The 56,885-nt window shown below is 65.1% G+C and carries 51 protein-coding genes, 1 tRNA gene, 1 pseudogene and 4 riboswitches (1 of these 57 running past the window's edge); of the genes and pseudogenes, 23 read left to right on the top strand and 30 right to left on the bottom strand.

Annotated elements, in window-relative coordinates; genetic code table 11:
- The 3 genes from ACZY0Q_RS10190 to ACZY0Q_RS10180 all read right to left on the bottom strand — a co-directional run.
- Positions 1-136, bottom strand: partial view of a C40 family peptidase gene (locus ACZY0Q_RS10190; protein WP_463916398.1) — the beginning only. Its footprint begins 536 nt before the window's first position; only the first 136 of its 672 coding nucleotides appear in the window; the start codon lies at positions 134-136; its stop codon lies off the left edge, out of view.
- Positions 137-206: 70 nt separating this feature from the next.
- A riboswitch (cyclic di-AMP (ydaO/yuaA leader) is annotated at positions 207-369 on the bottom strand.
- Between the two features lie 148 nt (positions 370-517).
- A complete protein-coding gene (locus ACZY0Q_RS10185; protein ID WP_463916396.1) occupies positions 518-1,342 on the bottom strand; it encodes a M23 family metallopeptidase in 825 nt (274 codons plus the stop codon).
- 3 nt (positions 1,343-1,345) lie between these two features.
- Positions 1,346-1,564: riboswitch (cyclic di-AMP (ydaO/yuaA leader) on the bottom strand.
- Positions 1,565-1,720: 156 nt separating this feature from the next.
- Positions 1,721-2,416, bottom strand: coding sequence for a metal-dependent transcriptional regulator (locus tag ACZY0Q_RS10180; protein WP_463916394.1), 696 nt, complete (start codon positions 2,414-2,416; stop codon positions 1,721-1,723).
- 275 nt (positions 2,417-2,691) lie between these two features.
- Here ACZY0Q_RS10180 and serC point away from each other — a divergent pair, with 275 nt between their 5' ends.
- Positions 2,692-3,822: a phosphoserine transaminase gene (gene serC / locus ACZY0Q_RS10175; RefSeq protein WP_463916392.1), complete on the top strand. Its 1,131-nt coding sequence runs from the start codon at positions 2,692-2,694 to the stop codon at positions 3,820-3,822.
- Positions 3,823-3,906: 84 nt separating this feature from the next.
- Here the strand turns inward: serC and ACZY0Q_RS10170 are convergent, their stop codons facing one another.
- Genes ACZY0Q_RS10170 through ACZY0Q_RS10160 form a run of 3 tightly spaced genes read right to left on the bottom strand, consistent with a single transcriptional unit; the run spans position 3,907 to position 6,224 of the window.
- Positions 3,907-5,241, bottom strand: coding sequence for an MFS transporter (locus tag ACZY0Q_RS10170; protein ID WP_463916390.1), 1,335 nt, complete (start codon positions 5,239-5,241; stop codon positions 3,907-3,909).
- Positions 5,242-5,285: 44 nt separating this feature from the next.
- Positions 5,286-5,831, bottom strand: coding sequence for a DUF3027 domain-containing protein (locus tag ACZY0Q_RS10165; protein WP_463916388.1), 546 nt, complete (start codon positions 5,829-5,831; stop codon positions 5,286-5,288).
- Between the two features lie 9 nt (positions 5,832-5,840).
- Positions 5,841-6,224, bottom strand: coding sequence for a cold-shock protein (locus ACZY0Q_RS10160; protein ID WP_056347308.1), 384 nt, complete (start codon positions 6,222-6,224; stop codon positions 5,841-5,843).
- Between the two features lie 148 nt (positions 6,225-6,372).
- Here ACZY0Q_RS10160 and ACZY0Q_RS10155 point away from each other — a divergent pair, with 148 nt between their 5' ends.
- The 3 genes from ACZY0Q_RS10155 to ACZY0Q_RS10145 are packed head-to-tail and all read left to right on the top strand — an operon-like array spanning position 6,373 to position 10,772.
- Complete coding sequence (locus ACZY0Q_RS10155) at positions 6,373-6,606, top strand: hypothetical protein (RefSeq protein ID WP_252564047.1); 234 nt, start codon at positions 6,373-6,375, stop codon at positions 6,604-6,606.
- 10 nt (positions 6,607-6,616) lie between these two features.
- Entirely contained in the window at positions 6,617-9,112 is a 2,496-nt protein-coding gene (locus ACZY0Q_RS10150; protein ID WP_463916385.1) for a helicase-associated domain-containing protein, read from the top strand.
- A 13-nt stretch (positions 9,113-9,125) separates the two neighbouring features.
- Positions 9,126-10,772, top strand: a complete 1,647-nt coding sequence (locus ACZY0Q_RS10145; RefSeq protein ID WP_463916383.1) for a DNA repair helicase XPB — start codon at positions 9,126-9,128, stop codon at positions 10,770-10,772.
- 6 nt (positions 10,773-10,778) lie between these two features.
- Here ACZY0Q_RS10145 and ACZY0Q_RS10140 read toward each other — a convergent pair whose 3' ends face one another.
- Complete coding sequence (locus tag ACZY0Q_RS10140; RefSeq protein WP_463916382.1) at positions 10,779-11,657, bottom strand: FHA domain-containing protein; 879 nt, start codon at positions 11,655-11,657, stop codon at positions 10,779-10,781.
- Positions 11,654-11,911, bottom strand: coding sequence for a hypothetical protein (locus ACZY0Q_RS10135; protein ID WP_252564055.1), 258 nt, complete (start codon positions 11,909-11,911; stop codon positions 11,654-11,656). Before ACZY0Q_RS10135 ends, ACZY0Q_RS10140 begins: the two co-directional genes overlap by 4 nt.
- Before the next feature lie 178 nt (positions 11,912-12,089).
- Here ACZY0Q_RS10135 and ACZY0Q_RS10130 point away from each other — a divergent pair, with 178 nt between their 5' ends.
- From ACZY0Q_RS10130 to ACZY0Q_RS10115, 4 genes are all read left to right on the top strand, one after another.
- Positions 12,090-12,590 (top strand): DUF427 domain-containing protein, encoded by a 501-nt coding sequence (locus ACZY0Q_RS10130; RefSeq protein ID WP_463916380.1) that lies wholly within the window; start codon positions 12,090-12,092, stop codon positions 12,588-12,590.
- 75 nt (positions 12,591-12,665) lie between these two features.
- Positions 12,666-13,379, top strand: coding sequence for a response regulator transcription factor (locus ACZY0Q_RS10125; protein ID WP_463916378.1), 714 nt, complete (start codon positions 12,666-12,668; stop codon positions 13,377-13,379).
- A 2-nt stretch (positions 13,380-13,381) separates the two neighbouring features.
- A complete protein-coding gene (locus ACZY0Q_RS10120; RefSeq protein WP_463916376.1) occupies positions 13,382-14,929 on the top strand; it encodes a sensor histidine kinase in 1,548 nt (515 codons plus the stop codon).
- A gap of 109 nt (positions 14,930-15,038) precedes the next feature.
- Positions 15,039-15,326 (top strand): WXG100 family type VII secretion target, encoded by a 288-nt coding sequence (locus tag ACZY0Q_RS10115; RefSeq protein ID WP_058932786.1) that lies wholly within the window; start codon positions 15,039-15,041, stop codon positions 15,324-15,326.
- Positions 15,327-15,346: 20 nt separating this feature from the next.
- Here the strand turns inward: ACZY0Q_RS10115 and ACZY0Q_RS10110 are convergent, their stop codons facing one another.
- A complete protein-coding gene (locus ACZY0Q_RS10110) occupies positions 15,347-16,405 on the bottom strand; it encodes an RNase H family protein (protein WP_463916374.1) in 1,059 nt (352 codons plus the stop codon).
- A gap of 211 nt (positions 16,406-16,616) precedes the next feature.
- Between ACZY0Q_RS10110 and ACZY0Q_RS10105 the strand changes: the two genes are divergently transcribed.
- Positions 16,617-17,927 carry an ABC transporter substrate-binding protein gene (locus ACZY0Q_RS10105; RefSeq protein WP_463916372.1) on the top strand — a complete coding sequence of 437 codons (1,311 nt, stop codon included), beginning with the start codon at positions 16,617-16,619 and terminating at the stop codon, positions 17,925-17,927.
- Positions 17,928-18,042: 115 nt separating this feature from the next.
- On the opposite strand, the gene ACZY0Q_RS10100 is transcribed toward ACZY0Q_RS10105, so the two are convergent.
- The 7 genes from ACZY0Q_RS10100 to ACZY0Q_RS10070 form a co-directional block, all read right to left on the bottom strand.
- Positions 18,043-18,726, bottom strand: a complete 684-nt coding sequence (locus tag ACZY0Q_RS10100) for a group II intron maturase-specific domain-containing protein (RefSeq protein WP_463916369.1) — start codon at positions 18,724-18,726, stop codon at positions 18,043-18,045.
- On the bottom strand, positions 18,686-19,363 hold the full coding sequence (locus tag ACZY0Q_RS10095) for a reverse transcriptase domain-containing protein (RefSeq protein ID WP_463916367.1): 678 nt from the start codon (positions 19,361-19,363) through the stop codon (positions 18,686-18,688). The genes ACZY0Q_RS10100 and ACZY0Q_RS10095 overlap by 41 nt, the downstream gene beginning before the upstream one ends.
- 566 nt (positions 19,364-19,929) lie before the next feature.
- On the bottom strand, positions 19,930-21,567 hold the full coding sequence (groL, locus tag ACZY0Q_RS10090; protein ID WP_463916365.1) for a chaperonin GroEL: 1,638 nt from the start codon (positions 21,565-21,567) through the stop codon (positions 19,930-19,932).
- A gap of 290 nt (positions 21,568-21,857) precedes the next feature.
- Positions 21,858-23,123 carry an ABC transporter substrate-binding protein gene (locus ACZY0Q_RS10085; RefSeq protein ID WP_463916363.1) on the bottom strand — a complete coding sequence of 422 codons (1,266 nt, stop codon included), beginning with the start codon at positions 23,121-23,123 and terminating at the stop codon, positions 21,858-21,860.
- A gap of 11 nt (positions 23,124-23,134) precedes the next feature.
- Positions 23,135-23,341, bottom strand: coding sequence for a cold-shock protein (locus ACZY0Q_RS10080; protein ID WP_141139551.1), 207 nt, complete (start codon positions 23,339-23,341; stop codon positions 23,135-23,137).
- Positions 23,342-23,499: 158 nt separating this feature from the next.
- Positions 23,500-24,117 (bottom strand): LytR C-terminal domain-containing protein, encoded by a 618-nt coding sequence (locus ACZY0Q_RS10075; protein WP_463916360.1) that lies wholly within the window; start codon positions 24,115-24,117, stop codon positions 23,500-23,502.
- A gap of 51 nt (positions 24,118-24,168) precedes the next feature.
- On the bottom strand, positions 24,169-24,498 hold the full coding sequence (locus ACZY0Q_RS10070; RefSeq protein WP_463916358.1) for a DUF3263 domain-containing protein: 330 nt from the start codon (positions 24,496-24,498) through the stop codon (positions 24,169-24,171).
- A 133-nt stretch (positions 24,499-24,631) separates the two neighbouring features.
- Between ACZY0Q_RS10070 and ACZY0Q_RS10065 the strand changes: the two genes are divergently transcribed.
- Both ACZY0Q_RS10065 and ACZY0Q_RS10060 read left to right on the top strand, forming a co-directional pair.
- A complete protein-coding gene (locus ACZY0Q_RS10065; RefSeq protein ID WP_463916357.1) occupies positions 24,632-25,402 on the top strand; it encodes a uracil-DNA glycosylase in 771 nt (256 codons plus the stop codon).
- 14 nt (positions 25,403-25,416) lie between these two features.
- Positions 25,417-26,256 carry a siderophore-interacting protein gene (locus ACZY0Q_RS10060; RefSeq protein ID WP_463916355.1) on the top strand — a complete coding sequence of 280 codons (840 nt, stop codon included), beginning with the start codon at positions 25,417-25,419 and terminating at the stop codon, positions 26,254-26,256.
- 71 nt (positions 26,257-26,327) lie between these two features.
- Here the strand turns inward: ACZY0Q_RS10060 and ACZY0Q_RS10055 are convergent, their stop codons facing one another.
- From ACZY0Q_RS10055 to ACZY0Q_RS10035, 5 genes are all read right to left on the bottom strand, one after another.
- The gene (locus tag ACZY0Q_RS10055; RefSeq protein ID WP_463916352.1) at positions 26,328-27,815 is read right to left on the bottom strand and encodes a threonine/serine exporter family protein; all 1,488 of its coding nucleotides are present in this window, start codon (positions 27,813-27,815) and stop codon (positions 26,328-26,330) included.
- Between the two features lie 39 nt (positions 27,816-27,854).
- Positions 27,855-29,171, bottom strand: a complete 1,317-nt coding sequence (locus ACZY0Q_RS10050) for a peptidoglycan bridge formation glycyltransferase FemA/FemB family protein (RefSeq protein WP_463916350.1) — start codon at positions 29,169-29,171, stop codon at positions 27,855-27,857.
- Positions 29,172-29,257: 86 nt separating this feature from the next.
- Positions 29,258-30,331 (bottom strand): lipid II:glycine glycyltransferase FemX, encoded by a 1,074-nt coding sequence (locus ACZY0Q_RS10045; protein ID WP_463916347.1) that lies wholly within the window; start codon positions 30,329-30,331, stop codon positions 29,258-29,260.
- A 262-nt stretch (positions 30,332-30,593) separates the two neighbouring features.
- Positions 30,594-33,458: an aminomethyl-transferring glycine dehydrogenase gene (gene gcvP / locus ACZY0Q_RS10040; protein WP_463916345.1), complete on the bottom strand. Its 2,865-nt coding sequence runs from the start codon at positions 33,456-33,458 to the stop codon at positions 30,594-30,596.
- Between the two features lie 51 nt (positions 33,459-33,509).
- Positions 33,510-33,655: riboswitch (glycine riboswitch) on the bottom strand.
- 1 nt (position 33,656) lies between these two features.
- A riboswitch (glycine riboswitch) is annotated at positions 33,657-33,754 on the bottom strand.
- A gap of 94 nt (positions 33,755-33,848) precedes the next feature.
- Complete coding sequence (locus tag ACZY0Q_RS10035; protein ID WP_463917549.1) at positions 33,849-34,388, bottom strand: TetR/AcrR family transcriptional regulator; 540 nt, start codon at positions 34,386-34,388, stop codon at positions 33,849-33,851.
- A gap of 66 nt (positions 34,389-34,454) precedes the next feature.
- Here ACZY0Q_RS10035 and ACZY0Q_RS10030 point away from each other — a divergent pair, with 66 nt between their 5' ends.
- The gene (locus tag ACZY0Q_RS10030) at positions 34,455-36,041 is read left to right on the top strand and encodes an MFS transporter (RefSeq protein WP_463916344.1); all 1,587 of its coding nucleotides are present in this window, start codon (positions 34,455-34,457) and stop codon (positions 36,039-36,041) included.
- A gap of 96 nt (positions 36,042-36,137) precedes the next feature.
- Here ACZY0Q_RS10030 and ACZY0Q_RS10025 read toward each other — a convergent pair whose 3' ends face one another.
- On the bottom strand, positions 36,138-36,617 hold the full coding sequence (locus ACZY0Q_RS10025; RefSeq protein ID WP_463916342.1) for a Dps family protein: 480 nt from the start codon (positions 36,615-36,617) through the stop codon (positions 36,138-36,140).
- Positions 36,618-36,830: 213 nt separating this feature from the next.
- Between ACZY0Q_RS10025 and ACZY0Q_RS10020 the strand changes: the two genes are divergently transcribed.
- From ACZY0Q_RS10020 to ACZY0Q_RS10010, 3 genes are read left to right on the top strand one after another with little or no spacing between them, the layout of a single operon-like run.
- A complete protein-coding gene (locus tag ACZY0Q_RS10020; protein ID WP_463916341.1) occupies positions 36,831-37,913 on the top strand; it encodes a nitrilase-related carbon-nitrogen hydrolase in 1,083 nt (360 codons plus the stop codon).
- On the top strand, positions 37,910-38,935 hold the full coding sequence (locus ACZY0Q_RS10015; RefSeq protein WP_463916340.1) for an agmatine deiminase family protein: 1,026 nt from the start codon (positions 37,910-37,912) through the stop codon (positions 38,933-38,935). The genes ACZY0Q_RS10020 and ACZY0Q_RS10015 overlap by 4 nt, the downstream gene beginning before the upstream one ends.
- A gap of 13 nt (positions 38,936-38,948) precedes the next feature.
- The gene (locus ACZY0Q_RS10010) at positions 38,949-40,511 is read left to right on the top strand and encodes an APC family permease (RefSeq protein ID WP_463916339.1); all 1,563 of its coding nucleotides are present in this window, start codon (positions 38,949-38,951) and stop codon (positions 40,509-40,511) included.
- 108 nt (positions 40,512-40,619) lie between these two features.
- On the opposite strand, the gene ACZY0Q_RS10005 is transcribed toward ACZY0Q_RS10010, so the two are convergent.
- The gene (locus ACZY0Q_RS10005; protein ID WP_463916338.1) at positions 40,620-41,168 is read right to left on the bottom strand and encodes an AMIN-like domain-containing (lipo)protein; all 549 of its coding nucleotides are present in this window, start codon (positions 41,166-41,168) and stop codon (positions 40,620-40,622) included.
- Positions 41,169-41,404: 236 nt separating this feature from the next.
- Positions 41,405-41,707 (bottom strand): DUF4193 domain-containing protein, encoded by a 303-nt coding sequence (locus ACZY0Q_RS10000; RefSeq protein WP_463916337.1) that lies wholly within the window; start codon positions 41,705-41,707, stop codon positions 41,405-41,407.
- Between the two features lie 240 nt (positions 41,708-41,947).
- On the opposite strand from ACZY0Q_RS10000, the gene ACZY0Q_RS09995 reads away from it, so the two are divergent.
- A complete protein-coding gene (locus ACZY0Q_RS09995; protein ID WP_463916336.1) occupies positions 41,948-43,138 on the top strand; it encodes a glycosyltransferase family 2 protein in 1,191 nt (396 codons plus the stop codon).
- A gap of 3 nt (positions 43,139-43,141) precedes the next feature.
- Positions 43,142-43,312 (top strand): hypothetical protein, encoded by a 171-nt coding sequence (locus tag ACZY0Q_RS09990; RefSeq protein ID WP_463916334.1) that lies wholly within the window; start codon positions 43,142-43,144, stop codon positions 43,310-43,312.
- A 23-nt stretch (positions 43,313-43,335) separates the two neighbouring features.
- Here the strand turns inward: ACZY0Q_RS09990 and ACZY0Q_RS09985 are convergent, their stop codons facing one another.
- The 3 genes from ACZY0Q_RS09985 to ACZY0Q_RS09975 all read right to left on the bottom strand — a co-directional run bounded on the left by ACZY0Q_RS09985 (position 43,336) and on the right by ACZY0Q_RS09975 (position 45,955).
- Positions 43,336-44,562 carry a glycosyl hydrolase gene (locus ACZY0Q_RS09985; protein ID WP_463916332.1) on the bottom strand — a complete coding sequence of 409 codons (1,227 nt, stop codon included), beginning with the start codon at positions 44,560-44,562 and terminating at the stop codon, positions 43,336-43,338.
- Positions 44,563-44,833: 271 nt separating this feature from the next.
- Positions 44,834-44,910, bottom strand: a tRNA-Thr gene (locus ACZY0Q_RS09980).
- Positions 44,911-45,064: 154 nt separating this feature from the next.
- Positions 45,065-45,955: a DsbA family protein gene (locus ACZY0Q_RS09975; RefSeq protein ID WP_463916330.1), complete on the bottom strand. Its 891-nt coding sequence runs from the start codon at positions 45,953-45,955 to the stop codon at positions 45,065-45,067.
- Positions 45,956-46,134: 179 nt separating this feature from the next.
- Here ACZY0Q_RS09975 and ACZY0Q_RS09970 point away from each other — a divergent pair, with 179 nt between their 5' ends.
- The 4 genes from ACZY0Q_RS09970 to ACZY0Q_RS09955 all read left to right on the top strand — a co-directional run bounded on the left by ACZY0Q_RS09970 (position 46,135) and on the right by ACZY0Q_RS09955 (position 51,364).
- Positions 46,135-47,637 (top strand): alpha,alpha-trehalose-phosphate synthase (UDP-forming), encoded by a 1,503-nt coding sequence (locus tag ACZY0Q_RS09970; protein WP_463916328.1) that lies wholly within the window; start codon positions 46,135-46,137, stop codon positions 47,635-47,637.
- Positions 47,627-48,457, top strand: a complete 831-nt coding sequence (gene otsB, locus ACZY0Q_RS09965) for a trehalose-phosphatase (protein ID WP_463916327.1) — start codon at positions 47,627-47,629, stop codon at positions 48,455-48,457. Before ACZY0Q_RS09970 ends, otsB begins: the two co-directional genes overlap by 11 nt.
- Before the next feature lie 235 nt (positions 48,458-48,692).
- A complete protein-coding gene (locus ACZY0Q_RS09960) occupies positions 48,693-49,775 on the top strand; it encodes an ABC transporter ATP-binding protein (RefSeq protein ID WP_056346563.1) in 1,083 nt (360 codons plus the stop codon).
- A 170-nt stretch (positions 49,776-49,945) separates the two neighbouring features.
- Positions 49,946-51,364, top strand: coding sequence for a DUF4032 domain-containing protein (locus ACZY0Q_RS09955; protein WP_463916325.1), 1,419 nt, complete (start codon positions 49,946-49,948; stop codon positions 51,362-51,364).
- Between the two features lie 129 nt (positions 51,365-51,493).
- Here ACZY0Q_RS09955 and ACZY0Q_RS09950 read toward each other — a convergent pair whose 3' ends face one another.
- Positions 51,494-52,864, bottom strand: a complete 1,371-nt coding sequence (locus tag ACZY0Q_RS09950) for an FAD-binding oxidoreductase (RefSeq protein ID WP_463916324.1) — start codon at positions 52,862-52,864, stop codon at positions 51,494-51,496.
- Positions 52,865-53,070: 206 nt separating this feature from the next.
- On the opposite strand from ACZY0Q_RS09950, the gene ACZY0Q_RS09945 reads away from it, so the two are divergent.
- Positions 53,071-54,819 carry a glycoside hydrolase family 13 protein gene (locus tag ACZY0Q_RS09945; RefSeq protein ID WP_463916322.1) on the top strand — a complete coding sequence of 583 codons (1,749 nt, stop codon included), beginning with the start codon at positions 53,071-53,073 and terminating at the stop codon, positions 54,817-54,819.
- The gene (locus tag ACZY0Q_RS09940) at positions 54,819-55,865 is read left to right on the top strand and encodes a LacI family DNA-binding transcriptional regulator (protein ID WP_463916321.1); all 1,047 of its coding nucleotides are present in this window, start codon (positions 54,819-54,821) and stop codon (positions 55,863-55,865) included. The genes ACZY0Q_RS09945 and ACZY0Q_RS09940 overlap by 1 nt, the downstream gene beginning before the upstream one ends.
- 3 nt (positions 55,866-55,868) lie before the next feature.
- On the opposite strand, the gene ACZY0Q_RS09935 is transcribed toward ACZY0Q_RS09940, so the two are convergent.
- Both ACZY0Q_RS09935 and ACZY0Q_RS09930 read right to left on the bottom strand, forming a co-directional pair.
- Complete coding sequence (locus tag ACZY0Q_RS09935) at positions 55,869-56,366, bottom strand: SRPBCC domain-containing protein (protein ID WP_463916319.1); 498 nt, start codon at positions 56,364-56,366, stop codon at positions 55,869-55,871.
- Positions 56,367-56,526: 160 nt separating this feature from the next.
- A pseudogene (locus ACZY0Q_RS09930) lies at positions 56,527-56,703 on the bottom strand (dihydrofolate reductase family protein); the annotation flags it as partial.
- Between the last annotated feature and the right edge of the window lie 182 nt (positions 56,704-56,885).

Genomic DNA, 56,885 nt, shown 5'->3' with positions numbered 1-56,885 from the left:
TAGAGGCGGAAACGCCGGCGGTGGTATCCGCGGCGTTGGCCGGAAGCCCCATGCTCAGGATCAGACCTGAAGCAGCTGCGATAACGGCAGCCTGGCGACCTACGGTCCCGGCATTAGCACTGACTGCCTTGGACACGGAGTCCAAGGGGTTGGTGCGAACCGGTTGTGCGCGATGGCGCGCAGAATTATGGCGTGAAGACACGAAGGTAGCCTCTCCCAATGCCTGCGAGGTGAGCTGTCGGATTCGGATGGGAGTCACCCGGCCGCGCTGCTTCACAGTGGAAGCTTTGCGACTTAACCCCAAGGCCTTCAGAATCGAAGACCAAAATTGGTTCCCCCGCCCCTGCCAGACGATGTCATGCGAACGGACCTTGAGCGGTGGCAGAGCTAGGCAATCCACTCAAGAACGTCAACTTCGGAAAAGTTGACGCGCTATAGACGTTACAGGAGTTCCGGGCCAATGTCACATTCAGGTCACGGCACGTCGCTGCGATCCGAGAGTTTGCCATCATTTGGGTCAGAGCCAGCCGGTGGGGTCAACGACTTCGCCGTTGATCTGGACCTCGAAGTGGAGGTGGCAGCCCGTGGACGCGCCCGTGGTGCCGCTGAGGGCAATGACGTCGCCGCGGCTGACCGTCTGGCCTACCTTGACGCTGGCGGAGGAGAGGTGGTTGTAGGTCGTTTCAAGGCCGTTGCCGTGATCCACCACAACACGGTTCCCGCCGCCGTACTGGTGCCAGCCGACGAAGGTCACGGTGCCGCTGGCAGCAGCCATGACGGAGGTTCCGCACTGTGCCGCGAAGTCCTGGCCACGGTGGAAGTCGCCGGTGCCGCCGGTGATGGGGCTGACCCGGAATCCGAAGGGTGAGGCCGTAACCAGCTGGGCCAGCGGCGAGCCGAGGCTTCCGGCCGAGGCGGCGCGGGTAATGGATCCCGCGGACTGGGCGCTCAGCAGCTGCTTCAGCTTGCCGTCGGGATCACCCTGTGTAACCACTGATGAGCGGCTGAAATCAATTTGGGCGGCGGCTTCGGCGGTAACTTCGGGCTGCGGGGCGGCGGAAACGGACGACGCCGGCTGGCCGGGCGCCGGAGTGGCCATCACGGGGCTGGTCACGGGAACCGTCACCGTGAGAACCAGGCCTGTTGCTGCCAAGGCGATGCCGGCCTTCTGGCCGAGGCCACTGGCAGCGGCGAAATCCGTCATCTGCCGGAAGGGTCCCCGGCGGCGGCGTGCTTCCCGCTGTGAATCGCGGGGCCTTTCCGCGGTGAAATCCTCGGCCACTCTAGGCGCCGAAGCGGGACCCGCCGCGCGACGGCGGCCCCTGGAGTATTGCGTGGTCAAGAATGTTCCTCTCTGGGTAGCCTGCGAAGTTAGCTGTCGGATTCGGGTCAGAGAGTTCAAAGACCCGGTCCGCCGTGACAAGCACTTGGCGCAGAGATATCCCGTGAGGATCCTTCGCTGGAAGAGGCTTGCTGCTGACGGACTTCACCCCAAGGCAGTCTCGCGACTGCCGGTTGTGGTTCCCCCGCCTCTGCCAGTTGGTGACTCGTGCACCTGATCCGCTGGCAGAGCTCGGCTCCGGATCAGGTAACGCTTTTGTATCGACGCTGAGTTTCAACTATAGGTGATTAAGTTGGACAGTAACAATTCCGTTATCTTTGCGGAAGGAGGCGTCACTGCGCTATCGCGCGGCCCCACGCGAGGAGAACCGCCGTCCCGTCAGCGGACGGAAACGAAGACGTGCGATGCCACTTCCGGGGGCAGCTCGAGCGCCCCCTCTATGCCCGGAACCCGCACGGAGATGTACTCTCCCACGCGTTCCAGGGACACCGAGGCGCCGGGCCTGATTCCGCCCTCGTCCAGCTGGACCAGCAGCTCAGGTTCCACCTGGATGGGCTCGGCCAGCCGGCTGACCGTCACGTTCGACGCCGGCCCGTAGCCCTGCATCGCATCCAGGAGATTAATCACAGTGGCATCCGGCAGCGCGGACGCCGGCCCGCCCAGGGCCGCCAGCCCGGGGATGGGGTTGCCGTAGGGAGAATCGGTGGGGTGGTTGAGCAATTCGTAGATGCGCTGCTCAACGCGTTCACTCATCACGTGCTCCCAGCGGCACGCCTCATCGTGTACGTAGGCCCAGTCCAGGCCGATCACATCCGCAAGGAGCCGTTCCGCCAGCCTGTGCTTGCGCATCACTTCGGTGGCGCGTTTCCGCCCGGCTTCGGTCAGCTCCAGATGGCGGTCCCCGGAGACCACTACCAGTCCGTCGCGCTCCATCCGGCCGATGGTTTGGGACACCGTGGGGCCGGAATGCCGCAGCCGTTCGGCGATGCGTGCGCGAAGAGCAACGATGTTCTCTTCTTCAAGCTCCAAAATGGTCCGAAGATACATCTCCGTAGTATCGATCAGATCCGTCATCCAGCTCAGCTCCTCGAGCGCAGTACCTTGCGTTGTCCCACCGTATCGCGTCCCGCTCAGCGGCGAGGTCCGCTAAAAAGCTTAGCCTATTTTGAATTTGTCTGGATAATCACGGGCGGGAAGAAACGGTCTCATTGGCCGGACTATGACGGCGCCGGTTCCCGCCCAATCAAGGGTTCAGGCAGAATAAAGGAGGTCCTTATCCAGTCACTGCCGACTACCGGCCACCCCACCGTCCGGACGTGAGCGACGTCCATGCCGAAATTGGAGCCCCCGTGAGCGAAACCAGCATCACTATTCCTGCCGACCTCCTGCCAAAGGATGGACGGTTCGGCGCAGGCCCGTCCAAGGTCCGGCCGGAGCAGCTCGAGGCGCTCTCCGCGGCGTCCAAGACCATCCTGGGTACCTCCCACCGCCAGGCTCCCGTCAAGAACCTCGTAGGCTCCGTCCGCGAAGGCCTCAGCCAGTTCTTCCGCGCCCCCGAAGGCTACGAAGTGGTCCTCGGCGTCGGCGGCTCCACTGCTTTCTGGGACATCGCCAGCTTCGGCCTGGTGGAGAAGAAGGCCCAGCACCTGTCCTTCGGCGAGTTCGGCTCCAAGTTCGCCTCAGCCACCAACAAAGCCCCGTTCCTGGACGCCTCCTCCATCATCAAGTCCGAGCCCGGCACCCGCCCGGTATCGGCCGCCGAGGCAGGCGTGGATGTCTACGCCTGGCCGCAGAACGAAACCTCCACCGGCGTCGCGGCTCCGGTCAGGCGCGTTGCGGGCGCCGACACCGGTTCCCTTGTCCTGGTGGACGCCACCTCCGCAGCCGGCGGCCTGGACGTGGACGTCTCCGAGGCCGATGTCTACTACTTCGCCCCGCAGAAGAACTTCGCGTCCGACGGCGGCCTGTGGCTGGGCCTCTTCTCCCCCGCCGCGCTGGAACGCGCCGCAAGGATCAAGGCCAGCGGCCGCTGGATCCCGGACTTCCTGGACCTCCAGACCGCCATCGACAACTCCAAGCTGAACCAGACCTACAACACGCCGTCGCTCTCCACCCTGGTGACCCTCGACGCGCAGGTGCAGTGGCTGAACTCCAACGGCGGCCTGGACTTCGCGTCCGCCCGCACCGCTGACTCTGCCGGCCGGATCTACTCCTGGGCCGAGGCCTCCGAGTACGCCACCCCGTTTGTGGCCAAGGCGGAGGACCGCTCCAACGTCATCGCCACCATCGACTTCGACGACTCGATCGACGCCGCCGCGATCGCCAAGGTGCTGCGCGCCAACGGAATCGTGGACACCGAGCCGTACCGGAAGCTGGGCCGCAACCAGCTCCGGATCGCCACGTTTGTGGCCATCGAGCCGACCGACGTGTCCGCACTGCTGGCAAGCATCGACTACGTGGTCGGCGAACTGCGCAAGTAGCTTTACCGCGCGAACGTACACTTGGGGCCCAAAAACCGGGGCCCCAAGTGTACGTTCGCGCTGTTTTGTGGTGACGTGACGGCTTCAGCGTCCGACGGCGTCGTCCGGGTTTTCATCCCGGGCGGCGCCGTCTGCGTTGTCCCACGGTTGTTGGACGCCCAGATGCGACACGACGCCGAAGTACCTCAGGCCGCGGGCGCGCCGGTTGAAGGTGAGCCGGAGCTGCTGGGCGCGGATGATCCAGATCATTCCGATCACGGCGGCGATGATCCCGGAGGCGGCCGCCACCGAAAGCGACCACCGGGGGCCGGCGACGTTGGCCACCCATCCCACCAACGGCGCACCGATGGGGGTGCCGCCCATAAAGATGGCCATGTAGAGGGCCATAACCCTGCCCCGCATGACGGGATCGGTGGTGGTCTGGACGTAGCCGTTGGCGCTGGTCATCATGGTGATCGCGAACAGTCCCACCGGCACCAGCGCGACGCCGAACCAGAAGTAGTTCGGGGCAAGCGCGGCCAGCCCCGCCGTCACGCCAAAGGCAGCCGCCGCGCCGAAGATCATCCGCAGGCGGGGCTTGCCGCGGCCGGCGGAGAGGAGGGCGCCCGCCACGGAACCGATGGCCATGATGGAATTCATGAGCCCGAAGGCGCTGGCGTCCAGCCCGAATTCCGTGCCCACCATCGCGGCGATAAACAGCACGAAGTTAAGCCCGAGTGTGCCCACAATGAACACGGCAACGAGGACCACCAGAATGTCCGGCCGGAACCGGACGTAGCGCAGCCCTTCCCTGATGCGGCCCTTGCCCGGGGCCGCCCGGGGAAGCTGCCGTAAGGACGCCGTCGGGATCTTCCACAGGCTCAGGAGCATGGCCAGGAACGTGGCGGTATTGATCAGGAATACCCAGCCGGGGCCCACCGCCACGGTCAGGATCCCTGCCACCGCGGGCCCGATCATCCGGGCCACGTTGAAGGAGGCGCTGTTCAGGGCTACGGCGTTGGGCAGGTAGTCGTCCCGCACGAGTTCAGAAACGAAGGTCTGGCGAACCGGGGCGTCGAGCGCGGAGACCATGCCCAGCAGCAGCGCAAAGCCGTAGACGTGCCACAGCTGGCCGGCGCCGAGCACCACCAGGATACCCAGGCCGGTGCTGAGGAGGGCCATCATTGACTGCGTCATGATCAGCAGCTGCCGGCGGCTGTACCGGTCAGCGACCAATCCGGCAACGGGCGCCAGGAAAAGCTGCGGCCCCAACTGCAGTGCCATGGTGATGCCCATGGCTCCGGCGTCGTGATCGGTGAGGTGGTCAAACACCAGCCAGTCCTGGGCCGTCCGCTGCATCCAGGTTCCGATGTTGGAAACCAGCGCGCCGATGAACCAGATCCGGTAGTTGACGATGTGCAGGGATTTGAAGGTGGACATCAGCGCCGGCCTTCTTGGTTCTCAACCCTGCGCATTTTCAACTGCTAGTCAGCCTCGCCGGCAGGCTCGTCGTCTTCGGATTCTTCGTCCTGGCCTTCGGACCCCGGAGCGTCAGCCTCGGCCGGCGAAGCGTCCGGCTCCGAAGCGAAAGCAACAGCAGCGCGCGGCTCCTCTTCCTCTGCCGCCTGCGCATCCTCGGGGCGGACACGCTCGGCCCACGGCACCCACTCCGGGGAAAGGATGGAATCCTCCGATGGCAGGAGGCCAAGCTCGCTGACCGTGACCACCTTGGAGCGGGAGTTCCTGGTCAGGACGGCATACCACTGCCAGCCGTGGTAGCCGGCCATTTTTGATTCGAAGAGGTGGGTGACCAGGCGGTCGCCCTCACTCTTGGCAGCCAGGTGCGCGCCGATGTCCGACGCTGCCGCGATGCCTTCGATGGCTGTCCGCGCCTCGCCAACGGCAGCAGCGAGGAAGGCGTCCGGCTTGCCGGTCCGCCACACGGGCACGCCGGTACGGCGCGTGGCTTCGGCTTTGGCGCCCAGCGTCTCCGGTGCCGTGGTGTCCGGCTGTTCAGCTTCCGCGTTCATGGCCAAGACCTAAACGTCCAGCTCGTCGGCAACCTTACGCAGGGCAGCCGCGATGGCCTTGCCCTTGTTGCCTTCCGGGTACTTGCCCGCGGACAGGGTTCCGGAGAGGTTGTCCAGCACGCTGACCAGGTCCTGGACAAGCGGGGCGAGGTCCCGGGCACTGGGCCGCTTGGCCTTGGCGATGGACGGCGTTTTGTCCAGGACGCGCAAGCCCAGGGCCTGTGCACCCTTGCGTCCGTCGGCAACGCCGAACTCAACGCGTGTGCCTGCCTTCAGCTCCGTGATGCCTTCGGGCAGCGACGATTTGGGCAGGAAGACTTCCTGGCCGTCCTCGCCTGCGAGGAATCCGAAACCTTTTTCCTTGTCATACCACTTGACCTTGCCGGTAGGCACGTAATCAACCTTCTTCGTTCTGACGTCTTCTGACACGGCCGGCAGCCACCGCATCCGCACTGATGTGCGGGTTCAGGGTATGACAGCAACGGACCGTGTTGGTCTGTTCCACAAGGTTACCGGTCGCCCGGCTGTTAGCGTTACCTGCATGACACCCTCGCGATACCGGCGCCCACTGATGATCTGCGCAGCGGTTGTTGCCATGCTTTCCCTCGTGGCGGTGGGCGCAGTCATGGCGCTGGCCTTCGCAGGCTCCGCTGCTCCGGCTTGGGTCACCGCCACCGCCCTGTACGGGTTGCCTGTGGCGTTCCTGCTGATGCTCTTCCTGGTGCTGGACAGCGTGGCCGGCCGGCGCCGGGCAGGAAAGTCCAGCGGGCGGTAACGTTGGACTGATGTCCCTTATCCGCGCGCTCAGCAAAGAACTGGAAGCACGCAGCGATGACTCGTTGCGGGCGCTCTTCGCAGCGCGGCCGGACCTTATGTCCCCCGCGGTTCCTGACTTTTCAGCCCTGGCCGCCCGGGCAAGTGCGCGGGTCAGCGTCCAGCGCGCGCTCGAACGGTTGAACAGGCCGCAGATGCAGGTGCTGGAAACCCTGCATCTGTGCACCAACACGGACACTGAACACAGCGCATCGGCGGCGGGCCTCCGCAAACTCATTGCCGGATCCACGGTGGCGGCACTGGAACGCATCCTGGCCTCGCTCCAGGAACTGGCTTTGGTGCACCGGGCCGAGCCGCCGCATGGAACGGCGGTTTCGGGCCACCGGCAGCGCTACTACCTGCCGGTGGGATGCCTCAAGGACGTGGTGGGAATCTATCCTGCGGGGCTGGGGCGCAGCTACACCGAGCTGGTCAGGCTTCAGCCCGCGTTTGCCCAGCGGGTAGTCCAGCTCGTTGCCGAGCTGCACCGCAGCGGCGTCTCCATCCAGAACGCCACCACCCCCATGGAGGCAGCCCTGGCGCTGCAGCACTGGACATCCTCGCCCGAGGCACTCAGCGAGGCACTGGCCGGAGCCCCGGAACGCACGACGGCGCTGCTCGCCAAATTCCGTAACTGGGCCATGGGTGCCGTCCCCCAGGCGCAACGGAAAGCCTCGGTCTCGAACCAGGGCGCCGACGTCGGGCCCGTGGACTGGCTCCTGGCCCGTGGCCTGCTGGTCCCCCTGGACGCCGCGCACGTGGAACTGCCGCACAGCGTGGGGCTGTCCCTTCGCGGCGGTGCCATCATCAATGACTTCTCCCTTTCCCCGCCGGTTCCGGAGCTGGGCAGCACCACCGCTGCGCTTCGTCGGATCGCGGCGCTGGGCGCCATCGCTGAAACCCTCCGGCTGGTGGGTGATCTCCTCCACGCCGTCCGCGAACAGCCGCTGGCCACGCTGCGCAGCGGCGGCGTAGGCGTCCGGGAAATGAAACGGCTGGCCGAGACACTGCGCATCGACCAGCACCGGGCCGGCCTCCTGCTGGAGATCAGCGCCCTCTCCGGCCTGTTGCGCCTTGACGTGGACTCATCCTCCTGGGTGCAGCCCCCGCAGCTGGAGTGGCTGTCCCTCCCACGCCAGGAGCAGTGGCTGTGGCTGGTCAACGCCTGGCTCGCCAGCGAGCGTGTACCCTCACTCGTGGGTCAGCCCATTACCGGTCCCGGCGGCGTTCCCGCCCCGCACCGCGCCGTGGCCGGGAACACCGTCAATGCCCTTTCAGCGGAAGCGCAGCGGCCGGACGCCCCGGTGGTCAGGAAACGGATCCTGGAAATTCTGGAGGAGCTCACACAGGAGGCAGCCGCTGCCGACGGCACGGCGCCGGTCCTCGATGCCGTGGCAGTGCTCCAGCGGGCTGAATGGACGCAGCCGCGGATGGCCCGCCGGTTCAGTTCCCTGATCAGGGGTGTCCTGGCGGAAGCGGAGCTGCTGGGACTGATCGGCTCCGGTGCGTTGAGCCAGCTGGGCAGCGCCATTGCCGAAGACAACCCGGACGAGGCCCTGGGCATTCTGGGCGAGCACCTGCCTGCGGCACTGAACCACGTCCTGCTCCAGGCGGACCTGACCGCAGTTGCCCCCGGTTATCTGGCTCCGGAGCTGGCCGAAAAGCTGCTGGTGATGGCCGACGCCGAGGGGCAGGGGCCCGCCACGATCTACAGGTTCTCCGCCAACTCGGTTCGCCGGGCGTTGGACGCCGGTCATGACGCATCGAGCCTGCTGGAGTTCCTGCGTGAGCACTCGGCCACGGCAGTGCCCCAGCCCTTGGAATACCTGGTGGAGGACACCGCGTCCCGGCACGGCCGGCTCCGGGTGGGAACGGCCGCCAGCTTTATCCAAAGCGATGATGAGGCAACAGTGCTGGAGCTGGCGGCGGAGTCCAGGGCCGCCGGCCTGGGGCTGGCCCGGATTGCGCCGACAGTGCTGATCTCCACTGCTCCGCCGCGGGAAACAGCGCAGGTCCTGCGCGGGCTGGGCCTCTCGCCGTCGGTGGATCAGACCGAGCCCGGCGTGGTCCGGCTCCGCCGCACCACAAGCATTCCGGGCAGTGCCCGTCCCGTCTACACGGCGCCGCGGACCGCGCCCGCCGAGGACGACGTCGCCGCGCAGCTGGCCGTCCTGCGGAACAGGCGCGCTGACGCCTCCGGAAACGGAAACCACGTGGGCGCCGCGCCTGGGTCCGGCGAAGCTGCTACCCAGCTTGGGCTGGAGACCCTGCAGCGGGCTATCCGGCTCAAGCAGCGCGTGAGCATGAACGTGGTGGACAGCCAGGGGAATTCCTGCCTGGAGACAGTTGTTCCCCTCTCCGTAAACGGCGGACGCGTCAGGGTCTTCGATCCTGCCAAGGAAACCGAGCGCGTGCTCTCCATCCACCGCATTATCGACATTGAGGCCGCAGAAGAACTGCGCCAGTGAAGGACTCCCCCGCGTGAACGACGGCCCGCTGATCGTCCAAAGTGACAAAACCATCCTGCTCGAAGTGGACCACGAACTGGCCACCGAGGCGCGCCACGCCATCGCCCCCTTCGCCGAACTGGAGCGCGCTCCGGAGCACATGCACAGCTACCGCCTGACGCCCCTGGGCCTGTGGAACGCACGCGCCGCCGGCCTGGACGCGGAGAAGGTCCTGGACACCCTGCTCAAATACTCACGGTTCCCGGTGCCGCATTCGCTGCTGATCGACGTCGAAGAGACCATGTCACGGTACGGGCGGCTGCGGCTGGAGAAGGACCCGCAGCACGGCCTGGTGATGCGCACGGACGACTACCCGGTGTTGGAAGAGGTCATCCGGGCCAAGAAAATCCAGCCCCTGCTGGGGCCGCGGATCGACGGCGAAACCATTGTGGTCCATTCCTCACAGCGCGGCCAGCTCAAGCAGCTGCTGCTGAAGATCGGGTGGCCGGCGGAGGACCTGGCCGGCTACGTGGACGGGACGCCGCACCTGATCGCCCTGAATGAGGACGGCTGGAAGCTCCGTCCGTACCAGCAGCTCGCCACCGAGAATTTCTGGGCCGGCGGCAGCGGCGTGGTGGTGCTGCCCTGTGGGGCCGGGAAGACGCTGGTGGGTGCCGCGGCCATGGCCACGAGCTCCACCACCACCCTCATCCTGGTCACCAACACGGTGGCCGCCCGGCAGTGGAAGGACGAGCTCCTCAAGCGGACGTCCCTGACGGAGGATGAAATCGGCGAGTACTCGGGCTCGGTCAAGGAGGTCCGACCGGTCACCATCGCCACCTACCAGGTCCTCACCACCAAACGCGGCGGCCTGTACGCGCACCTGGAACTCCTGGACGGCCACGACTGGGGCCTGATCATCTATGACGAAGTCCACCTCCTGCCGGCGCCGATCTTCCGGATGACCGCGGACCTGCAGGCCCGCCGCCGGCTTGGCCTCACCGCCACCCTGGTCCGCGAGGACGGCCGCGAAGGCGAGGTCTTCAGCCTCATCGGACCCAAGCGGTACGACGCTCCCTGGAAGGACATCGAGGCGCAGGGCTACATCGCCCCCGCGGACTGCGTGGAGGTCCGGATTGACCTTCCCCGGGACGAACGAGTGGCCTATGCCATGGCCGAGGACGCGGACAAGTACCGGCTGTGCGCCACGTCCGAGTCCAAGACCCTGATTGTGGAACAGCTGGTGGCCCGGCACCAGGGCGAGCAACTGCTGGTGATCGGGCAATACATTGACCAGCTGGACGAGATCGGCGAGCGCCTGCAGGCTCCCGTCATCAAGGGCGACACCTCGGTCAAGGAACGGCAAAAGCTCTTCGATGCCTTCCGCGCCGGCGACGTGCACACCCTGGTGGTGTCCAAGGTGGCCAACTTCTCCATCGACCTGCCGGAGGCCTCTGTGGCCATCCAGGTCTCCGGTTCTTTTGGGTCGCGGCAGGAGGAAGCCCAACGGCTGGGCCGGCTGCTGCGCCCGAAGAAGGACGGCCGGGCGGCCCGCTTCTACTCGTTGGTGGCCCGGGACACCCTGGACCAGGATTTCGCGGCGAAGCGGCAGCGCTTCCTGGCAGAGCAGGGGTATGCCTACCGGATCATGGACGCCAAGGATGTAGATCAGCCCGGCTAGGACCGCTCAGGTGATGCCCTGTGAGCCGTCACGTTCGGTCGTGCCGGTACGCGGATCAAACTGGGGCCGCTGGTAGGCCAGCTCGCCGCCGCTGCGGCCCCCGAACGGCCTGCCGTGATCGGCAAACTCCTCCCGGAAGAAGGCAACGCACCACTGGCCCAGCTGAATCCTGGCGCCGGTGCGGAGCACGGAGGGACCGGATGTGCTGACACTGCCGCTTACGGGACCGCGCGGTACCAGAATGTACTCGTCATTCTCGTCGTGCCGGATCTCTGCGTGCAACGGATCCAGGCCGGTGAGCTGCAAGTCCGAGGCAGGATCGGTGCCGATGCTGAAGGTCTCCTGGTCCAGGGTCACCTCCCGTGGGATCTGGCCCGTCCAATGGTCTGCGTCCTGCACGAAGATCAGTCTGGGCCGCCCACTGCCACGGGTGTGATGCGTGGTTGTTATGCGGCGCGTGATCTTCCGTCTGACCATAGGCATCAGAGGCAGCGGGGTCTCGGGAGGCAGCAGCGAGAACACCTGGGACGGGCGTTTGCCCCGCCGCATCAGGGGGACAAGGGCGCCGAGCCTTCCCAGTTTGATATGCGGGGACCGGGTGACCAGCCGCTGGGCTGCCGGGCTGCTGACCGCGCCCAGGCTGACGATGCTACCGTCCGGCCCGTTGACGGTCACGCTCAGTCCCTTGTCGGCAAGCATTTTGGCCAGGGGCCGGATCTCGTCCAGGGAAGGCACTGCTCCGGTGCGGAACGCATCCAGGCCATCGACGGTGATGCTGACCGCCGTGCCCGCGGCCTTCGCACTGCCGCGGGTGACGGAACCGGATTCGTCCTGGTAAGAGAAGTCCAGATTCATGTCCAACAGATAACCGGACATGGGAGTCATGCGCCGTTCTGGTCGGAACCTGGGGCATCCTTGTCGCTGGTGGTCACGCGCAGACTGCCGTTGAGCTTCCAAGTCGCGCGCGGAGCATCGGGGCCGATGTCCCGGGGAACTTCTACGGTCATATCGACGAACTGGTAATTGATGGCAGCGCCCTTGCCCGTGAGATAAGACCACATCTCCTCCGCCAGGTCGGCCCAGTCCCGAATGCTGCGGTCGGTGGTTGCGGTGCTGTCGGACGTGTCGAAGTCAGTCATGGTGGTTGTTCCCCTTAAGCGGCAGTGAAGCTGTGAGGCACTGATTTGAAGCGGGAAGTAGGCCCTGGCGGGGCCAATAGCCCCACTATATTCCCGCGCCCCCCCACCTGGGAACCCAAAGGCCGTGAACGTTCCGGACTGCAAATACGTTCCCGACGGCGCCTGCCACACTGGAAGAGTGAAGAAAAAAATCAAGCGGGTTGTTCCCCTCCCCGGCCAGGAATCGGTATGGGACTACCCACGCCCGCCCGGCGTTGAACGAAGTCAGGAAAGGGTCCGGATCTTCCTGGGCGGTCTACTGATCCTGGACACGACGGACTCGGTCCGGGTGTTGGAGACAAGCCACCCGCCGGTCTACTACCTGCTCCGTTCCGCGTTCAGCCCGGGCATGCTGGAGCCGGCGCCCGGAAACAGTTTCTGCGAGTTCAAGGGCACGGCTAAGTACCTCACCGTCCGCTCCGGCGGGACAGTGGCGGAAGAAGCGGGCTGGTACTACCCCACGCCGGCCTCGGGGTTTGAGATTCTTGCTGGCCGCGTCGCTCTTTACCCCGGCCGGATGGACCGGTGTGAGATTGACGGCGAAAGGGTGCGCCCGCAGGAAGGCGGCTTTTACGGAGGCTGGATCACCGGCAAGGTGGTGGGGCCATTCAAAGGCGGCCCGGGTACGCTCGGCTGGTGATAAGGCCTCCAGCCTCCCCCGCAAAGCACAGTGAACATCCAGAAAACTCACAGATTCTGGGAGCATGATGGGAACATGAAGAAGATCGGCCCAGAAGCCAAGCTGCTAGTTGTTGATGACGAACCCAACATCCGCGAGCTGCTGTCCACCTCGCTTCGCTTCGCAGGCTTCGAGGTGGTCTCTGCCGCCAACGGCCGTGACGCGTTGGCCGCCGCCGAGCTCCACGCGCCCGATCTCGCGGTACTGGACGTGATGCTGCCGGACATGGACGGCTTCACCGTCACCCGCAAGCTGCGGGCGTCGGGCAAGCACTTCCCGGTCCTGTTCCTCACGGCGAAGGACGACACCGAAGACAAGGTCACCGGCCTCACGGTAGGCGGGGATGATTACGTCACCAAGCCGTTCAGCCTCGACGAGGTAGTGGCCCGCATCCGCGCTGTCCTGCGCCGCACGCAGCCCCTGCTCGACGACGACGATGCGGTGATCCGCGTAGACGATCTGGAGCTCGACGACGACGCCCACGAGGTACGCCGCGGCGGCACTGTGATTGAACTGTCCCCCACGGAATTCAAGCTCCTCCGGTACCTGATGCTGAACCCGAACAGGGTGCTGTCGAAATCCCAGATCCTTGACCACGTCTGGGAGTACAACTTCAACGGCGACGCCTCGATTGTGGAGTCCTACATCTCCTACCTCCGGCGCAAGGTGGACATTGATCCGGACGCACCGGCCCTGATCCAGACCAAACGCGGAGTCGGCTACGTGCTCCGGACGGCAGAGAAGCGCTGACCTTGCTGCAGCGGTGGAAATCGGCCTCGCTGAGGTCCCAGCTGGTGGCCATGATCATGGCACTGCTGATTGTTGCGCTGACCGCGACGGGCGCCGGCACCCTCACATTGCTGCACAGCTACCTCCAGGGACAGGTGGATGACAAGCTGATCGCGGCCGTGGAGCTCGCCAGCAAGCAGCGCTCGTTCACCCAGCTGCAGGCACCCAACCCGATGGTACCCACCGACTACTCACTGATCCTCTACACCCCCGGTGAGGACCCCCAGCTGTTGGGCGGCGATCCGGATGAGCGCCCGGACATCTCAACCATCTCCGTTCAGGACGCCCAGGACAGGGGCGCTCGTCCTTACCAGGTGCACGGCACGGACGGCCACAACTGGCGGGTGGTCGCGGTGAACGTGCTCTATGTCGGCCAACCCGCCGTTGTTGTCATCGGCTTGCCACTGCAAAGCGTCGACGATGTCCTCAAGCACGCCACCCTGGTGGTCACCGGCGTCGGCCTGCTCACCCTGCTGCTGGCCTCACTGATCGCCAGTTGGACCGTGTCCCGGTCGTTCCGGCCACTGGCCAAGGTGGAAAAGACCGCGGCGGCGATCGCCGCCGGCGACCTTTCCCGGCGTGTGGAAGTCGAGAATCCCGGCACCGAGGTGGGGCGGCTCGGCAGCTCGCTGAACGCCATGCTGGCACACATCGAGACGGCCTTCGCCGCCAGGACAGCCTCCGAAGGCAGAATGCGCCGGTTCGCAGCCGACGCCTCCCACGAACTGCGTACCCCCCTCGTGACCATCAGGGGTTTCTCCGAGCTCTACCGCCATGGCGCGCTGGCCACCAACGAGGACGTGGCCACGGCCATGGGGCGGATCGAAAGTGAAGCCAAACGGATGGGTTCAATGGTGGAGGACCTCCTCCTGCTGGCGCGCCTGGACGAACAGCGCCCGCTCCAGCAAAAGCCGGTTGACCTGCAGCTGATCGCCCACGATGCGGTGGTGGACACGCAGGCAAGCGACCGCTCCCGTCCCGTCTCCCTCACCGGCCTTGGTGACGATCGGGCCGCACCCGCCCCGGTGCTCGGTGACGAAGCAAAACTGCGACAGGTCGTGGGGAACCTCGTCGGGAACGCCTTGCGCTACACCCCGGACGGCAGCCCGATCGAACTCGGCGTCGGGGTCCGGACCTCCGACGGCGGGCAGCGGCTCGCCGTGATCGAGGTCCGGGACCACGGCCCTGGCATCTCGGAAGAGGATGCGTCCAAGGTGTTCGAGCGTTTCTACCGGGCGGACACGTCCCGCACGCGTGAAACCGGCGGCAGCGGCCTGGGGCTCGCGATTGTGGCTGCCATCGTGGGATCGCACGGCGGGTCCGTCAGGGTGGAAACGACCGACGGCGGTGGGGCTACCTTGGTGGTCAGCCTGCCTCTCAGGGACGACGCCACCAGCGATGCTCCCGCCGGCGATGAGCACCTGGTGGAAGCGCCTTCGGGCCGTTCGGCCGAGCAGGATGGCGATCCTCTGGACGGCGGCCACGGAGACGGCAAGGTTATCCACATATAGCCAGGGAGCGTGGCGTGGGGGCAGTGTCCGTCCGTAGGCTCGCTGTAGTGGCCCGGAGCAGCCGGGCGGGCAGCAGATGCTGTCCCACTACTTCGAGAGGCAGCAAGCCATGAGCATCATTTCCGTCGACACCGAACTCCTTCAGCTCAAGTCGGCCAACGTCAAGGCAACCGTGGACCGGATCAGCTCGGACGTCCAGACCATGAAGCGCGGCCTGGACGAACTGCAGTCCACCTGGCGGGGCTCGGCTGCCAACAACTTCCAGGCCCTGGTGACCGAGTGGACACTCACGCAGGGCAAGGTGGAGGCGTCGCTGGCATCCATCAACATGGCGCTGGCATCGGCAGCGTCCACCTACGCCCAGGCCGAGCAGGGCAACACCCAGCGCTTCAGCTGAGTCCGTGGCCGAATTGCCCTCTAGGCCTCCGGCGTTCCCTGGCGGAACCGGAGCCGCCATCTGTTGCCGTCCAAGACCCACAGTGAGCTATGGAGAGCCGTGCCTGAGCGCGAGTAGCTTCGGCACGTCAGCAGTATCGCGCTGGTGCCGATGCGGTCCGCACCCAGGATCTCCAGTTCAGTGTGCTGGGCCGGTTCCTCTTCGAGCGCCATCATCGTGGCGTCACGGGTCCAGACTCTGCCCGACGTTCCGATTTCCATAAAATCGGGGTGGAGGAGGACGCCGGTACGGCCGATGTCGCCACGGATGTCGGGGCCGGACAATTCGCGTTCCAGGGCCTCGACGATCGCCTCGGGGCCCATCTCAGCCCCGGCGGACTCCGCCGGGACGAAGGATTCGCTCGCCAGTTCGCTGAAGAGATCCGGCTCGTCGTCGGGGTCTTGACTAAAGAGGTCCTGGCCGTACGAGCCCTGACCGCCGGAGCCAGCACCGCCAGCTGTGGTGGCTGCCTGCAGGCTGGCTGCCGTGACGGTGTCGGGGCTGGCCAGTACAGGGCCTTTCCCGGAGCTGACGGCAACCCGGCTGTCAACTGCTGGGCCAACCGCTTCCGGGGCTCCCGCGAAGCCTGGGCCGGACCGCGCTGCCACACCCTGCTGGTACGCGGTGGCGGCGGCACGCGCGCGGACATCGGCTGCTTCATTGAGGTCGTGGCCTGCGTGGCCCTTGACCCATTCGAAGGTGTACTTCCGGCCGGCGATCTCCCGGTCCAGTTCCTTAAGCAGCTCCACGTTCAGGACCGGTTTGCCGTCGGCCTTCCGCCAGCCCTTGCGTTTCCAGCCCGGCATCCATTTGGTGATGGAGTTGATCACGTACTGGCTGTCGCACAGGACCCTCAGGTCCTCCTCCGGGACGTGCGCCGTGGCACGGAACAGATCAAGGACGGCCATCAGCTCGCCCTGGTTGTTGGTGCCGTGCGGCCATCCCCCGGCGCGCCAGCAGTCGTCGTTCACATACCAGGCCCAACCGGCCGGGCCGGGATTTCCTAAAGCCGAACCGTCGGCCGCTGCAGTAATTGTCACGGAACCATCCTGCCAGACACCGCCGACAACCGGTTCAGCCAGCGAGTGGGAAACCGCTTACCGAAAAGTCTTGACGCAGAAGTCGAAGCGCGGCAGAATCGGAATCCTGACCGAGAAAGCGCTTTCTCAGTCGAAGCTTCCCTATCGGCACCGATGCCGCCACGGGACCCCGCGTGGGGTGGACCTCCACCCCTTTGAGGAAGGCACATCAATGAAGATTCAGGCCATCAGCCGCAGGAGATTCCAGTTCGGCGCAGTCGCCGTCGCTGTCTCACTGCTCGCCACGGGCTGCGGCGCACCCCGCGGTTCCAGCGAAAACAGCGAAGTCACCCTGCGGTTCGCCTGGTGGGGCAACGAGTACCTCAACGCGCAAACAGAGAAAGTCATCGACGCGTTCGAGGCCGAACATCCCAACATCAAGATCGAATCCGAGCCGGGCGAATGGGCCAGCTACTGGGACAAACTGGCCACCACCACGGCTGCCAATGACGCACCAGATGTGATCCAGATGGACCAGAAATACATCGCCGAGTACGGTGGCCGCGGTGCGCTTCTGGACCTGTCCAAACAGGGCCCGATCGACACCTCCAAGCTGGACAAGGAATCTCTGGCCTCCGGCCAGTACGACGACGCACAGTACGGGTTGAGCACCGGGAAGAACGCCTACGTCATCATGGCGAACACCAAGGTCTTCGAGGCAGCAAACGTCCCTGTCCCCGACGACTCCACCTGGACCTGGGACGACTTCATGGATACCGCCGCTAAACTCAGCGCGGCGGGTGACGGGAAAAGCTACGGCGCAGCGTATGGCACCAACGAGGCGGACCTCATCATTTGGCTTCGGCAGCACGGCGAGAACCTCTACTCCCAGGACGGGAAACTGGATTTCGACACCGCTACGGCCGCTGCGTTCTGGGAGCGGCTGAAGGAACAGCGCGATTCCAAGGCAAGTCCGCCAGCTTCTGTCGCCACCGAGGACTCCGGCGCAGGGCTTGAGGAAAGTCTGTTCGGCACCAACCGGGTGGGCATGGCCTGGTGGTGGACCAACCAGCTGGGATCGCTGGAAACCACCACGGGCAGCAGCATCAAGATGCTCCGCGCCCCCAGCACCGACGGGAAGACTGCGGACAACGGCATGTACTACAAGCCCACCATGTTCTGGTCCGCGTCCTCCCGGTCCAAGCACCCCGAAGCAGCCGCAACCTTTATCAACTACCTGGCCAACAGCCCCGCGGCAGGCGCCATCCTCATGACAGACCGCGGAGTCCCCAGCAACGCTGAGATCGTCGAGGGCATCACCCCGGCCCTCAAGCCGGCAGACACCACAGTGGTGGCCTTCCTGAAGGACATTGCGCCGGACATCGCCGACGCGCCTGCCGTCCCGCCGGTGGGTGCCGGCAGCGTCCAGAACGTCATCAAGCGGTTCACCGATGAAGTCCTGTACGACCGGATGACTCCGCAGGTGGCCGCCGAAGCGTTCAAGAAGGAAGTCGAAGGAATGCTGGCCACGGCCCGCAAGTAACGGAGCCAGGCGCCGACACAGGGTTATCGGCCCGGCAAAAATCGAGTAGGTGGGTCGGGTTTCCCGACCCACCTCTCACACCACCGTACGTGCGGGCCTCGCATACGGCGGTTCGCTAGGTCGTTTGAAAGCGATCCCACGCAGCGCCAAAGAAAATGAGTCCGTTCCCTGCCCAATACTCGGCTGGCAGGGCCCTGTGAAGAATGGGCGACTTCGCGACCCGCCAGTAAGCTCGGCTGCTGTTGCCCCATTGATAGGCCAGATCCGGCCTGATCCCAAGGCGCCGCAGATTTGCCACCCGTGTTCGCGGGAGTTTCCATTCCTTCCAGCGGATTTGGCGCATCCTGCGCCTGAACCATTTATCGAGGGCAGCGAACTTCTTCGGTGTCTGTGACAGCCGGAAATAGCCCATCCAGCCGCGAACGTAGCGGTTCAGTTGTTGGATGCGGTCAGCCATGGAGATACTCCATTTGCGCGATGTCAGTTCCCTGATGCGGTCCTTCATGCGTTTAAAAGCCTTCGGAGCGATCCGGATCTTCACCCCGCCCTTGACGAAGTAGAACCCGAAACCCAGCAATGTAGCTACGTTTGCCGGATTGATCGTGGACTTCTCCCGGTTGACCCTCAACTTCAGGTCCTTTTCCAGCACTTTCGTGCTTTGTTCCAGCACCCGTTCCGCGGCCCTCTTGGACTTCACAAAGACCCTGATGTCATCGGCATACCGCACGAAGCGGTGACCCCGACCCCAGAACTCCTGATCAAAATCGTCCAACATGATGTTCGACAGCAACGGCGACAAGGGTGACCCCTGCGGGGTTCCCTCCTCCGTCGGCCATGATCCCCGCTTCAAGATAGCGCCGAATCAGCTTCAAGAGCCGCTTGTCTTTCACTTTCCGCGCAACCCTGGCCATCAGCGCGTCGTGGTTCACCCGGTCAAAGAACGCATCCAGATCAACCTCAACCACCCACCGATACCCCTGTGAAATCACCGTTCGGGCGACCTTCACCGCATCGTGGGCGCTTCTGCCCGGCCGAAACCCGTACGAGACGGGCACGAACCCCGGATCAAAGACCGGGGACAGGACTTGCGCGACTGCCTGCTGGATCAACCGATCCAGCACGGACGGTACTCCCAGCTTCCGCTCCCCGCCGTCAGGTTTGGGAATCATCACCTGACGAACCGGCAGCGGAGCATAAGTACCCGCGTCCAACGCCTCCCGGGTTTCTGTCCAGTGTCCTAAGCACCACGAACGGAGTTCCTCCGTGCGCAGCCCGTCAGCACCGGCAGCACCCCGGTTACGCTCAACACGTTTCAACGCGATCATCAGATTCCGCCGGGAGAAGACTTCCTCCCAGAGGTCCTGACGATCCCTGATGTTCTCCCCGATACCCGCCGGGTCCTCACTACGCACAGACAGGGGCCATCCCGGATTCACCGTTCGCTCCTCACTCTCTGTCCCACCACTCCCGTGGGTTGGCTGCGATTCTTGTGGAACACACGAGAAGCACCGCTTCAAACCATCAATTCCCAGCGTTCAGCCCTTCCCGGCAATCACGCGTGACTCCCGCCGGTACTATGGCTTCGGCTGACTTCTGCCCCATCAGTGGCGACCCTTAAGGCCGCACCGCTCCACCCGGTAAACCGGATGACGCACTGGGACAGACCTCCCCAGATAAGAACATTCACTTTCCCCCTGCCGCCGCCGCATTTACACACTGACCGTTTCGGTGGAACGGGCTTCACCATCTGTTGCTGGCTTACCCCGACCAACATGCCTTCTATGCGGTTCGTGTCCCTCGGTGCAGGGATTTGCCTCCGGCTTCCTTCCCACCCCACCTCACGATGACGCAGTTGCCATTGGCTAGAAGTTAAACCACCTTCTCCTTCAGAGGACTTCCACCTCCAAGCGAATGCCCATGCTGGGCGTACAACAAATGCGGCCCCCTCCAGTGGAGGGGGCCGCATTATGGTTTGCGCGGAACGTAGTCCGGGGGTTGGGGACTAGAAGCCGCCCATACCGCCCATACCGCCCATGTCGTCGCCGCCACCCATGGCCGGAGCGTTCTTCTCCGGCTTGTCAGCCACAACGGCCTCGGTGGTGAGGAACAGACCGGCAATGGAAGCCGCGTTCTGCAGGGCAGAGCGGGTTACCTTTACCGGGTCGTTGATGCCGGCAGCCAGCAGGTCGACGTATTCGCCGGTTGCTGCGTTCAGGCCGTGGCCTGCAGGCAGGCCGCGGACCTTGTCGACAACAACGCCAGGCTCGAGGCCGGCGTTGAAAGCGATCTGCTTCAGCGGGGCGTCGATGGCAACGCGGACGATGTTCGCACCGGTTGCTTCGTCACCTGTGAGGTTCAGGTTCGCGAACGCCTTGGCGCCGGCCTGGATCAGTGCAACGCCGCCGCCGGCGACGATGCCCTCTTCAACAGCAGCCTTCGCGTTGCGGACAGCGTCCTCAATGCGGTGCTTGCGTTCCTTGAGCTCAACTTCGGTTGCGGCACCGGCCTTGATGACTGCAACGCCGCCGGCCAGCTTGGCCAGGCGTTCCTGCAGCTTCTCGCGGTCGTAGTCCGAATCGGAGTTTTCGATCTCGGCACGGATCTGGGAAACGCGGCCAGCGATCTGGTCGGCGTCGCCGGCACCTTCAACGATGGTGGTCTCATCCTTGGTGACAACAACCTTGCGGGCGCGTCCCAGGAGTTCCAGACCGGCGGTCTCCAGCTTGAGTCCGACTTCCTCGGCGATGACCTGGCCACCGGTGAGTACAGCGATGTCGGCCAGCTGGGCCTTGCGGCGGTCGCCGAAGCCCGGAGCCTTGACGGCAACAGACTTGAAGGTGCCACGGATCTTGTTGACGATCAGGGTGGCCAGGGCCTCGCCCTCGATGTCCTCGGCAATGATCAGCAGCGGCTTGTTGGACTGCATGACCTTTTCCAGGACAGCAACCAGTTCCTTGACGTTGGAGATCTTGGAGTTCACGATCAGGATGTACGGGTCCTCAAGGACCGTTTCCTGGCGCTCAGTATCGGTTACGAAGTAAGCGGAGATGTAACCCTTGTCGAAGCGCATGCCTTCGGTGAGCTCGAGCTCCAGGCCGAAGGTGTTGGACTCCTCGACGGTGATGACGCCTTCTTTGCCCACCTTGTCGAGGGCTTCAGCGATCAGGGCGCCAATTTCGTCGTCACCGGCAGAGATGGAGGCAGTAGCCGCAATCTCTTCCTTGGTTTCGATTTCCTTGGCGGAGGCCAGCAGCTCAACCGTGACGGCCGCTACGGCCTTCTCGATACCGCGCTTGAGGGACAGCGGGTCAGCGCCGGCCGCGACGTTGCGCAGGCCTTCCTTGACCAGGGCCTGCGCCAGCACGGTAGCCGTGGTGGTGCCGTCGCCAGCGACGTCATCCGTCTTCTTGGCAACTTCCTTGACCAGCTCGGCGCCGATCTTTTCGTAAGGGTCGTCCAGCTCGATCTCCTTGGCGATGGAAACACCATCGTTGGTGATCGTGGGGGCGCCCCACTTCTTTTCGAGGACGACGTTGCGTCCACGCGGGCCGAGGGTGACCTTGACGGCGTCGGCGAGGATGTTCAGGCCCCGCTCAAGACCGCGGCGTGCCTCTTCATCAAATGCAATGATCTTGGCCATAACGGCAGTAGTCCTTTCGGGACAGTCGTTAAGAATGAACCTCACTGCAGTGCCCGCGACGGACGATCCTTCACCGGCGGCCTCTGTATGCCGCGGCTGGGGATCTCACTCCAGCTAGGTATTTCTCTCGCTCCACGACCGCCGCCAAGCTTCGCTGCCGGAAAACCGGACGTTGCTTTAGCAGTCGGTGCGTAAGAGTGCTAACTCAATAATTAGCACTCCCTAGGTGAGAGTGCAAGCGAAAGACCTCGCACATCGCGCCGTCACAGCGGACCGTTCGCCACCGGCGATCAGCTTGCGGCCCGGCCTGCAGTCTCACGGCCGGTGAGCACCGCCCTGTTGTCTGCGCCGTAGGTGAACACCATGTAATTGGCCGTCGTGATGTCACCGTTGGCGTCGAAGGCAACCGGCCCCGATTCGCCGTCGTAATTAATTCCCGCCCCGGTTTTCAGGACCGTGAGGCACTCGGAGTAGGACAGGCACGGTTTGGTGGCCGGCCCAGAGGCCTGCGCGGCGGGCTGCCCGCCTGCTGTCCCGCCGGACACGGCGATCAGGTTGGCGGCGATGGAGCGGCCGGCGTCGTCGTCAGCCTTCGCTGCCGCCAGGGCCGCGAGGTTCACGGCGTCGTAGGTCTCTGCTGCGAACGAAAGGTCTTTGAGTGCAGGGTTGACCGCCACGAGACGGGCTTGGAAGTCCGCGGACGGCAACAGACCCGGTGCCACGGCACGGGCGCCGTCGAGGGCTTTGGATCCCAGCCCCGAACCGTACTGGGCGAAGGCGCCGTCGCTCAGGATGATGCTCTTGCCCGAGAGCCCTGCGTTGTTGAGCTCTGCGAGGGCGCCCTGGGCGTCGTCCCTGGCGATCAGCACTACCGCGTCCGGCGTGGCGGCCTTGGCAGCGGCAGCCGCGTTTCCGGCGTCGCCGGGCTTGAAGGCGGTGGTGGAGACGGTGTCCAGGCCGGCGTTCTTGGCGGCGCTGGCCACCGCGGCGGCTACGTCTTTTCCGTAGCTGGAGTCCTGATGGACCACGGCAAGGCTCTTGGCGCCGCCGTCCTTGGCAAGCTTCACCAGCACCGATGCCTGGGCGACGTCCGCAGCCGCCGTCCTGAAGTAATAGCCGCCGCTCTTGTAGCGGGACAGGCCGGCAGCGGAGTTGGCCGGCGAGACCAGCGGGACGCGCGCAGCCGAGAGGACGTCGATGGCGGCGGCGGCGTGGCTCGAATCGGTCGGTCCGATCACCGCATCAACTTTGGCTGAGGCAAGATTTCTGGCCTGGGCTTCGGCGCCATCGCCGGCGCCCACCACCAGATCAACAGGCCTGCCTTTGTGACCTCCGGCCGCATTGATTTCCTTGATGGCCAGTTGGGCCGCAGCGAGCTGCGAGTCGTTGAGGAAGGCCTGCTTCCCTGCGCTGTCCTGGATCAGCCCGATGCGCAGCGTGCCGTCGCCGGATGCTTCAGCGGATTCAACGCGGACGTTGCCGCCTGCCACGCCGCAGCCAGCCAGGGCCAGCAGGAGTGCCGCTCCTGTAGTTGTGCGGATGATTGTTGAGCTCAAGCTGCGGGAAATCACTGAGCGGGCCGGACGTTTTCTGCCTGGGGGCCTTTCTCGCCTTCGCCAACCTCAAGTTCGACGCGCTGGCCTTCATCCAGGGCCCGGTAACCTTCGCCTTCAATGGCCGACCAGTGCACAAAGACATCGTCCCCGGAGCCGTCCACCGTAATAAAGCCGTAGCCCTTTTCGGCGTTGAACCACTTAACCGTTCCCAATGCCATGATGTCCGCTCTTTTCCGTCGTGCCGTCGGTCCCCGTCGGAATTGTGCCGCTTGTTACGGACCGAAGCCTGAAATCACTCTATCGACAAGCCATCCGGCGGGCCGAGCCACACGGCCGCTCCGGTGCCCAAAAGTTATTCAGGCGTGACCGCGAGGCGCTACTGGTAGCCCGGCCCCAAGACAACAACCAAGGGCACCTGGAATTCCTGGGTCTCCACCATCGTGGGAATGTTCAGGAGTTTGGAGACTGCTTCTGCGTTGGCTTTCTGCGCCGGGCCTGCATAGAAGATTGCCGATGCCTTCTGCGGAGCGCCGCCCCAGTTTCCTACCTGGCCCAGCGTCCAGCCATCGGTCTGGACCATCGAGCTGATGCGTCCGGCGAGCCCGGCCGTGCCGGCCGCGTTGTAGATGGCAACGCCCTGGGTCTTGTCCAGCACCGCCGCGGAGGGAACGTTTGTGGGCGAAGCGCTGGGCTCGGCGTCCGGGCTCTTAGAGGGTTCCGGGTCCGCGGAAGATTCAGCGGTGACTGACGGAGCCGCGCTTGCCTCGGGCGCTGCTGTTGATTCCAGGCTGGTGGAGGCTTCGCTGCCGGCCTGGGTGAACCCGAGCTTGGGAAGGATCAGGAAGGACACCACTCCGATGGCCAATGCCACAATCCCCACAGCAAGGATGGGCCACAGCTTGCGGCGGGCAGGCCCCGAGGCCGCACGGTGGACGCCCTGCCGCGAGGCGGACTCCGGAACCTTGTCGAATTCATCCCGAGCGTATTTGGTCATGGTGGGGAGACGTCCTTGTTGATTGCTGCTGATGGCTCAGCACGAGCGTGGTCAGGCGTCGGAACCCAGGCGTCGTGCAGTGCGTGCCCGGTGACGCGACGTACGTAGTCTACGCAATCTCTTAACCAGCATGGGGTCGTGGGCCAGTGCGGCCTCGGTGTCAATGAGGGCGTTGAGCAGCTGGTAGTAGTGGGTCGCGGACAGGTCGAACAGCTCCCTGATGGCCTGTTCCTTGGCCCCCGCGTACTTCCACCATTGCCGCTCCAGTGCCAGCATCTGCTGGTCGCGCTCGATCAAAGCTGAGTCACGGAGCGTAAAATCCGCCAGCAAAGAGCTGCGCTCCTCTGGCTCCGGCACGTGCTCCCGAGCAGGTTCCGCCACGGCACACCCCTTCGCTGGTCTTGCTGAATCACCGGTTGGGTTTCAAAATCTCCTCCCCATGTTACGGCGTGAATAACACCGATGTCATTTGCGCCCCGGCTGGAGTGGCCGGTAACCCTGCGAGAATGGGAGCGTGTTTGATTCTGACGCGCTGTTCGAACTGACGGCGGACCCGGCGGAGGACGTTGGCTTCGCAGAGATGGCCGCTTTGCCGCTCGGTGAGCTGATGGCGGCTGACTGGGCGGAGGCGCTGGGGCCGGTTGAGGCTGAGCTGCGCGGTGTCCTGAACTTCCTGGCCACCGAAGTTGCCGCGGGGCACCAGGTGCTGCCGGCGCCGTCGAACGTTCTGCGCGCGTTCCGGCAGCCGCTGGCTGGCGTCAAAGTCCTGGTAGTGGGCCAGGACCCCTACCCGACGCCGGGCCACGCGATCGGCCTGTCCTTCGCCGTTGACGGGCGGACCCGCCCCATCCCGCGGAGCCTGGCGAATATCTACCGCGAGCTGGAGGCCGATCTTGGCCTTCCCGCGCGCGTCCACGGCGACCTGTCCGCCTGGGCCGGCCAAGGGGTCCTGCTGCTGAACCGGGTCATGAGCGTCCGTGCCGGGGCTGCCGGCTCCCACCGGGGCAAAGGCTGGGAAGCCATCACGACGGCGGCAGTCACCGCGGTGGCCAGCCGGCGCACCTCCGACGGCGGGCCGGCGCCGTTGGTGGCGGTGCTGTGGGGCAAGGACGCGGAGAGTGTCCGGCCCCTTCTGTCCGATGCGGCGGTTGTGTCCAGCGCCCACCCCAGCCCCTTGTCGGCGTCGCGCGGATTCTTCGGCTCCCACCCCTTCAGCACCATCAACCGGCTGCTGCAGGACCAGGGCTGCCCTGGCGTAACCTGGGAACTCCCCCCGGTCCCTTAGCTTAGGGTTACCTTATGAGCACTGTTCCGGCCGCCACCAGCGCCACAAAAAATACACGTCCGCAGATCGATCTCACGGTCATTCGGCGGGAACAACTCTCGCCCCACATGGTCAGGATCGTGGCCGGCGGCAAGGGTTTTGCCGCCTACGTGAACAACAGTTTCGTGGACCGCTACGTCAAGATTGTCTTCCCGCAGCCCGGCGTTGACTATGCCCGGCCTTTGGACCTGTGGACCATCCGCGAAACCATGCCCCGCGAGCAGTGGCCCTTCACCCGCACGTACACGGTCCGCTGGGTGGACCTCGAGGCGCAGGAACTCGCCATCGATTTTGTGATCCACGGCGACGAGGGGCTGGCCGGTCCGTGGGCGGCTGCTGCCAGGCCTGGCGACACCTTCACCTTCACCGGGCCGGGCGGTGCCTACAACCCGGCGCCCGACGCTGACTGGTACCTCTTTGCCGGCGATGAAGCCGCACTTCCGGCGATCGCCGCCGCCATCGAATCGTTGCCCGCTGAAGCGGCCGGCCTGGCATTTATCGAGGTGGACAGCGACGCCGACATCCAGCCCGTCGCGTCCCCGGCGGGGGTCCAGGTGACCTGGCTGCGCCGCAACGGCGCGCCGGCCGGCGTCGGGGACCTCCTGATCTCAGCGGTGGCTGGCGCCGAGTGGCCCGCTGGGCGGGTCGACGTTTTCGCCCACGGCGAGCGTGGCTACATGAAGGGTCTGCGGGAGGTGCTCTTCGCCCAGCGCGGCCTTGAACGGAGCCAGGTTTCGCTGTCCGGCTACTGGGCCCAGGGCCGGGTGGAGGACGACTTCCAGGCCGAGAAGAAACTCCCCGTAGGGAAGATCTGAGCAGGCAAGAGCTGACTAGGGAAGATCTGGGCAGGGAAGAGCTGACCGAAATTTTCCGACGCCGGCGCTAGCTAGCGGCGGCGCGCGCGCCGCCGCTCATTGCTGGCCAGGCTGCGCGTCAACGGCCGGGCCAGGGTGTCGCCGAGGACAATGCCGGCCGCAGTTCCCAGGACTATCGCGCCGGCATTGAGCATGCCGCCAGCGCCGAGGAGGACATCGGCTTCCTCGATGGTCAGCACATACATGGACCGGAAAATGGTCAGCCCGGGCAGCAGGATCAGGGCGGCCGGGACGGCCACCACCAGCTGGGGTGCGCCCATCTTCAGCGCCACCACCCGCGCCAGCAGCCCAATGACGACCGCGGCGAGCGCCGGGGAGAACCGGTCACCGACGCCGAGGGACCCGGCACCCAGAAGCACAAAATAGCCCACCACGCCCACGCCCGCGGTAGGCAGCAGCAACTCCCACGATGTCTGCTCCGTCACGCCGATGGCCATCACTGCCACGGCGATAAAGATCACCAGAACCCAGAGGTCGTAGGCAGGCGGGAACGTCTCCGTGACACTGATCGGCTCCATCCCGGTCATCGAACCCATCACAAAGGCCACCGCGATCCCGGCCACAATCGCGCCGAACGTCAGCAACGTGGACAGGAACCGGCCCGCTGCGGTCACAGGGAAGCCGTTGATGGCGTCCTGGACCGAGGATACGAGGCGTCCGGTGGGCAGGAGCAGGAGGATGCCTCCCACCACCACAATCGCCGGCGCATTGGTGAGCTCAAACCGCCACAACAGCAACGCGGTGAGCGTAACAGCGAAGGCGCATGCCGCCGTCGTGAAGAAGTCCGGAACCCGCCACCGGCCCAACTGGCGGGCGAGCAGGCTGACGCCGATGTTGGCAACGAAGGCGATGCCCGAGGACACCGGCCCTCCGCCGAGCACGCCCACAAAGACTGCCGCGAACACGCCGAAGGCTACGGTGACCATCCAGCGTGGGAACGGTTTGGGGCTGGTGATGGCCTCGTCCAGCCGGCGGATCGCCTCATCGCGGCCCACTCCTCCGGCCACGATGTCCGTGACCAGCCTGTGTACTTTGGCCAGCCCGGCATAGTTGTTTGTCCAGGACCGCACTACGCGAAGCAGCGCGATGGGCGTCTGGTCCTTGGGCGCGTAGTTGATGCCCACCGACTGGTTGGTGATGTCCACTTCGATGTTTTTCAGCCCCAGCGCCGCGGTGACGGCAATGATGCTCGTCTCCACTTCCAAGGCGCCTGCGCCGTACCGGAACATGGTCTCGGCCAGGTGAAGGGCAAAGTCCAGGGTCTTGCGTGCGGAAGTGTCCACGCCGCTCACCTGGATCATGGGGTTGGCGTAGGGGCTTCCGGCGAGCCTGTCCACAATGCTCATCGGCGCCGTCGGCGGGTTCTCCCCCCGGACCAGTCGCCGCAGCATCTTCTTGGCCGCAGCGTCCTGGCGGAGCTGGGACGCTGTAAGCGGCTCTGTTTTGGGCAAGGCGTTGGTGGGAGGCCTGCTCCGGGGGTTTTCAGGTCGATCGGTCACCTTGGTGCTGATCCCTCTCTTGCACTTCGTGGGTTGGTGTTAGGCCTGGCGTTTCAGCGGCAGTTTGCCCAGCAGGGTGCGGGCTGCAGCGATGGCAGCACGGACCAGGCGGTTGGCCTGGAAGGCTACCCGCCGCACAGGCGTCACGAAGTCCCCCAGCAGCTGGACCACATCGCCGCCGAAGCCCTTCTTGAACTCGTAACCGCCATGGCCTTCCTCGTCCTGCCCTTGGATGCCGAAGGTGCCGTAGAAGTTGTAGCGCGAGTAGCCCTTGTCCAGGGCATGCAGCAGCATCCCCCAATACAGCGAGGTGGCGCCGTTGAAGTAGATGTAGTCCTGCTTGGTGCCACCAATGACGCAGACCACCTCGTCACCGAAACAGACGAAGTGGATGGCGGCCACCGTTGCCACTCCTACCGAGTCCGGGAACCGCTCGATGTCCTTGAGGCTGCGCTCGTAGCTGTCCACGAGGTCCTGGACCACCTTGAGCCGGTTGGCTTTCTTTTTGCTGCCGGTCTCTTCGACCTCACGGCGCAGTTCGGCGGCGGACGCGGTTTCCGCTTCCAAACGTTCGGTGATGGACTTCCGGTATGCGGGGATGTCGATCTTGGCCATCATGAGTTTCGTGAACTCGGCCGAGGTGGTCCGCAGGAGCTGTTCGTAGTATTCGCGTTCCCGGTAGAAGAAGCCCTTTTCGTCACCGGCGGTACTCAGCGCGTCGTAGAACTCGTCAAGGGTCTCCAAGGTGGCCTGTTCAAGGAACACGCCGTTCTTTTCAGCCTTGCGGATGGCCTTCCGGGTCCGGTAGCTGGTGCCCATGATGAGCTCCTCGGCGTCTTTGATGCCGTCGAGTTGCTTGATGAACATCCAGTTGACGTTGGCGAAGTTCATGTCCGAGCCCTGGTGTTCAAGACCCAGGGCCGCCAGGTCCGCCACCAGCGGCCTGTTGTCCACGACCTCGGGGTGTTCGGCGCCGTCGGCGTCGCGGGCGATGTAGGTCAGGTTCGGGGAAATCCGCAGTTCGGCTGCATTGCGTTCCGCGGCACGTTCCTTGAGGAGCCCGACGACGTCACGCACCAGGGCGGCGTCCGTGTAGTCCAGGAGGGGGCCCTTGGCGCACTCGCACACCTTGTAGCCCCAGCGGTTGGTGGTGTAGTTCAGCTTCCCGGCGGCGACCAGATCGCCGTCGCGCCTGACACCGAACAGTTCCACCGCCTGGCCGCGGGCGCGCTGGAAGCGGGTGAAGTCAGCGGACTGGATGAAGTTGTTTTGCGCGTGCTTGAGGGAGAAGGACTCAAACTCGGCATCGCTGAGGACGCTGAGCTCGAGGCCGGCTCCGGCCTTGGTGGGATTCACAGAAGTAACCTCATCTATGGCCGCGCTGCCGCCTGGGGCAGACGCTGGCCTTCGTGGTGTGGATGGTGAGCGTGGCTGGCGGGCTGTCAGTAGAACTGCTGGCCGGTGCGTGCGGTTTCGAGCCGGCGGAAGATCCGTTCCGCACCCTTGACCCACAGGGCATGTTTGACGGGCGACAGCACGTAGTCGTAGCAGCCGACGAAGTCCGTGACCGTCTTCGTGAAGCTGGTCTTGAACATGCCCATGCCGTACAGGTGGTGGGTCTTGTCCTTGATCAGGGCGGACGGCGGTGTGCCGCAGAAGTCGTACTCGGTACAGCCGAGTTCCTGCATTCTCCGGATGGCCTGCCACTGGACCAGGTGCGAATCGCCGTACTGCTTCCTGTTCTGGGTGGAGCCGCCGTCCTTGTAGGTCGCCTTGGATCCGTAGTTGATCACAAAGGCGCCCACGCTGGGTTTGCCGTCCTCATAAACAAAGAAGAAGCTGCCTTGGCCGCGGGTGCAGAATTCGTCCCAGAACCGTGTGTAGTACTCGAGGCTGCGCAACGGCATGGAGCCCTTGGCGTTGACGGTGTCCGCCATCAGGTCATACAGCGCCCGGTACGTTTCCGGACCCGGCTCCGGCTGCACCACTGCGCAGCCTTCGCGCTCTGCCCGGCGGATCGCGTTGCGGGCGCGGGAGGAGATGGACCGGAAGACCTGGTTCTCCGGTGCAGCGATGTCCAGCAACGCGGTGGAGTCATTGGATTGGATGTTCGGGGCCTTCACCAGGCCGGCGGCGGCGAGCCGCGCCCCGGCTTCCGGGGTGGACACAACGTCAGGTTCGATCTTGATGGTGAAGACGTTGAGCTTCCGGCTCCGGGCAAATGCAGCGCACGCGTCCAACACCGGCTTGAGGTCCTCGACGCCACCCAGGTCAGGGCCCTTGATCAGGTACCACAGGCGGCCCAGCACAGGGAATTTTTTCTCCAGCACCAGGTTGTAGCTGGCGGTCCCGGCAGACTCCAGGACCAGGAAGCGGGCGGCCCAGCCTCTGCCGTTCTTCACGGACGCGTAGGCGGCGGACTGCAGCATGTTGCCGCCGTTCGGGTTGGCCGTGACGTGCTTGTCCCAGTTCTCAATTTCCTCCGCTGTGGCAAAGCGGGCGGTGAATTCTCGCAAGGCGGACGTGTCCAATCTCAGGGGTTGCGTAGCCACAAGTCTAAAGCCTCCGGTCACGGCGGCAGGTCCCCGGCATCCGCTGGGCCCACGCCGTCAGGGTTCCCTGGCCGAGCTTGCGAGGCTAGGGGGACGGTGGGGAGCATGCTGCCGGATACCGTAGACCACCGAGGGCCGGCGGGACGGGGTTTTCGAAAGCGTGCGTCAGAGCGACGAAGGAGCAGCACGCGTGAAAAGCCCGGCTTGCCGGGTCCGGGCCCGGACCCTAGTCTTCGAACTCCGACAGCGGCGGGCAGGAGCAGATGAGGTTGCGGTCTCCGGCTGCGCCGTCGATGCGGCCGACGGGCGGGAAGTACTTGTCCTGCTTGAGCGAGGCGAGGGGGAAGGCGGCCTGCTCGCGCGGGTACTCGCGGTTCCAATCGGAAGATACGACGGCGGACGCGGTGTGGGGTGCGTGGCGCAGCGGGCTGTTCTCCACGCTGAAGTCACCGTTGGCCACCTGGTCGATTTCCTTGCGGATGGTGATCATCGCATCGATGAACCGGTCGATCTCCACGAGGTCCTCGGACTCCGTCGGTTCCACCATCAACGTGCCGGCCACCGGGAACGCCAGCGTGGGGGCGTGGAACCCGTAGTCGATCAGGCGCTTGGCCACGTCTTCCGCGGTGACGCCGGTCCTGGCCGTCAGCTCGCGCAGGTCCAGGATGCACTCGTGCGCCACGAGTCCGCCTTCACCGGTGTAGAGGACAGGGAAGTACTTGTTCAGCCGCGCCGCAACGTAGTTCGCCGCCAGCAGTGCCGACTTCGTCGCCTCGGTCAGGCCTTCGGCGCCCATGAGCTTCACGTACGCCCAGGAGATCGGCAGGACGCCTGCGGAGCCGTAGTTGGAGGCGCTGATGGCCACGCCGTGGCCGGCTTCGTGGGCTGCCTTGTTGGCGTCACCGGGCATAAAGGGTGCCAGGTGGGCCTTCGCTGCGACCGGGCCAACACCGGGTCCGCCGCCGCCGTGCGGGATGCAGAAGGTCTTGTGCAGGTTCAGGTGCGAGACGTCGCCGCCGAACTTGCCCGGCTGTGCCAGGCCCACGAGGGCGTTGAGGTTGGCGCCGTCCACGTAGACCTGGCCGCCGGCCGCGTGCACGGCGTCGCAGATTTCGGTCACGTCCGCGTCGTAGACACCGTGCGTGGAGGGGTAGGTGATCATGATGGCCGAGAGGACGTCCTTGTTCGCCTCGATCTTGGCGTTCAGGTCCTTGTGGTCGATGCTGCCGTCCGCAGCGGTAGCGACAACAACCACCTTCATGCCGGCCAGGACGGCGGAGGCGGCGTTGGTGCCGTGGGCCGAGGCCGGGATCAGGCAGACCGTGCGCTGGTCATCGCCGCGGGAGAGGTGGTAGCCGCGGATCGCCAGCAGGCCCGCGAGCTCGCCCTGGGAACCGGCGTTCGGCTGCAGGGACACCTGGTCGTAGCCGGTGATTTCCGCGAGGTCAGACTCCAGCCCGCCGATAAGTTCGCGCCAGCCTACGGTCTGTGAGTCCGGGGCGAACGGGTGGATCGAGGCGAACTCCGGCCAGGAAATGGCTTCCATCTCCGCGGTGGCGTTCAGCTTCATGGTGCACGAACCCAGCGGGATCATGGTCCGGTCCAGCGCAAGGTCCCGATCCGAAAGCCTGCGGATGTAGCGCAGCAGCTGGGTCTCGGAACGGTGCGTGTTGAACACCGGATGCTGCAAGTACTCGGAGGATCGTTCGACGGCGGTATCCAGTGCAAACTGGGTGTCTGTGCCGGCGGCCAAGTCCACCACGGCGGCGCCGAAGACGTCCAGGACACCGGCGACGATGGCCGGGGTTGTGGTTTCGTCGGCCGAGACGCCGATGGTGTCGCCGTCGATGTGGCGCAGGTTGATGCCCTTGGCTTCGGCGGCGGCCACAAGAGCCGCGGCCTTGCTGGGCACGGAAACCGTGACGGTATCAAAGAAGCATGTGTGCAGGACGTCCAGGCCGGCCGCCTTCAGCGATGCGGCGATGGTTGCAGCGTGGCTGTGGGTGGTCTCGGCGATTGCCTTGAGGCCGTCGGCGCCGTGGTAAACGGCGTAGAAGGAGGAAACGATGGCCAGCAGCGCCTGCGCGGTGCAGATATTGGACGTGGCCTTCTCCCGGCGGATGTGCTGCTCACGGGTCTGCAGCGCCAGACGGTACGCGGGGACACCGGCGTTGTCCTTCGAGACACCGACCAGGCGGCCCGGCATGGACCGCTCCAGGCCCTTCGCCACCGCCATGTACGCCGCGTGCGGGCCGCCGAAGAACAGCGGCACCCCGAAACGCTGGGTGGAGCCGACGGCGATATCCGCGCCCTGCTCCCCAGGAGGGGTGATCAGCGTCAACGCCAACAGGTCAGCAGCAACCGTCACCAGCGCGCCGCGCTCCTTCGCAGCCGCGATGATGTCGGCGTGGTTGAAGACCCGACCGGACACGCCGGGCTGCTGCAGGACGATGCCGTTGATAACGCCCTCGGGCAGGCCCGTGGACAGGTCAGCGACCTCCACCTCAAACCCGAGCGCCTCGGCCCGGCCCTTGACGATCGCGATGGTCTGCGGCAGGCAATCGGCATCCAGGACCGTCTTGCCGTCCCGGGCGTCCTTGTTCTTGTTGGCCCGGCGCATCATCAGCACCGCCTCGGCCACGGCGGTGGCTTCATCCAGCAGCGAGGCGTTCGCGATGGGCAGGCCCACGAGATCCTGGACCATGGTCTGGAAATTCAGGAGCGCCTCGAGCCGGCCCTGCGAGATTTCGGGCTGGTACGGGGTGTACGCGGTGTACCAGGCCGGGGCTTCGAGGATGTTCCGGCGGATCACCGCGGGCGTCACGGTGTCGTAATAGCCCTGGCCGATCATCTGCACGGCCGTCTTGTTCTTCGCCGCAAGCTTCCGGAGTTCGGCAAGGACCTCAACCTCACTCAGGGCGTCCTTGAGGGCCAGCGGCTGGGCCTGGCGGATGGAGTCGGGAACGGCGGTGTCCACCAGTGCGTCCACAGTGCCGTAGCCCACAGCCTTGAGCATGGAGTCGATATCGGCCTGGCGGCGGGCGCCAATATGCCGGTCAACGAAAGTGGCCGAGGCCGAATTAACACTCACAAGGAACTCCATTACTAAGGCGGCGCAAGGTACGCCACATCGACTCGGGTTCCTCCCCGCTCTGTCTGGGACCTGAGAGTTTCCGCGCAGCCTGCTTCCGCTAGGCTGCGCTTGCACCGTCGGTGGGCACAGCGGTCCTGACATTCCGGAGTGATCCGGGACGCTTCAGGCGTACGGCCTGCCACTTTCCAGAGTTGCCTGGCCGCGGCGGTACGTGGGCCTGAGAGATTCCTGGGGAGGATTTGCTCCTACGGCGCCTGTTGCACCTACTAACAGAACTCTCCCGCCGCAGATCAAAGGCATATTCAGATGTCGTGCCGGCCACAGATGGCCGCCACGAGGTCCAATTCTCCTACGCCCCGCGCCGCCGGGCAAATGGGGTCGTCAGGTTCAGCCGCGCAGCCGCTCCACGGCGGCGAGAAGCTCCTCGACGTCTCCATGGCGGCCCCGGCCGTCCCCGGTGGTGCCGCTTTCCCACATGGCGTTGAAATACAACCCGTCCCCCATATACAGCACGGCTTTCGCCATGGCCGGACCGACGTCGGCCGCGATCAGGTCCAACCACTGCTGCTGGATGGCGGCAAAGCGACGCCGGGCCTCTTCATGGGCCACTTCGGCCAGCCGCGTGGCGGCCACGAAAGAGCGGTCCATCGGCGTATCGGACCAGACCGAGGAACGGATGAAGTAGGTGGCTGCACCTTCGGCTGCTGCCGCCATCAGTGCCAGGTCCTCGGCGGCCAGTCGGTCCAACCGTTCCAGTACCGCAGCGATCAGCGCTTCCTTGTTGGGGAAATGGTAGAGCAATCCACCCTTGGACACGCCGGCCCGCTTGGCCACGGCGTCCAATGTGGCAGCCCGCTCCCCCACATCGATCAGGAGTTCTTCAAAAGCATCAAGGACTGCATCGCGTGCGACGGGATTTCTGGCCATGGCTTCAATCATGCCCGCTCCGGGTCCGGTTTCTTAACTATACCGTCTGGACGGTATAGTTATTACATGACGTTGTCCGCACAGTCCAACCAGACCACCCGAAGCACCTCCGCGACCGCAGCCGAGGTCCAGCCGTCAGGGCCCGCCAAGGCGCCCTGGCGCGACTGGCTCGCGCTGGCCCTGCTGATGTTTCCGGTGCTCCTGGTTGCGGTGGACAACACCGCGCTGACGTTTGCGCTTCCGGCCATCGCGAGCAGCTTGGAAACGACCGGAGTCCAGCTGCTGTGGATTGTGGACGCCTATCCCCTGGTACTTGCCGGATTGCTGGTTGCCATGGGCAGCCTGGGCGACCGGATCGGGCGCCGACGGCTGCTGCTGACCGGCAGCGTTGGATTCGCGGCGGTCTCAGCAGCAACAGCGTTTGCCCCCAGCGCGGAGTGGCTGATAGCCGGACGGGCGTCGCTGGGATTCTTCGGCGCCATGCTGATGCCCTCAACCCTGTCGCTGATCCGCAACATTTTTCCGGACCCGAACCGGCGCCGGCTGGCCGTAGCCATCTGGGCAGCCGGCTTCTCCGGCGGGGCCGCCCTGGGTCCCATCTTTGGGGGCTGGCTGGTGGAGCAGTTCTGGTGGGGCGCCATCCTGCTGGTCGCCGTGCCCATCATGCTGCCCCTGCTGGCGTTTGGTCCGGCGTTCATCCCGGAATCAAAGGATCCGCGGCCCGGACGGGTGGACGTGCCCAGCATCGCCCTGTCCCTGCTGGTTATGGTGCCCGTTGTGTACGGGATCAAGGAACTGGCGACAGAAGGTTTCGGGGCCGCTCCGTTGGGGCTTGTTGTCTTTGGCCTGGCCATGGGGGTCGTCTTTGTCCGCCGCCAGCACCGGCTGGCCAGCCCCCTGCTGGACATGTCCCTGTTCGGCAACCGGGTGTTCAGCACCGCCATCACGGCAAACGTGCTGGCCCTGTTTTCCTTCAACGGCTTCATTCTCTTCCTCGCACAGCACCTGCAGCTCCTGGACGGGATGACACCGTCGGCCGCCGGAATAGCAATGATCCCGGCCCTGGTGGCCACGGTGCTGGCCGGCCTGGCAGTGGTGCCGCTGGTCCGGAAAGTGCGTCCGGGCTTTGTGGTGGCGGGTGGCCTGGCACTGAGTGCCACCGGCTACGGAATCGCGGTCTTTGGTGATCACGGCTCCGGCCCGGCCCTCCTGCTGGCCGCGCTGCTGATCCTCGCACTGGGGGTGGGCACGGCGGAGACCATTTCCAATGACCTCATCCTGGGCTCCGTGCCAGCAGAGAAGTCAGGAGCGGCGGCCGCCATTTCGGAGACGGGCTATGAGGTGGGGTCCCTGCTGGGGACTGCAGTGCTGGGCTCCATCCTGACCGCTTCCTACCAGCGGAATCTCCTGCTGCCGGCCGGGGTGGAAGAAACGGCGTCAGGCACTGCCGTGCACCAGGCCGGCGAAACTTTGGCAGGCGCAGTGGAGCTGGCCACCAGCCTGCCTGCGCCGCTGGCTGAAGCGCTCCGCGGTGCAGCTCGCCTGGCGTTTGATTCGGGCGTCCACACCACTGCGGCAATTGCGCTGGTACTGATGGCGAGCGCGGCAGTCCTCGCCGCCGTCGTACTCCGGAAAGTTCCGACGGCGGACTAGGGCACCGCCGCCCGCAAGCCAGCGAGCGCACAAGGGCGCCCGGCGTCGGAAGTCATTCCGGCGCCGGGCGCTTGTGGCCTCACTATCGGCCGGAGCCTACTTGGCGTCAGGGGCGGTGACGCTGGCGGAGGCCTTCATGGTCTCGGCGTTCACCATCCACGCATACTGTTCCAGCTTGGCAATGAATTCGTGGAGCAGGTCCGCGGTAGTGGGATCCTCTTCGTCCACTTCGTCATGGACCTTGCGCATGGTGCCCACGGCAGCCTCAAGCGCAGCAACGATCCGCTCGATGGCGTCCTTGGTGTTGATGAGGCCTTCGGGGAACTGGGCCAGGCTGGTGGACTTTGCCACCGTGGCGCTGCGGCCGTCCGGCAGGGCGTGGAGGGCGCGCATCCGCTCGGCCAGATCATCCGCGAACTGCCGGGCGGCATCCACGATTTCGTCCAGCTGCAGGTGAAGGTCCCGGAAGTTGGTCCCCACAATGTTCCAGTGGGCCTGCTTGCCCTGGATGTGCAGCTCAATCAGGTCCGCAAGCACGGCCTGCAGATTGTTGGTCAGGGTCGGTGAAGCTTTCATGAATCCTCCTCGATTGGTCCAGTAGTCCCGACGCTATCAGCCACAGGATCGATCGCGCCGGGCCGGAAGCAAATTTCTCAGTGAGCTTACTAATCCGGCCGGAGTGTCACAAAAGAATGGGATTCATTTAAACCATTGCGCTAAAGCCGTCCGCCCTGCATACTAAATGAACGTCATTCATTTAGTGACGGTCGTCTCACTGGAAGTAAGCCCATGATTGAAATTTCCTGCCTCGACTCACCCGCCTCCCTGGCCCGGACAACGCCGTCCGACCGCCCAGCCCTTCGGGTGGGCGTCGTGCAGCACCGCTGGCATGCAGACACTGCCGTCCTGCAGGCCGAACTCGATGAAGGAATCGGCCGGGCCGCCCGGCTCGGTGCCTCGGTGGTGTTCCTGCCCGAACTCACCCTCTCGCGCTACCCCGCGGACAGCTGCCCCGAAAATGACACGCCCCGGCACGGAGCGTTGCAGCCCGGCGCCGTGCGGCCCGGCTCGGTGCGGCGCCGGCCGTCGGACACCGCTGAGGACCTGCTCACCGGACCCACCTTCCGCTTTGCCGCCGAATCGGCCCGCCGCCACGGGGTGGCAGTCCATGCCTCGCTGTACCAGCAGGTGCCCAACCCGGACGGCACGGACGACGGCCTGGGGCTGAACACCGCCATCCTGGTGTCCTCTGAGGGTGACCTGCTCGCCCGCACGCACAAGCTCCACATCCCGGTCACCGCCGGCTATTACGAAGACAAGTTCTTCCGCCAAGGGCCGGCCGCCGCTGACGCCTACGAGGTCCACGCGCCGGCAGAACTGGGCGGCGCCCGGCTGGGCATGCCCACCTGCTGGGACGAATGGTTCCCGGAAGTGGCCCGGCTTTACTCCCTCGGCGGCGCTGAGATCCTGGTCTACCCCACCGCCATCGGCTCAGAGCCGGACCACCCGGATTTCGACACCCAGCCGCTGTGGCAGCAGGTGATTGTGGGCAACGGCATCGCCAATGGCCTATTTATGGTGGCGCCCAACCGCTGGGGCAGCGAGGGAACGCTGAACTTCTACGGCTCCTCCTTTATCTCCGATCCGTACGGCCGGGTTCTCGTGCAGGCCCCGCGTGATGCCTCCGCGGTGCTGGTGGCAGACCTCGACCTGGACCAGCGCCGGGACTGGCTCACGCTCTTCCCGTTCCTGGCCACCCGCCGCCCGAACACCTACGGCCGGCTTACCGAACCGGTGCGCCGCGACCAACCGCTCGGCGGCGAACAGACTGTACTCCCGTCGTCGGCCATTAACACCGGGGTGACCGTATGAGCACGTGGCGCATGCCCGCCGAAACCGCGCCGCAGGAGCGGCTCTGGATGGCCTTTCCCACTGGCGGCTACACGCTGGGCGAGACGGAGGAAGATGCCCATGCTGCCCGTTCCGTCTGGGCAGCGGTGGCAAACGCCGCCGTCGAATTCGAGCCGGTCACCGTGGTGGTGGACCCCGACGACGTCGGCATCGCCTCGCGCTATCTGCACCCGAACGTCGAGGTACTGGCCGCCCCGCTCAACGATGCGTGGATGCGGGACATCGGGCCCACCTTCGTGTTGGACCAGGACGGAAGCCTCGGCGCCGTCGACTGGGTCTTCAACGGCTGGGGTGCCCAGGACTGGGCGCGCTGGGACAAAGACGCGCTGGTCGCCGGCGAAGTCTCCGGCCGCGCCGGCGCCAGGCATATTCTGTCCGCTCTGGTCAACGAAGGCGGCGGCATCCAGGTGGACGGTCAAGGAACCGTGCTGGTGACCGAAACCGTGCAGCTGGATCCGGGCCGCAACCCGGGACTCAGCCGCGCCGACGTCGAAGCCGAGCTTGCCCGGACAATCGGGGCCACCCACGTGGTCTGGCTCCCCCGCGGACTGGCCAGGGACTCGGAACGGTTCGGCACGCGCGGTCATGTGGACATCGTCGCCGCCATTCCCTCCCCCGGCACCCTGCTGGTGCACTCCCAGCAGGACCCCCGCCACCCGGACTTCCAGGTGAGCCGCGACATCATCGATCACCTCCGCACCACTAAGGACGCGGCCGGCCGGGAGTGGACCATCGTCGAAGTCCCTGCCCCGGAAGTGCTCTGGGATGACGAAGGTTTTGTCGACTACAGCTACATCAACCACGTCGTGGTCAACGGCGGCGTCATCGCCTGTACCTTCGGGGATCCCAACGATGACAAGGCGTTGCAGATCCTGGCGGAGGCCTACCCCGGCCGGCGGGTGGTCGGCATTGACGCCCGTGAGCTCTTCGCCCGCGGCGGCGGCATCCACTGCATCACCCAACAGCAGCCTGCTGCCTCGTAGAAAGCGCTGGACCATGACCCAAACCACCCGCAAGAACACCCCCGCGGGCCAGCCTTCCGGGACGGACACGGCAGGCTCGGCGCACGGCATCACCGCCAAAGGACTGAAGGGCGGGCAGCTGGGCCTCCTCGCCGTCGTCGTTCTTGGCATTTCCACCATCGCGCCGGCGTACACGCTGACCAGCGCCCTCGGCCCCACGGTGAATGAGGCGGGGCTCCAGCTGCCCGTCATTTTCCTGATCGGGTTCATCCCCATGATCCTGGTGTCGCTCGCCTACCGGGAACTGAACGCCGATTCCCCGGACAGCGGCACCACGTTCACCTGGGTCACCAAAGCGTTTGGCCCGTGGGTGGGCTGGATGGGCGGCTGGGGACTGCTCGCCGCCAACATCATCGTCCTGTCCAACCTGGCGGGCGTGGCGGTGGACTTCTTCTATCTCTTCCTGTCGCAGCTGACGGGGGCGCCTGAACTCGCGGACCTCGCGGCCAACAAGCCGTTGAACGTCCTGACGTGCTTCGTTTTTGTGGCCCTCGCCGTGTGGGTGAGCTACCGCGGCCTGCACACCACCAAGCTGGTCCAGTACGGACTCGTCGGATTCCAGCTGCTGGTCCTGGGACTTTTTGTGGGCATGGCGTTCGCGAACTGGTCCACGTCGGAAACGGCCATCCCGTTCAGCTGGGAGTGGTTCGACGTCACCAGGATCGAGACGTTCGGGCAGATCGCCGCCGGAATTTCACTGTCGATCTTTGTCTACTGGGGCTGGGACGTGTGCCTGACGGTGAATGAGGAAACCGCCAACGGCAAAAAGACCGCGGGCCTCGCCGGCACGCTGACCGCCGTCGTGGTTCTGGGGATCTACCTGCTGGTGAGCATCGCCACCATGATGTTCGCCGGCGTCGGCGATACGGGGATTGGCCTGAACAACGCTGAGAACCACGAGAACCTCTTCACGGCGCTTGCGTCACCGATCATGGGGCCGTTCGCCATCCTGATGTCGCTCGCCGTGCTGTCCAGTTCGGCCGCGTCCCTGCAGTCCACGTTCACCTCGCCGTCGCGGAGCCTGCTGGCCATGGCCCACTATGGTGCGCTGCCCGCCCCGTTCAGCCACATCAGCAAGCGCTTCTCGACGCCGGGCTTCGCAACAGTGGCGGCGGGCGTCCTGTCCGCCGGGTTCTACGCAGTGATGCACGTGATCAGCGAAAACGTCCTGAACGACACCATCCTGGCTCTCGGCCTGATGATCTGCTTCTACTACGGACTGACCGCCATCGCCTGCGCCTGGTACTTCCGGAACAGCGTGTTCAGCAGCCTCCGGAACTTCGTACTGCGGCTCCTGTGCCCGGTGCTGGGCGGTGTGGGTCTGTTTGTGGTTTTCCTGCAGACAGCCGTGGACAGCTGGGCGCCGGAGTTCGGCAGCGGCTCCGAGGTCTTCGGCGTTGGGCTGGTGTTTGTACTGGGCATCGGGATCCTGGCGCTCGGGGCGGTGCTGATGGTGATCATGGCACGCCTCAGCCCCGGTTTCTTCCGCGGCGAAACCATCCGCCGGGACACACCTGCGCTGGTGGTCCCGGAGTAGTTGCCCCAACCACAGCATGGCGCCCTGCCCGGAAAGTCTCCGGAGCAGGGCGCCGTTCTTTGGTTTTCCTGATCTTGTCTCAACTGCGGTTCAGCGGCGAACCAACGGTCACCAGAAGTGCGCTACATCCACCACCAGGCGCGATCCGGATCCGGGGCCGTCCAGGGTGAACACCCGGAACGGGAGCCGGGCACGAACGCCCAGGCCGATGCTGGTGTAGCCCTCAAAGCTGCCCGCGTAGGCAACCTGCCGGAAGGTCTGGTATCCCGATACGTCGGACAGTTCGGCCTTTGCCGCCGGGCTGTACGTGACGTTGTAATTGCTGTCGTAGGACGGCGCGTTCACAGTTGCCTGGAGGAATGCCGAGCCGAGCAGCGGGATTTCAAAACCTGAACCGTCCTGGACCACGGTCGGAACGTACTGGACCGTGTAGCCGGCCACCGGGCCGTTGAGGTCAACCACCATCCGGTCGAAGCAGTAGTGCTGCCCCGTCCTGACGTTGGTGACGGATGCGGTGCTCATGGCCGGGTCTGTTTCGGCCAGCGATCCCCAGACGAGCCCGCAATAGGATGTGGTTGCCGAGGCGGGCCCCGGAGCCAGGAAACCCAATCCAACAGCCATCAATATGACTGTCAGCCACGTATGAATCTTTTTCATTGTGGGCCACCCTTCGAGTGATTAGGTAGCTCAAGCGTAGGAGTCTCCGGGGCCCTTCAACAGGGTTGTTGCCGCTTCGGCGCGGAACCGTTAACCGAACCCGGTTCCGGTCACGCGGGCGTAATTCTTCAGCACTTTTCGGGGCCATCGAAACGCTATTAACGCCGTTTCTGCACCCTGCCGTTATGCATAATAACGACGCCGGCGCACCCCACCGTAGTGCCGGCGTCGGGCGTTCAGCCCTCGCACTCGATGCAGTACTTCAGGCCGTTCTTTTCGCGCGCAACCTGTGACCGGTGGCGGACCAGGAAGCATGATGCGCAGGTGAATTCATCGGACTGTTCAGGAACAACAATGACGGTCAGTTCTTCGCCGGAGAGATCGGCTCCGGGCAGGTCGATGCCTTCGGCGGTGTCGGTCTCCTCGACGTCGATGACTGCGGTCTGGGCATTGCCGCTGCGGGATGCCTGCAGCGCTTCCAGCGACTCGGCAGATGCCTCGTCGTCAGACTTGCGTGGAGCGTCGTAATCGGTAGCCATGGCATGTTCACTTTCGTCGCTGCACGGCACCATTTCAGGCACCTCAGTGAAGCAGTTTAGGTCATTATGCCGCTTCTTGGGCAATAGTGTGGCCGACCAGACAGATTTCGTTGCTTCGCCCTCTGCAGACGGGGTAATTGATGCAACCTTGACGGTATCCAGGGGCCAAATCTGAGAAGGCGCCTGCAGGATGGATTCGCGGGCCGCTGGGGTCTGCAAAACCCACCCGAGGACGCCGCCATGGAGACTGTACTGTCCCTGCCCCCGGCCGACGTGACACGCTCATCCACTGTTCACCCCACGAGGCGGGCGGCCCGCGCCGCTTCCGCTCCAGACCAGGCCATCCCCGCATCACGTGGCCTGCGCGTGGTGGTGCTGGTACCCGCTTACAACGAGGCCGGCTCGATCGGGGCAACCCTCGATGGCCTCATGCTCCAGTCCCGTCCCGCGGACCTCATCGTGGTCATCCCCAACGGCTGCACCGATGCAACGGCCTGGGAAGCGCGGAAGTACCCGGTGACCACCATGGAGCTTCCCCGATTGCAGCACCGCAAATCCGAAGCCCTGAACCGGGCCTGGGCAAAGTACGCCTACGACGCCGACGTGGTCATCTGCCTCGACGCGGACACGGTCTTGCCCCCGAACGCCGTCGAAGCCTGGTCCCGGGAGTTCAGTGCGGATACGGGCGCGCTCCTCGGTGGCTCGTCGTCGAAATTCACGATGCAAGACCCCGGATTCCTGAGCCGGCTGCAGAAGGCCGAGTTCGCCACGTGGACCGATACGGCACTGAGGAGAGGCCGGACCAGTGTCCTGGCAGGAACCGGCTGCGCCATCAACAACACCGTCCTCCGCCAGATCGCGGCCCGGGACGACCGCGAAGGGCCGTGGGTCTACACCTCGCAGGTCGAGGACTTCGAACTGACTTATCGCATCCGCGAACTGGGCTACATCTGCCAGGTTTCCCCGGATGTCCGCGCCTACACCGACTCGATGAAGACAGTCAAAGCATTGTGGGGCCAGCGGATGAAATGGCAGGTGGGCACGGTGGAAGACCTGCTGGGCCTGGGAATCAACCGGCTGACCCTGCGCGACTGGGGCCAGCAGGCCATGGGGCTGCTGGGCGTGTTCCTGAAGCTCCTGTGGATCGCCGTCATTGCCCTCTCACTCACCTTGGGAGTGTTTCGCGTCGTCCTGTTCTGGTGGCTGGTGCCAATCCTGTTCGTGGCGCTGGACATCAAACGGGCGCTTCGGATTCCGCACCGCGACTGGAAGGACGTCCTACTGGCGGCCACGTTCTTCCCGCAGGAATTGTTCATGTGGCTGCGGTCCGGGTGGTTTTTGGCCTCCTGGTGCGCGGTCCTGACTGCAAAGATCACCCGGCGGCGGATAGACCGTTGGGAAGCGCAATACACGGCAGAGGAAATCAACTAACAAATGTACGGAACGAATACCGCCCTGCCCGCTTCCGGAGCGGCCTTGGGCGCAACCGGATTGGCCTACACCGGGCTGGACGTCATGGCTGCCCTGCTGACCGCGTTCGGCGTGATGCTCATAGGGATGGCCCTGCTGGGACTGGTCCGCGGGGACAAAAAGGCGCGCCCCTGACCACCGCGAGATTGCGCATTGGGTCAGGGGGTCCGGCGCGCCTCGAGTGCGGACTTGAAAGCGGAGGCTGAGGTGACGCTGCTGTTGATGCGCCAGTCGGTCTCCTTCTGGAGATGGAACCAGACGAAGCCCACCACATCGGGCTGGGCGGCCAGATAGGACACGAGCTGTGTGTTCCAGGCAGCCTTGTTGCCGCCTGCTTCGCTGGAAGCCGTCTCGCTGATCAGGATGGGAACTCCCGGCGCCAGGGCACGCAACTGGGCTATGCCCGGAGCGAAAAGATCCTGCGGCGATATCCAGCCGCTCCATGAGGCGGAGGTGCCCCAGTTGTACCCGTCGAGGGCTACAACATCCACGTATCCGACGCCGGGAAAGAGACCGGCGAGATCGGTGGAACCGTAGTAGGGAACATTCGGGCTCCAGACCCAGGACACGTTGCCGGCGCCGGTGGCAGCAACGACGTCGTGAACGTGGCGCCAGGCACTCGCGTAGTCACCGGCCTGATTTCCGTTGACGCCTTCGGCCCACGGATACCAGTTTCCGTTCATCTCATGGGCGAACCTGAGCTGGACCGGGTAGCCCCAGGCAGTGAGTGCCTGGCCCCACTGCGTGATGTGGGCGTCAAAGTCACCGGCGGCAATTCGGTCCAGGGAGTAGGCCGGCTGTTCCGAGCCGCCGCCCCAGGCCCAGGGTTCCCAGGTAATGAGCGGAACGGCGCCTCGTGCCCGGACGGCGTTCATTTCTGTGATGGGGGGCGCCTGGAGGAAGTCCTTATAGAAAAGAATGCTGGAGGGGCTTTCGCCGGCCAGCTGCGACACTTCATCCAGTTCGCCGCTGGCCAGCGGGCCGCCGGCTGTGGCCACCCCGAACCGAAGCGCGGCCGTACTGACCGGAGGGAGCGCCGGGGCCGGCGCCGTCACCGTGAACACGGACGAGGCCTGGATGGAAGAGGTCTTGGCCGTGATGGTCAGTGATCCCTGAGCTGTGGAAGGGATGGTGATCGGGGTACTGAAAGCACCCGAGGCCGCCGTTTTGAAGGGAAAAGTCGTGGCACCGGCAATGACCGTCCCCGTGGTGGAGGCTTTGAACCCCGTTCCGCTGACGGTGACCGCGGAACCTGCCGGCCCAGTGGCCGGGCTGAGGGAAATCCGGCCTGTGGCAGGCGCTGCCTGGGCTGCCTGGGCTGGCATCAGTCCCAAAGCGAGGCCCACGCCGACCACTGCCGCGATGGATTTCAAAATTCTGAGCATGGCGATCGGTCCCCGCAATCGGCAAGGCGGATGGAAATCCGCCGGTCAGGTGGTGCCTAGCGGCACTTTCCTGATCCTAAGGGCTTGGCGCCGAAACCAGCCCGGGTTTTTTCGAATATTTTCTGACGAACTCACGGCCCCCAAAGGGGCCCGACCCGGATCGATGCTCCGTAACCGCCCGTTTGGACGCTCTGAACGGCGGTTACGGAGCAATCGATGGTGGGTGCCGGGCGGCGGGGGCAGCAATAGTTCGGCCGGACAAAGCCATAACTGGAGCCTCCTGTCGGATTCGAACCGACGACCCCCGCTTTACAAGAGCGGTGCTCTGGCCAACTGAGCTAAGGAGGCGCGCCCCTTACAGGGCGTGCGCCGCAATGGCGCTAGATAAGGTTAGCCCAAGTCCGCCCGCTCGTAAAAACGCCGGCCAGGCCTACCCGGAGCAAAAGTGAGGACCTGCTTCCGGAATCTATCCGGAAGCAGGTCCTCTGCGAGGAAGAGGGCCCTAGCCCTTCGCGGTGATCGCTGCCTGCAGGAAGTCCGGGAACGGGGTCTGCGCGCTGGCACCCTTGCCCCACTGCTGGCCGTCCACGAACACGGTGGGCGTGCCCGTGACGCCAATGGCGGCGGCCTGCTTGGTTGTGAACTTCACGAACGGACGGTAGGTCTTCTCATTGATGCAGGTGTCAATGTTCTTGGCGCCGATGTCCGTGGCCATGGTCTTGAGCTTGTCGTCAGGAAGTCCGGCGCTGCCTTCCGCAGGCTGGTTGGCGAACAGCGCGTCCACAAACTCCGCGTACTTTTCCGGAGACTCATTCACAACGCATGCGGCAGCGTTGGCTGCACGGGAGGAGTAGTTCGTGGAGGACCGGCTGTCCAGGAACCCGAGTGCCCGGTATTCCACTGAGATCTTGCCCTCGTTGCGCAGCGCCGTCAGCTGCTCGTTGTACTGGGTCTCGAAGTTCTTGCAGACCGGGCAGATGAAGTCAACGTACAGGACCACCTTGACCGGTTTGCCGGCCTCAGCCTCAGCGCCCGGCGCCACAACCGATGCCGGTGCGGTTTCCGGGGGCTCACCCACGGCGGCAGCGTCAACGGTGGCTGGTTCCACCTTCGCGACGTCGGTATTGGCCAGCAAGGTGATGCCGCCGTTGGCGTTTCCGTTGGCCGGCGTCGGACCCTGGTCAGCGATAGGGGCGTTCTGCCGCATCGTTGTGGTCACCACCAGGCCCACCACCACAAGGATGGCCACCACGGCCACCACAATGCCCCAGCCGATCAGCAGCTTGTTGCGCTTGTCCTTCTTCAGCTGCGCCTCTCGGATCAGGCGTGCCTTCTCGCGCGCCTCCGAGGTTCGTTCAGCCTTGGACTTGCGTATTTCATTTGCGGGGCTCATGTGTTCCTTGGGTCGATCGACATATGGGGACCACTCTGTGGCGACTCCACCATTTTAGGGGACAAACCTGAGAGCTTGCGCTTTCAAGTATTCAGCCCGAATAACCAACGGACGAATAGCCGCGAAGATTCCATCCTATTAAGGTGGCTTAAAGGCACAAGCAACCCCAGGGGGCCGCAATGCAAACATCCGTCCAAGAAAAACCATCAGCTGTACCTGCCGCCGGCGCCGCCGAGAGCAGCGACAGCACAGCCGCCACGTACGATTTTATGGTCGTCTCCAACAGGCTGCCGGTGGACCGCTGCGCGCCAGGTGAGAGCGGCGATGACGGCTCCGGCTGGCGCCGCTCCCCCGGCGGCCTGGTGACTGCCCTCGCACCCATGATGACCAAGACCGATGGCGCGTGGGTGGGCTGGCATGGCGCCCCGGACGAGACCGTCGAGCCTTTCAGTCACGGCGGCATGGATCTGGTCCCCGTCCAGCTGAGCAACGACGACGTCGAGCTCTACTACGAGGGTTTCTCCAACGCCACCTTGTGGCCCCTCTACCACGACGTCATCGCCCCGCCGGAGTTCCACCGGACCTGGTGGGACGCCTACCGCAAGGTCAACCAAAGGTTCGCCGACGCCGTCGTACGCCATGCCGGCCAGGGCGCCACGGTGTGGGTGCAGGACTACCAGCTGCAGCTGGTGCCGCGCCTGCTGCGCCAGGCGCGGCCGGACCTGCGGATCGGTTTCTTCAACCACATCCCCTTCCCCCCGCCGGAAATCTTCGCGCAGCTGCCGTGGCGGCACGCCATCATCGACGGCCTGATGGGCGCTGACCTGGTGGGCTTCCAGCGCCCCAGCGACGCCGGCAACTTCATGCGCTCCGCCCGCCGGTTCCTGGGCGCCAGCGTCAAGCAGCAGCAAGTGCACGTCAAGGGTAAAAACGGCGAAATCACGCACATCGCCAGGGCCCAGGCCTTCCCGATCTCGATCGACGTCGCCCAGATCAGCGAACTGGCCCACAACCCCGAGATCATCGAGCGCGCACGCCAGATCCGCCAGGACCTCGGCAACCCCAAGACCATCCTCCTGGGCGTGGACCGGCTGGATTACACCAAAGGCATCCGGCACCGGCTCAAGGCCTTTGAGGAGCTCCTGAACGAAGGCAAGCTGACGGTCGGCGATGCAACGCTGATCCAGGTTGCCAGCCCCAGCCGCGAACGGGTGGAGCAATACCGCCTCCTGCGCGAGGAAATCGAAGGTACCGTCGGCCACATCAACGGCACCTACGACACCATCCAGAACACGGCCGTCCGCTACCTCCACCACAGCTACCCCGTGGAGGAGATGGTGGCGTTGTACCTCGCCGCCGACGTTATGCTCGTGACCGCACTGCGGGACGGCATGAACCTCGTGGCCAAGGAATACGTCACCGCCCGCAAGGACAATGACGGCGCCCTGGTCCTCAGCGAGTTCGCCGGCGCTGCGGACCAGCTCAAGCAGGCGCTGCTGATGAACCCGCACGACATCGACGGCCTCAAGGACACCATCATGCGGGCCGTCGATTTGCCTCCCAAAGACGCCGCGCGCCGTATGCGCTCCATGCGCAAGCAGATCCTGGATCACGACGTCGACCACTGGTCAGCTGACTTCCTGGCCGCCCTGAACGAGAAAGTTGTGCGCGATGACTCCTAACGCCAGCCCCGCAAAGGGCCCGCTCGCCTTGTCCCCCGAACTCCGGCAGGCCGCCCGGCGCATCGCCCAGACGGAACACCTGCTGGTGGCCATGGACTTCGACGGCACCATTTCCCCGCTGGTTGACCGCGCGGACCAAGCCCGCCCCCTTCCGCGCTCTGCCGCCGCTTTCGCCGGGCTCGCCGCCCTTCCACGTACGACGACGGCACTCATCTCAGGGCGGGCCCTCGCCAGCCTGCGCGCGGTCGCCTCGCCGCCGGTGGACACACTGCTGATCGGCAGCCATGGCGCCGAGGCGTGGCTGGGCCCCGGCTCCGCTGAACTGACGCTGGACGAAGCCCAGCGCCGGCTGCTGGCCGAAGTCCGCGGCCTTCTCGAGGAGATCGTCGAGCAGGCACCGGGCACGCTGCTCGAAGACAAGCCCGCCGGCGTGGTCCTCCATACCCGGCTGGCCACGGACGATGTTGCCGAGGACGCGGTAGCCGCGGCACGTTCAGTTCTCCAAGACCGCAAGGGCGTTTTCCTGAAGAACGGCAAGCGTGTCCTGGAAACATCGGTGGTCAACGCCTCCAAGGGTGAGGGCCTGACCTTCCTGCGCCAGATCACCGGGGCCACAGCCGTCCTCTTCGCCGGTGACGACGTCACGGACGAAGACGCCCTGGGACGCTTGGAATCCGGCGATGTGGGCGTCAAAGTGGGCCTGGACTTCACCCAGGCCGAGTTCCGGGTGGACGCGCCGGCCCACGTGGCGGAACTGCTCGAAGCGCTCCTGCAGGAACGGAGCCTGGTGGTAGCCGAAGAAGTGCCCGGCACCGACTAATCCCCGGGGACATGTCCAAGCTCACATGTGACCTCCGTAACATTTGCACCAATACGCCAATCGTCTGACATACTCTTGTTTGTGATGTGGCGCACAGGAACCGTGCGGCGTCACGTGATACTCCTCGGCCTTCGGCCGGGGAGTACACGGCTGCAATGCCGTGGATAACTGAATTACATGAACCATTCACAACGGATCGTCCGGCACGTACCTGCCGGTGAAGGGATTGATAACTGTGGCTACAGTTACTTTTGATAACGCTACGCGTCTGTACCCGGGCACAGAGAAGCCCGCTGTTGACAAGCTCAACATTGAAATCGCCGATGGCGAATTTCTGGTCCTCGTAGGACCCTCCGGTTGCGGTAAGTCCACCTCCCTGCGCATGCTCGCAGGCCTTGAGGACGTCAACGCCGGCCGCATTCTTATTGGCGACCGCGATGTCACCGATGTTCCGCCGAAGGACCGCGACATCGCGATGGTTTTCCAGAACTACGCGCTGTACCCGCACATGACGGTTGCGGACAACATGGGCTTCGCACTGAAGATCGCCGGCGTTTCGAAGGAAGAGCGCGCCGAGCGTGTCCGTGAAGCCGCCAAGCTTCTTGACCTCGAGCCGTACCTGGACCGCAAGCCGAAGGCACTCTCCGGTGGCCAGCGCCAGCGTGTTGCCATGGGCCGCGCCATCGTGCGTAACCCGCAGGTGTTCCTCATGGATGAGCCGCTTTCCAACCTGGATGCCAAGCTCCGTGTCCAGACGCGTACGCAGATCGCATCGCTGACCCGCCGCCTCGGCGTCACTACCGTTTACGTGACCCACGACCAGGTCGAGGCCATGACCATGGGTGACCGCGTGGCTGTGCTGAAGGACGGCCTGCTGATGCAGGTTGACACCCCGCGCAACCTCTACGACAAGCCCAAGAACGTCTTTGTTGCCGGCTTCATCGGCTCCCCCGCCATGAACCTGCTCGAACTGCCCGTGGTCGACGGCGGCGTCCAGTTTGGCGGAACGGTTTACCCCGTGCCGCGCAACATCCTCGAAGAGGCCCACGGCAGCACCGTCACCCTGGGCAGCCGCCCCGAGGACCTCGAGCAGGCCTCCCACGGTGAAGGTCTCCAGGTTGAGGTCGACGTTGTTGAAGAACTCGGCGCCGACGCCTATGTCTACGGCCACACGACGCTGGACGGCAAGGACCACGACATCGTGGCACGCGTCGACGGCCGCCGCCCTCCGCTGAAGGGCGACACCATCTACGTCCGTCCGCAGTCGGGCCACGTGCACCTGTTCGACACCAAGACCGGTCTGCGCCTGGGCGACTAGTCCCCACCGGCGCCCTAACCTCGCTCCGCTTCGGCCAGGGAACCCTGCCGGCGTGGGCCCACCACCGGCGCCCTAACCAACCGACGGCGGCCCTCCTGACTGGACGGGCCGCCGTCGGCGTTTAAGCCGATGTTTAGGCCAGCAGCCCCTCTGTACGAAAGAATTGATCCATGACCGATGAAAACAGCGCACAGTGGCACGACGAGCCCACGGACTACGCGCAGGTCGGCAAGCTGCCGCGGTTCGAGGCAGCTAGCGCCAAGGATGACAAGGTCCTTGCCGCTTCCAGCTCACTGAACATCACGGCGGCGTCCGCGGATCCCGAACTCCTGGACCTGCCCTGGCACATCGCCCTGGAGGACTGGCCGGCCGAGAACCTCGCAGCGCTCCCCCGCGGCATCTCGCGGCATATCGTGCGTTTCGCGCACCTGGGCGGCTCCGTCATCGCCATCAAGGAAACGTCCGAGCATGTGGCCCGCCATGAATACCACATGCTCCGCAAGCTGGCGCGCCTGGACGTCCCGTGTGTTGTCCCGGTAGCCGTCATCACGGGCCGGACCACCCTGGATGGACGGCCGCTGAACCCCGTGCTGGTCACCCGCCACCTGAAGTTCTCCATGCCGTACCGGGCCCTGTTCTCGCAGATGCTCCGCAAGGACACCCTGACCAGGCTCATCGATGCCCAGGCCCTGCTGATGGTCCGGCTGCACCTCATCGGCTTCTACTGGGGCGACGTCTCGCTCTCCAATACTCTCTTCCGCCGCGACGCGGGCGCCTTCGCGGCCTACCTGGTGGATGCCGAAACCGGCGAGCTGTATCCCGATCTTTCCACCGGCCAGCGCGAGTACGATCTTGAGATTGCCCGGGTCAACATCGCCGGTGAGCTGATGGACCTCCTGGACGGCGGCCTGATCGAGGAGAAGGTGGACCCGGTGGCCACCAGCGAACTCATTATGGAGAGCTACCGCCGCCTGTGGACGGAACTGACCGAGAAGGAATCCTTCGAGATCGGCGAACGATGGCGCGTGGCCGCCCGGATCCGGAAGCTCAACGAGCTGGGGTTCGACGTCGAGGAATACGCCATCAAGACCACCCAGAACGGCTCCACCATCCAGCTCCAGCCCAAGGTGGTGGACGCGGGCCATCACCAGCGCCGGCTGCTGCGCCTGACCGGACTGGACGCCCAGGAGAACCAGGCCCGGCGCCTGCTCAATGATATGGATTCCTTCCGGGCGGACAACAACCCGGGGATGGACGAGGAATACAGTGCGCACCTCTGGGTCAGCCAGGTCTTCGAGCCCATTGTGCGTTCAATCCCCCGCGACCTGTCCCGCAAGCTTGAGCCGGCGGAGGCGGTCCACGAGGTGCTGGAGCACCGCTGGTACATGTCCGAGGAGCAGGCCCGCCACATTCCGCTGGCCGAGGCAGTGCAGTCCTACATCGAGTCCGTCCTGCGCCACCGCCGGGACGAGGCCGCCATCATGCTCAACCCGGACACAGCCATGCTGAAGATCCTCGAAGTGGAAACCGAGGAGTCCCGCTACGGTGCCGATGAAAGCACCGAAGGGTACCCGGACGTCGACGACTGACACGGAGCAGGACCGGCCGCGGTGGCAGCACGGTTGTGTTAACACACCCCAACTAGGTAGCAGTAACTGTCGTTATGAGCGCTCATAACGACAGTTACTGCTACCTAGTTTCGTGGCAGGCGCCGGCGCTTAGATGGCCTTGCCCGGATTCAGGATGCCTGCCGGGTCAAAGAGCTCCTTGACTCTGCGCTGGAGCTCCCTGACGGGTTCCGGCTGCTCCAGGCCCAGCCAGCGCAGTTTGTACTGCCCGATCCCGTGCTCTCCGGTGATGGTGCCACCCATGTCGAGGGCAGCTTCGATGGAGGCGTCCAAGGCAAGGTTCAGCCGGCCCATGGCGTCAGCGTCCACCGCGCTGTCCTGGCGGTCGATCCAGAACGTGGGGTGCAGGTTGCCGTCCCCGGCGTGCGCCACCACTTTCAGGCTCACGCCGTGCGTTGCCGCGAGGCCTTCCAACGCCGCCACGTAATCCACCAGGCGTGAACGCGGCACGGCCACGTCCTCGCCTACGCGGTATTCGTCATCCACTTCGGCACCCCGGCTGTTCCGGCGGAGCTCCACAAGCTGCTCGGCCTCCTCCGTGGATTCCGTGCTCACCGATGCCCCGCCGGCGGCGAGGACGGAACGCACGACGTCGGCCTCCGCCGCTGCCCCGAACCCGTCAGTCTGGATGAGGAGCAGCGAACGGCCGCGTGAACTCAGGTCGGAGCCGTGGAGGTCATCCAGCTGGGCCAGCGTGCCGCCGTCGAGCAGTTCCATGATGGCCGGCTGCACCCGGGCCCGGCCCACCGCCAGGACGCCCGCAGCGGCCTGCCTGAAGTCTGGGTAGAACGCGGCGATGGTGTGCACATCACGGGGCAGGTACTTGAGCCTGACGGTCGCTCCCACCACGATCCCCAGGGTGCCCTCGGAACCGACAAACAGCCCCGTCAGGTCGTAGCCCGCAACGCCTTTGAAGGTCTGGTGGCCGGTGTGGATGAGGGATCCGTCTGCCAGCACCACATCAAGCGCCAGCACTGAGTCCCGGGTAACGCCGTACTTGGCGCAGCGCAGTCCCCCGGCGTTCGTGGCAACGTTGCCGCCGATCGTGGAGGTACGGAAGCTTGCGGGATCCGGCGCGTACATCAGGCCGTGCTCAGCGGCGGCCTCGTTGAGGGCCGCGTTGACCACGCCGGGTTCGACGACGGCGGTCTCGTCGTCCGGGTTCAGGTCAAGAATGCGGTTCATCCGTTCCAGCGACAGGACTACGCAGTTCCTGCTCGCGTGCGCGCCGCCGGAAACGCCGGTTCCCGCTCCGCGGGCCACTACCGCAACGTTGTGGACGGCACAGAGCCTGACCACGGCTTGCACGTCCGTGACTGACGCGGCGAAGACCACCGCTACGGGGAGCTGGAAATCCAGGACGGGGGCCTGGTCCACGGCGTACCTCGCGAGCAATCCCGCCTCGGTACTGATCTGCCCTGACCCGAGGGTGCCCTCAAGCTCTTCAACCAAGCCGCCCACGCAGCCTCCCGCCCCGTCGTCGCAATTGTTGTTACCAGTGTAGGACCGCGGATCGTTACGCTACTGCGCAGTAGTATGTCTCCGGCACTGTCTGCAAACGTTTCCACAGGTCATACGCATACGCGCCCTGCATGTGCGGCAGGGCCCTCGTAATCGATATGGAAGCGTTTGCAGTATCACGCTTGTTTGGGTCTAGGCTGTCCTCCATGTCCGTAGATACAGCGTTTACCGCCACCGCCCCACTGATGGGCCGGCTGTCCCTTATCCACGATGCCGACAACGCCCCCGGCTGGTGGCGCTCGGCCGTCATCTACCAGGTGTACCCGCGGTCCTTCCGAGACCTCAACGGCGACGGCATCGGCGATCTCGCGGGGATTACTGCGGAACTTCCGCAGCTGGCCGAGCTGGATGTGGACGCCGTCTGGCTGTCCCCCTTCTACAAATCGCCGCAGCGCGATGCCGGCTATGACGTCAGCGATTACTGCGACGTGGATCCGATTTTCGGCACCCTGGGCGACTTTGACGTCATGATTGCCGAGGCCAACCGCTTGGGACTTCGGGTCATCGTGGACCTGGTGCCCAACCACTGCTCGGACCAGCACGTGGCTTTCCAGGCAGCCCTGGCCTCCCCTGCAGGGAGCCCTGAACGCGACATGTTCATCTTCCGGGACGGCGCCGGCCCCGAGGGCCACGAACCGCCTAACAACTGGCAGTCCCACTTCGGCGGCCCGGCCTGGACCCGGGTCACCGGTCCGGACGGCCAGCCAGACCAGTGGTACCTGCATCTGTTTGATTCCTCCCAGCCGGATTTCAACTGGGATAACCCCGCCGTGCACGCCGAATTTGAGCGGGTGCTCCGTTTCTGGCTGGACCGCGGTGTCTCCGGCTTCAGGGTGGACGTGGCGCACGCTTTAGTCAAGGCGCCGGGATTGCCTGGCTGGGGCGGCCGTGCCGACGGCGGAAGCTCGGACGGTTTCCCCGGCCATGAGGCTCCGATGTTCGGCCAACCGGCCCTCCACGACATCTTCAGGGCCTGGCGGCTGATCCTGGACGGGTACGGGCCGGACCGCATTCTGTGCGCCGAAGCCAATGTGGACCCGCTCCCGCGCCTCGCCGACTGGGTGAGGTCCGATGAAATGCACCAGGCGTTCAATTTCCCCTACCTGCACGCCGGCCTAGACGTTTACCGGCTGCGCAGTGTCATTACGGACTCGCTGACCGCCCTTGACGCCGTGGGAGCGCCCAGCACGTGGGTGCTGTCCAACCACGACGTGGTCCGCCATTCCAGCCGATTCGGTTACAACGGGCATGGCCCCCGCGATGGCGACGGCATCGGACCGGCCGATCCGCAGCCGGACACAGCCCTAGGACGCCGGCGTGCCGCCGCCGCGTCATTGTTCATGCTGGGACTGCCTGGAGCCGCCTACCTGTACCAGGGTGAGGAGCTCGGGCTGCCGGATGGCATCGATATTCCGGAGCACCTGCGGCAGGATCCTACGTTTGCCCGCACGGGAGGCGCCCGGCTGGGCCGCGACGGCTGCCGGGTTCCCCTCCCCTGGCGGAGTGGAGAACGGCATCTGGGCTTTGGCTCCGGCCAGGATCCCTGGCTTCCCTTGCCGGCGGACTTCACGGAGCTGGCACGCGACACACAAGCCGCGTCGCCGTCGTCGCATCTTTCCCTGTACCGGAACATGCTGGCCCTGCGCCGTGAACTGGGTTTGGGCAGCGGGTCACTGGCCTGGGCAGAAGACTGGTGCAGCGGTTCGTCCCTCGCGTACCTCAACGGCGATACGCTGGTGATCATGAACCTCAACCACGAACCCCTGGAAATGCCGGCAGGCAGCGTCCTCGTCCGCAGCGCCGGCTTCGGCTCTGACTCCGGCTCGGATGCAGCCCACTTCCTGGCTTCCGGAGAAACCGCGTGGCTGCGGATAGGCGGAGGCGACGCAGCATAGTGGGACTTGCTGGCCTCAAGGACGTTGCCGACCGTGCCGGGCTGTCGATCGCCACTGTGTCGCGGGCGCTGAGCGGCAAAGCGAATGTGTCGGCCAAGAGCCGGCAGCTGGCAAAGGCAGCAGCCGACGAACTGGGCTTCGTCCCGTCCTACCATGCGTCCAGCCTGGCCTCAGGCCGCAGCCACAACGTGGGGCTGGTGGTCCCGTCCATCCACCGCTGGTACTTTTCGTCCGTCCTGGAGGGCGTGTCCGGCACCTTGCTCGACGCCGGCTACGACCTCACCCTGTACAACGTGGGTGACCGGCCGGAACGCCGCCGCAGCGTCCTGAGCGACTTCCTGCTCCGTAAGCGGCTGGACGCGGTCATCGCCGTGGCACTCGTCCTGAGCGAAGCTGAAATCAAGCAGCTGCTGGCCATCCGCCGTCCGATCGTGGGCATCGGCGGCGCCCTGGCCGGTGCGTCCACCATCAGGATTGATGATGCCCGCCTCGCCCGGACCGCCACCGAGCACCTCCTCGGGCTGGGCCACACCCGGATCGCGCACCTCACCGGTGATGCCGAACTGAACCAGGACTTCAAACTGCCGGGGATACGCCGGGCCGGCTTTGAGGCAGCAATGCAGGCCGCAGGGCATCCTGTCCGCCCCGAATGGGTAGTGTCAGCGGACTTCACTATCCAAGGCGCCTACGCAACTGCCCGCAAGCTCCTGGCCGCCGCGGCAGGGCGGCCCACAGCAATTTTTGCCGCCTCCGATGAAATGGCCATCGGCGCCATCCAGGCCGCCCGCGACTTCGGCCTGCGTGTACCGCAGGATCTCTCCGTGATCGGCATGGACGGGCACGAACTCGGTGAGGTCTTTGGGCTGACCACCATCAACCAGGATGCGCGCGGCCAAGGCGTTCTGGCGGCCCGCATGCTGTTGGAAACGCTCGACGCCGGCGGGAAGCGGCCTGCCAAGGGCACCTCACCCACGGCGGCGGCCACCGACCGGGAGTACCCCACAGAGTTCCTGGTCCGGAACAGCACGGCTGTACCGCCAGCCTGACCTTCAGGCTTGAGCTTCCCCGCCCATGAACCGCACGAAACGGTCCAGCACCTTCGGCCAACCGGCAGCATAGTCGGCGCGCGTGGCGCCAGGCTCCTCCGCACCTTCCCAGCCATTGTGGACCAGGCGAAGCTCCGTCCCGGATTTAACCGCCCTGAACGCGACCCGCAGCTCAGTGGACCAGATAGCAGTGGTCCCGGGGTGCCAGGATGCGTGGAACGAAAGGGGCGGCTGCCAGTCATCTATGGAGCCCCAGACGGCAGTCCTGCCGTCGTCAGCCGTTTCCACGATGAGGCTTTCTTCAAACTCAACGTAAGACCCTACACCGTACACACCGTGAGCCTCCAGTGGCCACCACAAGTGCGTGTGATCCGTGAACCCGGCGAACGCCTGAGCCACTGGCCCCGGCACGATGACGGTGCAGATAACAGGCTCCAGGCTTTCTGGAGGCTCAACGGAGCCGGGGAGGGTGTGGTCCGCGTGGCTGAAAAGGTTATCCATGGACGTCAACTCTACGCGGCTCCACAGGGGTGCCGGACTGGTCCTGGTTCCGGGGTGTTTTGGTGTTGGTGGTACGTTGGCTGGCGCGTCGGTCCCGGGGCATCAATGCGCAAACACAGCCGAAGGCCGAACCCGCTCAGATCGGTCAACGGCGCACCTGCTAGCGCAGGTGGAGCACGCGGTTGCCCTGAATCACCACGTCGGAATCTTCCAACAGGTGCTGGGCGTGGACCGACCCGAAGTAACGCTTGCCGGACCCGAACACCACAGGTGCGACGTCCATGCGCACCTCGTCGACCAGGCCCGCGGCTAGCACCTGGCCACCGACGTCGCCGGCGTCGAGCCCCGACGAAACTGATGAGAGGTGGTGGCGTCGCTGCGGGTGTGGTGGTTCGGAATGCCGGTTAAAAAGGGAGAGCCCCTCAACCTGGTGGTTGGGGGGCTCTCGACCTGTAATGATGTTCCGGCGGTGACCTACTCTCCCACACCCTCCCGGGTGCAGTACCATCGGCGCTGTGG

This window comes from Pseudarthrobacter lactosi (assembly GCF_055412785.1).
Note: the sequence above shows the minus strand (reverse complement) of the source record. Positions and strands in the feature narration are given on the sequence as shown.

Excerpts from the sequence above, each read along its gene's own strand:
- ACZY0Q_RS09985 (WP_463916332.1), bottom strand. The coding sequence starts at position 44,562 with ATGCTCAGAATTTTGAAATCCATCGCGGCAGTGGTCGGCGTGGGCCTC.
- ACZY0Q_RS10155 (WP_252564047.1), top strand. The coding sequence starts at position 6,373 with ATGACACCCTCGCGATACCGGCGCCCACTGATGATCTGCGCAGCGGTT.
- ACZY0Q_RS09955 (WP_463916325.1), top strand. The coding sequence starts at position 49,946 with ATGACCGATGAAAACAGCGCACAGTGGCACGACGAGCCCACGGACTAC.
- ACZY0Q_RS09935 (WP_463916319.1), bottom strand. The coding sequence starts at position 56,366 with ATGGATAACCTTTTCAGCCACGCGGACCACACCCTCCCCGGCTCCGTT.
- ACZY0Q_RS09975 (WP_463916330.1), bottom strand. The coding sequence starts at position 45,955 with ATGAGCCCCGCAAATGAAATACGCAAGTCCAAGGCTGAACGAACCTCG.
- ACZY0Q_RS09990 (WP_463916334.1), top strand. The coding sequence starts at position 43,142 with ATGTACGGAACGAATACCGCCCTGCCCGCTTCCGGAGCGGCCTTGGGC.
- groL (WP_463916365.1), bottom strand. The coding sequence starts at position 21,567 with ATGGCCAAGATCATTGCATTTGATGAAGAGGCACGCCGCGGTCTTGAG.
- ACZY0Q_RS10060 (WP_463916355.1), top strand. The coding sequence starts at position 25,417 with ATGAGCACTGTTCCGGCCGCCACCAGCGCCACAAAAAATACACGTCCG.
- otsB (WP_463916327.1), top strand. The coding sequence starts at position 47,627 with ATGACTCCTAACGCCAGCCCCGCAAAGGGCCCGCTCGCCTTGTCCCCC.
- ACZY0Q_RS10080 (WP_141139551.1), bottom strand. The coding sequence starts at position 23,341 with ATGGCATTGGGAACGGTTAAGTGGTTCAACGCCGAAAAGGGCTACGGC.
- ACZY0Q_RS10010 (WP_463916339.1), top strand. The coding sequence starts at position 38,949 with ATGACCCAAACCACCCGCAAGAACACCCCCGCGGGCCAGCCTTCCGGG.
- ACZY0Q_RS09970 (WP_463916328.1), top strand. The coding sequence starts at position 46,135 with ATGCAAACATCCGTCCAAGAAAAACCATCAGCTGTACCTGCCGCCGGC.
- ACZY0Q_RS10015 (WP_463916340.1), top strand. The coding sequence starts at position 37,910 with ATGAGCACGTGGCGCATGCCCGCCGAAACCGCGCCGCAGGAGCGGCTC.
- ACZY0Q_RS10025 (WP_463916342.1), bottom strand. The coding sequence starts at position 36,617 with ATGAAAGCTTCACCGACCCTGACCAACAATCTGCAGGCCGTGCTTGCG.
- ACZY0Q_RS10135 (WP_252564055.1), bottom strand. The coding sequence starts at position 11,911 with ATGACTGACTTCGACACGTCCGACAGCACCGCAACCACCGACCGCAGC.
- ACZY0Q_RS10165 (WP_463916388.1), bottom strand. The coding sequence starts at position 5,831 with ATGAACGCGGAAGCTGAACAGCCGGACACCACGGCACCGGAGACGCTG.
- ACZY0Q_RS10075 (WP_463916360.1), bottom strand. The coding sequence starts at position 24,117 with ATGACCAAATACGCTCGGGATGAATTCGACAAGGTTCCGGAGTCCGCC.
- ACZY0Q_RS10020 (WP_463916341.1), top strand. The coding sequence starts at position 36,831 with ATGATTGAAATTTCCTGCCTCGACTCACCCGCCTCCCTGGCCCGGACA.
- ACZY0Q_RS10180 (WP_463916394.1), bottom strand. The coding sequence starts at position 2,416 with ATGACGGATCTGATCGATACTACGGAGATGTATCTTCGGACCATTTTG.
- ACZY0Q_RS10105 (WP_463916372.1), top strand. The coding sequence starts at position 16,617 with ATGAAGATTCAGGCCATCAGCCGCAGGAGATTCCAGTTCGGCGCAGTC.
- ACZY0Q_RS10000 (WP_463916337.1), bottom strand. The coding sequence starts at position 41,707 with ATGGCTACCGATTACGACGCTCCACGCAAGTCTGACGACGAGGCATCT.
- ACZY0Q_RS10140 (WP_463916382.1), bottom strand. The coding sequence starts at position 11,657 with ATGACTCCCATGTCCGGTTATCTGTTGGACATGAATCTGGACTTCTCT.
- ACZY0Q_RS09995 (WP_463916336.1), top strand. The coding sequence starts at position 41,948 with ATGGAGACTGTACTGTCCCTGCCCCCGGCCGACGTGACACGCTCATCC.
- ACZY0Q_RS10150 (WP_463916385.1), top strand. The coding sequence starts at position 6,617 with ATGTCCCTTATCCGCGCGCTCAGCAAAGAACTGGAAGCACGCAGCGAT.
- ACZY0Q_RS10115 (WP_058932786.1), top strand. The coding sequence starts at position 15,039 with ATGAGCATCATTTCCGTCGACACCGAACTCCTTCAGCTCAAGTCGGCC.
- ACZY0Q_RS09945 (WP_463916322.1), top strand. The coding sequence starts at position 53,071 with ATGTCCGTAGATACAGCGTTTACCGCCACCGCCCCACTGATGGGCCGG.
- ACZY0Q_RS10005 (WP_463916338.1), bottom strand. The coding sequence starts at position 41,168 with ATGAAAAAGATTCATACGTGGCTGACAGTCATATTGATGGCTGTTGGA.
- ACZY0Q_RS10035 (WP_463917549.1), bottom strand. The coding sequence starts at position 34,388 with ATGGCCAGAAATCCCGTCGCACGCGATGCAGTCCTTGATGCTTTTGAA.
- ACZY0Q_RS10125 (WP_463916378.1), top strand. The coding sequence starts at position 12,666 with ATGAAGAAGATCGGCCCAGAAGCCAAGCTGCTAGTTGTTGATGACGAA.
- ACZY0Q_RS10030 (WP_463916344.1), top strand. The coding sequence starts at position 34,455 with ATGACGTTGTCCGCACAGTCCAACCAGACCACCCGAAGCACCTCCGCG.
- ACZY0Q_RS10170 (WP_463916390.1), bottom strand. The coding sequence starts at position 5,241 with ATGTCCACCTTCAAATCCCTGCACATCGTCAACTACCGGATCTGGTTC.